This window comes from Allofustis seminis DSM 15817 (assembly GCF_000374325.1).
GTDB lineage: Bacteria > Bacillota > Bacilli > Lactobacillales > Carnobacteriaceae_A > Allofustis > Allofustis seminis.
This window is the reverse complement of the sequence record NZ_KB894080.1, coordinates 1-57,671: the sequence shown is the minus strand read 5'-3', so window position 1 is coordinate 57,671 and position 57,671 is coordinate 1. Positions and strand designations below refer to the sequence as shown.

General features: G+C 38.2%; 53 protein-coding genes, 22 tRNA genes and 2 rRNA genes (1 of these 77 running past the window's edge). 74 read left to right on the top strand and 3 right to left on the bottom strand.

Annotated features, from left to right (window positions below; all coding sequences use genetic code 11):
* The 26 genes from C231_RS0102255 to C231_RS0102130 form a co-directional block, all read left to right on the top strand.
* Positions 1–519, top strand: partial view of a sigma-70 family RNA polymerase sigma factor gene (locus C231_RS0102255; protein WP_018659021.1) — the 3' portion only. Its footprint begins 138 nt before the window's first position; 519 of the gene's 657 nt are visible here — the last part of the coding sequence; its start codon lies beyond the left edge, outside the window; its stop codon occupies positions 517–519.
* 44 nt (positions 520–563) lie between these two features.
* A complete protein-coding gene (locus C231_RS08175) occupies positions 564–1,400 on the top strand; it encodes an N-acetylmuramoyl-L-alanine amidase family protein (protein WP_018659020.1) in 837 nt (278 codons plus the stop codon).
* A gap of 184 nt (positions 1,401–1,584) precedes the next feature.
* On the top strand, positions 1,585–2,430 hold the full coding sequence (locus C231_RS0102245) for a hypothetical protein (RefSeq protein ID WP_018659019.1): 846 nt from the start codon (positions 1,585–1,587) through the stop codon (positions 2,428–2,430).
* A 303-nt stretch (positions 2,431–2,733) separates the two neighbouring features.
* Entirely contained in the window at positions 2,734–4,089 is a 1,356-nt protein-coding gene (locus C231_RS0102240; protein WP_018659018.1) for an alpha-L-fucosidase, read from the top strand.
* Between the two features lie 91 nt (positions 4,090–4,180).
* Complete coding sequence (locus tag C231_RS0102235; RefSeq protein ID WP_018659017.1) at positions 4,181–5,542, top strand: PTS sugar transporter subunit IIC; 1,362 nt, start codon at positions 4,181–4,183, stop codon at positions 5,540–5,542.
* 26 nt (positions 5,543–5,568) lie between these two features.
* Positions 5,569–6,906, top strand: a complete 1,338-nt coding sequence (locus C231_RS0102230) for a glycoside hydrolase family 1 protein (RefSeq protein ID WP_018659016.1) — start codon at positions 5,569–5,571, stop codon at positions 6,904–6,906.
* A 292-nt stretch (positions 6,907–7,198) separates the two neighbouring features.
* Entirely contained in the window at positions 7,199–8,782 is a 1,584-nt protein-coding gene (locus C231_RS0102225) for an ABC transporter substrate-binding protein (RefSeq protein ID WP_018659015.1), read from the top strand.
* A gap of 99 nt (positions 8,783–8,881) precedes the next feature.
* Positions 8,882–9,814: an ABC transporter permease gene (locus tag C231_RS0102220; protein WP_026314304.1), complete on the top strand. Its 933-nt coding sequence runs from the start codon at positions 8,882–8,884 to the stop codon at positions 9,812–9,814.
* 12 nt (positions 9,815–9,826) lie between these two features.
* Positions 9,827–10,717 (top strand): ABC transporter permease, encoded by an 891-nt coding sequence (locus C231_RS0102215; protein ID WP_018659013.1) that lies wholly within the window; start codon positions 9,827–9,829, stop codon positions 10,715–10,717.
* 20 nt (positions 10,718–10,737) lie between these two features.
* Positions 10,738–11,763, top strand: coding sequence for an ABC transporter ATP-binding protein (locus C231_RS0102210; RefSeq protein WP_018659012.1), 1,026 nt, complete (start codon positions 10,738–10,740; stop codon positions 11,761–11,763).
* Positions 11,756–12,685 carry an ABC transporter ATP-binding protein gene (locus C231_RS07605; protein WP_018659011.1) on the top strand — a complete coding sequence of 310 codons (930 nt, stop codon included), beginning with the start codon at positions 11,756–11,758 and terminating at the stop codon, positions 12,683–12,685. Before C231_RS0102210 ends, C231_RS07605 begins: the two co-directional genes overlap by 8 nt.
* 36 nt (positions 12,686–12,721) lie before the next feature.
* Positions 12,722–14,098: a transglutaminase-like domain-containing protein gene (locus tag C231_RS0102200; protein ID WP_018659010.1), complete on the top strand. Its 1,377-nt coding sequence runs from the start codon at positions 12,722–12,724 to the stop codon at positions 14,096–14,098.
* 14 nt (positions 14,099–14,112) lie between these two features.
* Positions 14,113–15,186, top strand: coding sequence for a mandelate racemase/muconate lactonizing enzyme family protein (locus tag C231_RS0102195; protein WP_018659009.1), 1,074 nt, complete (start codon positions 14,113–14,115; stop codon positions 15,184–15,186).
* A 264-nt stretch (positions 15,187–15,450) separates the two neighbouring features.
* Complete coding sequence (locus C231_RS0102190) at positions 15,451–17,544, top strand: BglG family transcription antiterminator (RefSeq protein ID WP_018659008.1); 2,094 nt, start codon at positions 15,451–15,453, stop codon at positions 17,542–17,544.
* Positions 17,545–17,559: 15 nt separating this feature from the next.
* The gene (locus C231_RS0102185; RefSeq protein WP_018659007.1) at positions 17,560–17,862 is read left to right on the top strand and encodes a PTS sugar transporter subunit IIB; all 303 of its coding nucleotides are present in this window, start codon (positions 17,560–17,562) and stop codon (positions 17,860–17,862) included.
* A 23-nt stretch (positions 17,863–17,885) separates the two neighbouring features.
* Positions 17,886–19,175, top strand: a complete 1,290-nt coding sequence (locus C231_RS0102180; protein WP_018659006.1) for a PTS sugar transporter subunit IIC — start codon at positions 17,886–17,888, stop codon at positions 19,173–19,175.
* A gap of 17 nt (positions 19,176–19,192) precedes the next feature.
* The gene (locus C231_RS0102175; protein WP_018659005.1) at positions 19,193–19,582 is read left to right on the top strand and encodes a hypothetical protein; all 390 of its coding nucleotides are present in this window, start codon (positions 19,193–19,195) and stop codon (positions 19,580–19,582) included.
* A 15-nt stretch (positions 19,583–19,597) separates the two neighbouring features.
* On the top strand, positions 19,598–20,461 hold the full coding sequence (locus C231_RS0102170; RefSeq protein WP_026314303.1) for a class II fructose-bisphosphate aldolase: 864 nt from the start codon (positions 19,598–19,600) through the stop codon (positions 20,459–20,461).
* Between the two features lie 79 nt (positions 20,462–20,540).
* A complete protein-coding gene (locus C231_RS0102165; RefSeq protein WP_018659003.1) occupies positions 20,541–21,167 on the top strand; it encodes an AAA family ATPase in 627 nt (208 codons plus the stop codon).
* A 201-nt stretch (positions 21,168–21,368) separates the two neighbouring features.
* Positions 21,369–22,688, top strand: a complete 1,320-nt coding sequence (locus C231_RS0102160) for an ABC transporter substrate-binding protein (protein WP_018659002.1) — start codon at positions 21,369–21,371, stop codon at positions 22,686–22,688.
* Positions 22,689–23,576, top strand: a complete 888-nt coding sequence (locus C231_RS0102155; protein WP_018659001.1) for a carbohydrate ABC transporter permease — start codon at positions 22,689–22,691, stop codon at positions 23,574–23,576.
* Between the two features lie 11 nt (positions 23,577–23,587).
* Positions 23,588–24,403, top strand: a complete 816-nt coding sequence (locus tag C231_RS0102150; protein WP_018659000.1) for a carbohydrate ABC transporter permease — start codon at positions 23,588–23,590, stop codon at positions 24,401–24,403.
* Positions 24,404–24,413: 10 nt separating this feature from the next.
* Positions 24,414–25,112 carry an MBL fold metallo-hydrolase gene (locus tag C231_RS0102145; RefSeq protein ID WP_018658999.1) on the top strand — a complete coding sequence of 233 codons (699 nt, stop codon included), beginning with the start codon at positions 24,414–24,416 and terminating at the stop codon, positions 25,110–25,112.
* Between the two features lie 18 nt (positions 25,113–25,130).
* Positions 25,131–26,222, top strand: coding sequence for an ABC transporter ATP-binding protein (locus tag C231_RS0102140; protein WP_018658998.1), 1,092 nt, complete (start codon positions 25,131–25,133; stop codon positions 26,220–26,222).
* A gap of 243 nt (positions 26,223–26,465) precedes the next feature.
* Complete coding sequence (locus tag C231_RS0102135) at positions 26,466–26,903, top strand: LytTR family DNA-binding domain-containing protein (protein ID WP_018658997.1); 438 nt, start codon at positions 26,466–26,468, stop codon at positions 26,901–26,903.
* 51 nt (positions 26,904–26,954) lie between these two features.
* Positions 26,955–27,407 (top strand): DUF3021 domain-containing protein, encoded by a 453-nt coding sequence (locus C231_RS0102130; protein WP_018658996.1) that lies wholly within the window; start codon positions 26,955–26,957, stop codon positions 27,405–27,407.
* Between the two features lie 177 nt (positions 27,408–27,584).
* Here the strand turns inward: C231_RS0102130 and C231_RS07600 are convergent, their stop codons facing one another.
* Positions 27,585–28,292 carry a GntR family transcriptional regulator gene (locus C231_RS07600; RefSeq protein ID WP_018658995.1) on the bottom strand — a complete coding sequence of 236 codons (708 nt, stop codon included), beginning with the start codon at positions 28,290–28,292 and terminating at the stop codon, positions 27,585–27,587.
* Positions 28,289–28,774 (bottom strand): hypothetical protein, encoded by a 486-nt coding sequence (locus C231_RS0102120; RefSeq protein ID WP_018658994.1) that lies wholly within the window; start codon positions 28,772–28,774, stop codon positions 28,289–28,291. The genes C231_RS07600 and C231_RS0102120 overlap by 4 nt, the downstream gene beginning before the upstream one ends.
* 170 nt (positions 28,775–28,944) lie before the next feature.
* On the opposite strand from C231_RS0102120, the gene C231_RS0102115 reads away from it, so the two are divergent.
* The 19 genes from C231_RS0102115 (at position 28,945) to C231_RS0102025 (ending at position 47,246) form a co-directional block, all read left to right on the top strand.
* Positions 28,945–29,418: a PTS sugar transporter subunit IIB gene (locus C231_RS0102115; RefSeq protein WP_018658993.1), complete on the top strand. Its 474-nt coding sequence runs from the start codon at positions 28,945–28,947 to the stop codon at positions 29,416–29,418.
* A gap of 43 nt (positions 29,419–29,461) precedes the next feature.
* On the top strand, positions 29,462–30,283 hold the full coding sequence (locus tag C231_RS0102110; protein WP_018658992.1) for a PTS mannose/fructose/sorbose/N-acetylgalactosamine transporter subunit IIC: 822 nt from the start codon (positions 29,462–29,464) through the stop codon (positions 30,281–30,283).
* On the top strand, positions 30,264–31,082 hold the full coding sequence (locus C231_RS0102105) for a PTS system mannose/fructose/sorbose family transporter subunit IID (RefSeq protein WP_018658991.1): 819 nt from the start codon (positions 30,264–30,266) through the stop codon (positions 31,080–31,082). Before C231_RS0102110 ends, C231_RS0102105 begins: the two co-directional genes overlap by 20 nt.
* A gap of 9 nt (positions 31,083–31,091) precedes the next feature.
* Positions 31,092–32,153, top strand: a complete 1,062-nt coding sequence (locus C231_RS0102100; RefSeq protein WP_026314302.1) for an SIS domain-containing protein — start codon at positions 31,092–31,094, stop codon at positions 32,151–32,153.
* Positions 32,154–32,166: 13 nt separating this feature from the next.
* Positions 32,167–33,162, top strand: a complete 996-nt coding sequence (locus C231_RS0102095) for an SIS domain-containing protein (protein WP_018658989.1) — start codon at positions 32,167–32,169, stop codon at positions 33,160–33,162.
* Between the two features lie 369 nt (positions 33,163–33,531).
* Positions 33,532–35,628 (top strand): BglG family transcription antiterminator, encoded by a 2,097-nt coding sequence (locus C231_RS0102090; RefSeq protein ID WP_342662557.1) that lies wholly within the window; start codon positions 33,532–33,534, stop codon positions 35,626–35,628.
* Positions 35,625–35,900 (top strand): PTS sugar transporter subunit IIB, encoded by a 276-nt coding sequence (locus tag C231_RS0102085; RefSeq protein ID WP_018658987.1) that lies wholly within the window; start codon positions 35,625–35,627, stop codon positions 35,898–35,900. Before C231_RS0102090 ends, C231_RS0102085 begins: the two co-directional genes overlap by 4 nt.
* Positions 35,901–35,925: 25 nt before the next feature.
* A complete protein-coding gene (locus C231_RS0102080) occupies positions 35,926–37,287 on the top strand; it encodes a PTS ascorbate transporter subunit IIC (RefSeq protein ID WP_018658986.1) in 1,362 nt (453 codons plus the stop codon).
* 99 nt (positions 37,288–37,386) lie between these two features.
* A complete protein-coding gene (alsE, locus tag C231_RS0102075; protein ID WP_018658985.1) occupies positions 37,387–38,064 on the top strand; it encodes a D-allulose 6-phosphate 3-epimerase in 678 nt (225 codons plus the stop codon).
* A gap of 188 nt (positions 38,065–38,252) precedes the next feature.
* Positions 38,253–39,077: a transketolase gene (locus C231_RS0102070; protein WP_018658984.1), complete on the top strand. Its 825-nt coding sequence runs from the start codon at positions 38,253–38,255 to the stop codon at positions 39,075–39,077.
* 20 nt (positions 39,078–39,097) lie between these two features.
* On the top strand, positions 39,098–40,027 hold the full coding sequence (locus tag C231_RS0102065) for a transketolase family protein (protein WP_018658983.1): 930 nt from the start codon (positions 39,098–39,100) through the stop codon (positions 40,025–40,027).
* A 276-nt stretch (positions 40,028–40,303) separates the two neighbouring features.
* Complete coding sequence (rbsK, locus tag C231_RS0102060; RefSeq protein WP_018658982.1) at positions 40,304–41,281, top strand: ribokinase; 978 nt, start codon at positions 40,304–40,306, stop codon at positions 41,279–41,281.
* On the top strand, positions 41,259–42,233 hold the full coding sequence (locus C231_RS0102055; RefSeq protein ID WP_018658981.1) for a nucleoside hydrolase: 975 nt from the start codon (positions 41,259–41,261) through the stop codon (positions 42,231–42,233). The genes rbsK and C231_RS0102055 overlap by 23 nt, the downstream gene beginning before the upstream one ends.
* 15 nt (positions 42,234–42,248) lie before the next feature.
* Entirely contained in the window at positions 42,249–42,866 is a 618-nt protein-coding gene (locus C231_RS0102050; RefSeq protein WP_018658980.1) for an ECF transporter S component, read from the top strand.
* Positions 42,867–42,881: 15 nt separating this feature from the next.
* Positions 42,882–43,652 carry an energy-coupling factor transporter transmembrane component T gene (locus C231_RS0102045; RefSeq protein ID WP_018658979.1) on the top strand — a complete coding sequence of 257 codons (771 nt, stop codon included), beginning with the start codon at positions 42,882–42,884 and terminating at the stop codon, positions 43,650–43,652.
* Positions 43,643–44,500 (top strand): energy-coupling factor ABC transporter ATP-binding protein, encoded by an 858-nt coding sequence (locus C231_RS0102040; RefSeq protein ID WP_018658977.1) that lies wholly within the window; start codon positions 43,643–43,645, stop codon positions 44,498–44,500. Before C231_RS0102045 ends, C231_RS0102040 begins: the two co-directional genes overlap by 10 nt.
* A complete protein-coding gene (locus C231_RS0102035) occupies positions 44,497–45,303 on the top strand; it encodes an energy-coupling factor ABC transporter ATP-binding protein (RefSeq protein WP_018658975.1) in 807 nt (268 codons plus the stop codon). The genes C231_RS0102040 and C231_RS0102035 overlap by 4 nt, the downstream gene beginning before the upstream one ends.
* 112 nt (positions 45,304–45,415) lie before the next feature.
* A complete protein-coding gene (locus C231_RS0102030; RefSeq protein WP_018658973.1) occupies positions 45,416–46,777 on the top strand; it encodes an RsmB/NOP family class I SAM-dependent RNA methyltransferase in 1,362 nt (453 codons plus the stop codon).
* A gap of 127 nt (positions 46,778–46,904) precedes the next feature.
* Positions 46,905–47,246, top strand: a complete 342-nt coding sequence (locus C231_RS0102025; RefSeq protein ID WP_018658971.1) for a hypothetical protein — start codon at positions 46,905–46,907, stop codon at positions 47,244–47,246.
* Between the two features lie 26 nt (positions 47,247–47,272).
* Here C231_RS0102025 and C231_RS08170 read toward each other — a convergent pair whose 3' ends face one another.
* On the bottom strand, positions 47,273–49,186 hold the full coding sequence (locus tag C231_RS08170) for a S8 family serine peptidase (RefSeq protein WP_018658970.1): 1,914 nt from the start codon (positions 49,184–49,186) through the stop codon (positions 47,273–47,275).
* Positions 49,187–49,399: 213 nt separating this feature from the next.
* On the opposite strand from C231_RS08170, the gene C231_RS07590 reads away from it, so the two are divergent.
* The 29 genes from C231_RS07590 to C231_RS0101875 form a co-directional block, all read left to right on the top strand.
* Positions 49,400–49,705 (top strand): CsbD family protein, encoded by a 306-nt coding sequence (locus C231_RS07590; protein WP_018658969.1) that lies wholly within the window; start codon positions 49,400–49,402, stop codon positions 49,703–49,705.
* A gap of 128 nt (positions 49,706–49,833) precedes the next feature.
* A complete protein-coding gene (locus C231_RS0102010) occupies positions 49,834–50,526 on the top strand; it encodes a response regulator transcription factor (protein ID WP_425386743.1) in 693 nt (230 codons plus the stop codon).
* A gap of 144 nt (positions 50,527–50,670) precedes the next feature.
* The gene (locus C231_RS0102005) at positions 50,671–51,810 is read left to right on the top strand and encodes a sensor histidine kinase (RefSeq protein WP_018658967.1); all 1,140 of its coding nucleotides are present in this window, start codon (positions 50,671–50,673) and stop codon (positions 51,808–51,810) included.
* Positions 51,811–51,918: 108 nt separating this feature from the next.
* The gene (locus C231_RS07585) at positions 51,919–53,253 is read left to right on the top strand and encodes a serine hydrolase (RefSeq protein ID WP_018658966.1); all 1,335 of its coding nucleotides are present in this window, start codon (positions 51,919–51,921) and stop codon (positions 53,251–53,253) included.
* A 132-nt stretch (positions 53,254–53,385) separates the two neighbouring features.
* Positions 53,386–54,669, top strand: coding sequence for a serine--tRNA ligase (gene serS / locus C231_RS0101995; protein ID WP_018658965.1), 1,284 nt, complete (start codon positions 53,386–53,388; stop codon positions 54,667–54,669).
* A 391-nt stretch (positions 54,670–55,060) separates the two neighbouring features.
* Positions 55,061–55,176, top strand: a 5S ribosomal RNA gene (rrf, locus tag C231_RS0101990).
* Between the two features lie 2 nt (positions 55,177–55,178).
* Positions 55,179–55,251: transfer RNA gene (locus C231_RS0101985), tRNA-Val, on the top strand.
* 12 nt (positions 55,252–55,263) lie between these two features.
* Positions 55,264–55,336 (top strand) — tRNA-Lys (locus C231_RS0101980).
* A gap of 124 nt (positions 55,337–55,460) precedes the next feature.
* Positions 55,461–55,532: transfer RNA gene (locus C231_RS0101975), tRNA-Gly, on the top strand.
* Between the two features lie 21 nt (positions 55,533–55,553).
* Positions 55,554–55,640 (top strand) — tRNA-Leu (locus C231_RS0101970).
* A gap of 16 nt (positions 55,641–55,656) precedes the next feature.
* Positions 55,657–55,730 (top strand) — tRNA-Arg (locus tag C231_RS0101965).
* A 17-nt stretch (positions 55,731–55,747) separates the two neighbouring features.
* A tRNA-Pro gene (locus tag C231_RS0101960) sits at positions 55,748–55,821 on the top strand.
* Positions 55,822–55,826: 5 nt separating this feature from the next.
* Positions 55,827–55,900 (top strand) — tRNA-Met (locus C231_RS0101955).
* 18 nt (positions 55,901–55,918) lie between these two features.
* Positions 55,919–55,992: transfer RNA gene (locus C231_RS0101950), tRNA-Ile, on the top strand.
* 55 nt (positions 55,993–56,047) lie between these two features.
* A tRNA-Asp gene (locus C231_RS0101945) sits at positions 56,048–56,121 on the top strand.
* A 20-nt stretch (positions 56,122–56,141) separates the two neighbouring features.
* Positions 56,142–56,212: transfer RNA gene (locus tag C231_RS0101940), tRNA-Gly, on the top strand.
* A gap of 13 nt (positions 56,213–56,225) precedes the next feature.
* A tRNA-Ile gene (locus C231_RS0101935) sits at positions 56,226–56,299 on the top strand.
* 22 nt (positions 56,300–56,321) lie between these two features.
* Positions 56,322–56,393 (top strand) — tRNA-Glu (locus C231_RS0101930).
* 9 nt (positions 56,394–56,402) lie between these two features.
* Positions 56,403–56,492, top strand: a tRNA-Ser gene (locus C231_RS0101925).
* Between the two features lie 17 nt (positions 56,493–56,509).
* A tRNA-Met gene (locus C231_RS0101920) sits at positions 56,510–56,582 on the top strand.
* A 3-nt stretch (positions 56,583–56,585) separates the two neighbouring features.
* Positions 56,586–56,659, top strand: a tRNA-Asp gene (locus C231_RS0101915).
* Between the two features lie 2 nt (positions 56,660–56,661).
* Positions 56,662–56,734: transfer RNA gene (locus C231_RS0101910), tRNA-Phe, on the top strand.
* A gap of 22 nt (positions 56,735–56,756) precedes the next feature.
* Positions 56,757–56,838: transfer RNA gene (locus C231_RS0101905), tRNA-Tyr, on the top strand.
* Between the two features lie 18 nt (positions 56,839–56,856).
* Positions 56,857–56,927 (top strand) — tRNA-Trp (locus tag C231_RS0101900).
* A 22-nt stretch (positions 56,928–56,949) separates the two neighbouring features.
* Positions 56,950–57,022, top strand: a tRNA-His gene (locus C231_RS0101895).
* Positions 57,023–57,029: 7 nt separating this feature from the next.
* Positions 57,030–57,101: transfer RNA gene (locus tag C231_RS0101890), tRNA-Gln, on the top strand.
* 15 nt (positions 57,102–57,116) lie between these two features.
* Positions 57,117–57,187, top strand: a tRNA-Cys gene (locus C231_RS0101885).
* A 48-nt stretch (positions 57,188–57,235) separates the two neighbouring features.
* Positions 57,236–57,319 (top strand) — tRNA-Leu (locus C231_RS0101880).
* A gap of 227 nt (positions 57,320–57,546) precedes the next feature.
* Positions 57,547–57,671 (top strand): 16S ribosomal RNA (locus C231_RS0101875); the annotation flags it as partial.

Below are 57,671 nucleotides of genomic sequence, written 5' to 3'. Positions count from 1 at the left end.
GAGGAAATCATCTATGGCTGTCTAAAACAGTTAAAGCTCTACCCTAACCATCCGCATTATGACGACTGTGTTCAAGTAGGTCGCATTGCACTGCTTGCTGCTTATGAACGCTTCCCCCAAGAATTAGAGCGTGAATGCGAAATATATCAATTTACAGGATATGCCTATACACGTGTCCGCTGGAAAATCATTGACGAAATCCGCAAATTTGCGCGCCACCATAAGAAAAAAGCGGAGCTGACAGAACAAGTAATTGCACATCATGTGCCAAAGCAGGGCAACCAACCGCTGGAAAAAGCGGAGTGGACCTTGCTAATGGAGCAATTCATGAAGGAATTGACCCCGCAAAAGCGGCGGATTGTGGTGGATCTCTATAAGAAAAAGACCAATTATACAAATCTTGCGCGCCATTATGGGATGTCGCGCCGTCAATTTTATCGCATTCGCCAAAAAATTACTCAAAAATGGCAAGCATTGCAAGAATTACCTGAAGAGGGTGCTTCAGATACCCACTCTTAAAATGAATGCACTAATGTCATATACTTAAAAGAAAGGAAATAAAAATGAAGAAAACAATCATTATTGATCCTGGTCATGGTGGGGCGCAAAAAGGAGCAACTGCACGCGATGGCACAGCTGAAAAAGATCTCAATTTGAAGATTAGCCTATATCAATATGAACAACTCAAGCAATTAGGTGTTCCCGTAGCTTTAACGCGCAAAAAGGATGAAACACTTGCTTATCAGTCACGAGCAGCACGCGTAAAAGGGCAATATGACCTATGTTTGAGCAATCATTTTAATGCTGCAGATGGTCAATCACGCGGGGTTGAAGCGCTCCATTCCATTGCGGACAATTCAAAAATAGCAAGGCCCCTTGTGAAAGCCATTGCAAAAATTGCAGATATTCCATATCGGCGTTGTTATTCGCACACTTATCCTAATGGCAAAGATTATTGCTTTATGCACCGACTGACACATCCTACACCAACGATTATTTTGAATTATGGTTTTATTGACAATCTTAATGATTGGAAAGTGTATGCCGATGAAAAGAAATTCTATCAGATAGCGGATGCAGTAGTTTCTATCTTGGCGGAATATTCACTGGGGACTTTTTCTGAGTCAATTTATAGTTGCCAATCCAATGAACAATATCCAACCGTTGGACGGGTCGCAAAAGGAACGCATCTTCTGTCTATTCATCATGGCCCTTTGAAGATCTATACGCGACCCAGTTGGAATGTTCAAGATATATTAGATGAGATGTCCTATGGTGATACTTTTGAAGTAGTTCACCGAAAAATCGCTGTCGATGGCGCCTATCAATATGAAGTACAATATTCAAAAGAACGTCTTGCTTATGTGACGGCCCATCCGCAAGCTGTTCATTTAATTTAAAAAAATAAGCTGAAATGACCCAGACATTTCACATGGCATAGTCCATAATATACGGCGAAGTCCCCGGCGTGCAATCGGCTCGGGGACTTTTTATTTTTATAAAAAATTGAGAAAGGCTTGAAATTTTATTTAATGTCTATGATATAGTGTATATAGAATCAAATAAAAAAGGAGATGATATATTTTGTTTCGCTTAAAGAATATAATGAAATATCGCATGTGGGGTATTTCTCAATTTCTGTTGCATTCGCATTTTGTAGATAAAGATCATAAGATATTGCCCATTTCTTCCACGCCTCAACAACTGGACCTTACCGATCGCAATCGTGCTGCTGCCGAGGTTGAAAAATATTCCATATATTATGATAACCCCATCATCGATCAAACGGTATGTGCACTCATCGACTTTTCGCAAAATAAGATTGCTCCTTTTAATAGTCTAGTCATTTATCATGATGGAAAATGGCTGAAAACTTCTAAAACGACGAAGAAGCTCGCAGAAGAATTTAAAGAGAAATATCATATCAACTTCTTTAAATTGAAATGTCTTGCCAAATTGATGGAAATTTATTACAAGCTTCCTCTTATTTATGGTCAATTCGCTCTAGCACCTATAAAAGGCACATCCAAAGCAATGACGGACTGGATCGGTTTGCATCAGATGTGTGATTATAAAGCGAATAAAAAAGGGCAGACACAATTGACTTTTACCCCAAGTCAGGAACTTATCCTTCCCGAGACGCCCCGTACCATTAGTGCACTTATTGAACGCAGTGTGGCCATCATGTATGCAAATGACAACTTATTACAAGATTATGAAGAAGAAATGTTAAACAAGTATGCCGATTTTCCTAGGGTGAATGTTCTTGAAAAATATAGCCGAAATTATCAACCTAAAATTAAATTTTGCAATCACTATCATCTTTATAAAAAGTGTGGTAAGACCTTGATTGCTGAATGGTTCAAAAAGACTTATGATGAAATGCCTGATATTTGTTCCATTGAGGAATTTTTGGATCAGAAATTTTAGACAACATTTGGTTTGAATTGAGAAATATATTTGAAAATACTTTAATAAAGGTAATAGACCAAAAAAATATTTACCAGTGCTATTGATAGATAACATAGGCCCGCTAATGCTTGAAGAATATTCAGTATTAGCGGGCTTATTTATTAGTGGAGCAGTAGTGTATAACATGTGGATAATTTTATTTTGAAATAGGGCGAGGCTGTAAGCGTTTTAAAATTTGTGGCCTATGACAATGTAAATCGTTTGACTAACGAAAAAAATTGGCGTAATTTAGTGGACAAAAGAAATTGGGTGAGATAGTACGTGGAAAAAGAAAAAATATTAGCAAAAATTTATGAGCGGCCCATTCCAGAATGGTTTCAAGAGGCAAAATTTGGTATTTTCATTCATTGGGGGCCTTATAGTGTTCCTGCTTATAAGTCGGTGAATGATGAGTTATTCGGTTCATATGCAGAATGGTATTATGCGACAGTTTATGGCACACATAAAAATAATGGCGATGACTTTCATCGGCGTGTCTATGGTGAGGAATTCGAGTATCGTGATTTTGGAAAGCATTTCAATGCGGAACTATTTTATCCAGAGTCCTTGGCACATATCATGAAGGCGTCAGGTGCAAAATATGTTGTCCTCACTGCTAAGCATCATGACGGTTACTGCTTATGGCCAACAGAAAATCACCATAAAAAAGATTGGAATGCGATGACTGTAGGACCTGAACGTGATCTAGTAGGTGAATTGAAAGAAGCTGTTGAAGCAGAGGGCATGCGCTTTGGTCTTTATTATTCAATGATTGATTGGGAAAGCGTACCATCGCACCGTTGTGATGGGGGATATTTTATTCCAGAAAAGGATGTCGAAAAATATGGACTGTCAAAAGAGGACTATCTCAAAGATGTCTTACATCCTGATTTGTATGAATTAGTGAATAAATATACACCGAGCCTTCTTTTTGCAGATGGCGGCGAGTGGGATTTGACAATTGAAGAAAGTGGCGTCTTGGAATTTTTGCCATGGCTTTACAATGAGTCACCAGTCAAGGATGAAGTAGTCGTCAATGATCGCTTTTTTAAAGGGATGCCCGAGCATTTTGGAGATTATTATTCAACAGAATATAATGACAAACAAGTTCAAGATCATCCATGGGAAGAAAGTCGCGGCATTGGTAAGTCTTATGGTTATAATCGCATGCAGCATCTTAATGATTATCTAACGCCACAAGAAGTTATTGCGAAGCTCGTTCAAGTTGTGGCAAAAGGCGGTAATTTACTATTAAATATTAGTCCGAAAGCTGATGGCACACTTTCAATTTATGAGGAGAATGTCTTGGACATTGTGGGGCAGTGGCTGGATATTTATGGCGAAGCAATTTTTGAAACACATCCTAATCCCAATTGCCCAGAGCATTTGGTAAGTACCCAAAAAGGGGAGAGGGACTATTTATTTATTCAAAAAGAAGAGATGAAGCATTTACCATTATATTTAGAGCAATTTGCTCCAGATAATGCACATGTAAAGCTATTAGGGACAACGCTTTCTTGTAAGGCGCAAGAAGTTATAGCCAATTTGCAGCAGTCGCTAGACTTGAGCGTGACAGTCGGTGAATTGCTAGGAAAATATGGCACCATTGTCATAAAAAAGAGTCATCAATTATCATAAATTAGCACAATAACAACACCATTATCAACCTATCATAAGAAAAAATGCTAACAATGATGGATGATATTGGACCAGACAAGGAGGAAAATAAATGGAAAAGAAAATGGAACGTAACTTTGTAGATTATTTGAATGAGCATCTCATTCCAATTGGGCAGAAAATTTCAAATCAACGTCATCTAGCGGCGATTAAGGATGGAATGGTTGCTGCGACACCTTTAGCACTTGTTGGAGGAATGACATTAATTGTCACATCGCCTCCTGTAAATTTGGAAACGATGCAGCCGACAAATATTTTCTTTAAATTTCTAATCATGTGGAAAGAATGGGCCGTAGCAAATGGTCTAGCAATTGAATTGCTCTTTCGTGCATCAATTGGGATGATTGCTTTTTTTGTAGGTTTAGTCATTGCAACATCGCTTGCTAAAAGTTATAAAATAGATCCGATCGGCCCGATGATTACATCAGGTGTCGCTTTCTTAATTGCTGCAGCACCTTCGAATTTGGGAGTGATGTCTACAACGATTCAAGAAGGACAGGTTGCTGCCGATATCTTAGTGAATCAAACGATGGTTATTCCGATGTCCTATTTAGGATCGGAAGGATTATTTACAGCAATTTTGATTGGACTAGGTGCAACAGAAATTGTGCGTTTCTTCAAAGAAAAACGCCTTATCATTAAAATGCCGGATGCAGTACCTGCTCCAGTTAAGGCATCATTTGAGAACATTGTGCCATTAGCTGTCGTTGTGATTGGAACATTCTTGTTAAGTTTGACAGTACAAAATGTAACAGGCGGGTTATTAATTCCGCAGCTTGTAGGCGTATTATTCCAGCCATTATCGCATGTTGTGAATTCATGGGTTGGTATTATTATTATCTCGATTGTCACGCAATTATTATGGTTTGTTGGTTTGCATGGATCATCAATTGTCAGTGGAATTGTTGGAATATATGAATTAGGGAATTTGGCTGCTAATAGTACGAGCATGACACAAGGTATGGCACCAGAATTCATCTACACTGAAACTTTTCGTGCATTCTTTATGATTTTAGGTGGGGCAGGTGCGACAATTGGCTTGAACTTGTTAATGTTGCGTAGCCAATCCGAACAGCTCAAAAAACTAGGAAGACTTGCCATTGTCCCATCACTTTTTAATATTAATGAACCGATTATTTTCGGGACACCGCTTGTTTTGAATATTAATTTACTTATTCCTTTCGTCCTTGTTCAGACAGTTAATGGGATGTTGACCTATATTGTAATGGCAACAGATCTCATCAAAAAAACGGTTGCCTATGTGCCATGGACGACACCAGCGCCACTTGGTGCAATGATTACCACATATGACTGGAAAGCATTCATTTGGGTTAGTTTGCTAATTATTGTTGATATGGTCATCTGGTATCCATTCTTTAAATCATATGAAAAACAACTACTTTCGACTGAATAAGCAATGGTTTAAAAGGAGATGCTACAGTGAAGAATATTTTATGGGGTGCAGCAACGGCGGCCTATCAAGTTGAAGGAGCGACATATGACGATGGAAAAGGAAAGAATTCGTGGGACCAATTTTATGAATTGAATAACCTTGGCTATGACGGACGATTTGCGGTTGATCATTACCATCATATGAAAGAAGATGTCAAATTGTTTTCCGAAATTGGTCTGGAATCCTACCGCTTTTCTATTTCGTGGTCCCGTATTTTCCCAGAGGGTCGAGGGAAGATTAATGAAAAAGGACTACAATTTTATCGCGATCTAGTGGATGAACTCTTAAAATATGATATTGAGCCATATGTAACACTTTATCATTGGGATCTGCCGCTACCACTGTTAGAAGAAGGAGGATGGTTCAATCCTGAAACGATTGAAGCTTTTCTAGCATATTGTCAAGTGTTATTTGAAACATTTAAGGGACGTGTGAAGTTGTGGGCGACGATTAATGAGCCAGCATCTGAAGTAATCGAAGGTTATGTGCAAGGGACACATCCGCCACAACATAAGAATGAATATGGTGAAGCGCTCCAAGTGTCGCATCACTATAATGTGGCGAGTGCTAAAGCCATTCGCCTCTTTAGAGAAATGAAAATGGATGGGAAGATTGGTATCGTATTAAATCCGATGCCTGTCGATGTGCTAGAAGAAACAGAAGATGCACTCAAAGCACGACAGATCGCTTATGATTATTTGTCAGACTGGTATATTAGTCCAGCACTTACAGGCACTTATCCGAGCGCGATGCTCGCCTATTGTCAAAAAAATTACCAGTCGCCAAAAATAACATCGGAAGATATTGAAGTGATGAAAGACAATTGCGGCGATTTTTTAGGGATAAATTATTATATGCGCCGCGTTGTTGCTGCGGGCGATCTCGATCACCCCTACTTGGAGAAGCAATTTAAATTTGTGAAAGTTCCAGGAGGCCACTATACAAAATGGGACTGGGAAATTTATCCGCAAGGTTTGAGCGATTTGATTCAAGGTATATATGCACAATATGGTCCTTGTGAGATTATCATTTCTGAAAATGGCATGGGCTTTGATGATCCAATAACGGCAACGGGTGAGTTTATTGATGAACAGCGTCAATCTTATTTGAAAGAACATACAAATGTTGTCCGTGATTTAATCGGTCAAGGCTGTCAGATTACAGGATATTATGTATGGTCAGCACTTGATTTGCTCTCATGGACGAATGGCTATCAGAAACGCTATGGTCTGATCGGAGTTGATTTCAATACGATGAAACGTACCATTAAGCAGAGTGGTTACTGGTATAAGGATTTCATTGAAACGATGCGCAAATATGAATAAAAAGAAAAATAACTCTTGTTGCAAGGTACAAAGTTACCTTGTGGCAAGAGTTTTTCTCATTATTTTCTAATCTGATTAAATATTTTTCGACTGCTTTGAAAAATAACTGACACATAATGCAATGGACTACGGGCCCTTTAATTGCGCGTTATATAGCGGTTTTAGAAAGCTTTTTGTAAAAAGTTAGGGAATTGTACTTGACAAAAAAGGAGTATCGCTCTAATATAAATATAATTTAAATTCGATGATTAGAATTTGATTAGAAGTTTTCAGAAAGGTGAGGGAGATGAAAATGAAAAATAAAATGCAAAAGCAATGGCTAAAGCTGCTGACATTTTTTGCAGCAGTCACTGTTTTCTTAGTAGGTTGTGGCGGTAAAGGTGGATCAAATGGTGGTGATGGTGAACCTAAAGTCTTGAAATATGGGCGATCAGCGACACAGATGACCACTTTGGATGGACAACTTTCAACGACTGCTGATGTTATTCAGCCTGCTCGTCTTGTAGCAGAGCCACTTTATACTTATGACAAAGATATGAATTTGACACCGCTTTTAGCAGAAGACCTTCCAAAAACGGAAGATAATACGACTTATACTGTAAAATTAAAAGAAGGCGTGAAATTCCATGACGGTTCAGAGCTTAAAGCGGACGATGTGGTCTTTACATTTACCCGACTTTATACGCCAGAGACTATGAGTACGAATACATTTATTGCTGATATGATTAAAGGTGCTCATGCACTGCTTGAAGGTGAGGCCGATGCATTGGTTGGTGTTCGTGCCCTTGATGATTATACTGTTGAATTTGAACTTGAAGATGCTTATGCTCCATTCCCATATGTGCTTGGCTCCGAGATGACAATGATCTATCCAAAAGAAGCAACTGAAAAAGCTGGAGCTGACTGGGGTGTGACGACTTTTGTTGGAACAGGTCCTTACAAATTTGATGAATTTGTTGCAGCGGATCATTTCAAAGCTGTTAAAAATGAAGATTATCATGGTGGAGAAGTTCACTTAGATGAAATGTGGATCTACAACATGGATGAGAATACACTTGCAATGGAATATGAAGCAGGCAATATTAACTCCGCACTTATTTCGAACAAAATGGCAGGCAACTACGCTGACAGTGCCGACTTACACAAGATCGAAGCGATGGGAATTTTTGAAGTCGTCTTCAATACAGCAATGGAACCATTAAATGATAAAAATGTTCGTAAAGCATTCGCTATGGCTGTCGATAAAGAAGCGCTTGTCAATAGTTTCTTGCAAGGCAATGCAACACCTGCAACATCTGCAATTCCACCGAAAGTACTTGGGCATACAGATCGCCCATTGACACCTGCCGATCCTGAAGGTGCGAAGAAACTTCTTGCAGACAACGGTTATCCTGATGGCGTGAAAATTTCAACATGGGTCATTGAAGGTAATGAATTGGCAGATGCAGCGGTCGTATTGCAAGAGCAGCTGTCTAAAGCAGGAATTGATATGGAAGTGAACCTTGTGGACCGCGCAACTTATCTCGATAAACGTAATGCGGGCGAAATCCAAACAGTGTTCAGAAACTGGTATAAAGACTATCCAGATCCAGACAACTTCTTATATACATTCTTCCATTCTAATGCTACACCAAACCGTACACCGGATTGGGGCAAACCTGAAACAGATGAACTGCTTTCAGAAGGACGCCGCTTACCAATGGAAAAACGTGAAGCACATTATGAGAAAATTGATAAGATTTTAGTTGAAGATGAAGTAGCGACAGTACCACTTTATTATCCGGTATTCCACTACTTAATGAATGAGAATATTGAAGGAATTGTCTACGTTGACGGTTTACTTGACTTTACCCATGCAAATGTCGTTTCTAAATAAACGATTTTAAGTGAATGAATTGAAAGCGGAAATGTGGAGTTCGATGTAACAGAGAATTCCACATTTCTCTTTATTCTTGCGCAAGAAAGGATGATGAAAGTGAAAAAATATATACGAAGTCGTCTTATTCAAACGCTAGTTGTTCTTATTGGAGTCACACTTTTGACATTCATCATGGTGAATGTGGCCCCTGGGGATGCTGCGACAGTGATGACCGAAAAAATTACCGACCAGGCAGCGATTGATCGCATCAACGCACAATTAGGACTGGATAAGCCCTATTTTGTACAATATTTTCTCTTTTTAAGAAACTTAGTGTTCTTTGATTTTGGTACTTCTTATTTTAAATATAAACCGGTGATGCAGTTAATCATAGAAGGATTTCGTGTAACTGGAACGCTGGCCGTTACCATTATTCTTTTTGCGCTTGTTGTTGGACTGGCGATGGGAATAATGGCAGCTCTTAATCGCGGTAAGTTCTGGGATCAATTGATTATGGGACTGTCAACCCTTGGAATGGCATTGCCATCATTTTTGCTGGCGATTTTGTTGCAATATATTTTTGGACTGAAAATGCAACTACTGCCCTTGTCAGGTCTTACATCATGGCAAGGTTATGTTCTGCCATCTGTGACGATGGGAATGATATGTGCGGCAGAAGTTGCACGACTGACACGAACGAGTATGCTTGATGTTTTGGGTCAAGACTATATGCGTACAGCAACAGCCAAGGGTATCTCACGTCAACGTATCATTTTAGTGCATGGACTAAAAAATGCACTGATTCCAATTTTAACTTTTTTAGGAAATAGTTTTAAAGCCATTTTAGGTGGGGCAGTTCTCGTTGAGACTGTTTTTGGATTGAATGGTATTGGTCGTTTGTTGGTTGATGCGATTATGCAACGCGACACGCCAATTATTCAAGGAGTGACGGTATATATTGCGATGATTTTTGTGCTAGTGAATCTAGGCATTGATTTATTCTATGGATTAATTGATCCGCGTATCCGTCTGGCAAAAGATAATGATTAAGGAGGAAAAATAATGGAGGCACAAAATGCATTAAGTCAAGAACAAGTCATTACTTCGACAAATTTCTACCACCATGTGTGGGAGAAGTTGAGAGAAAATAAAGTCGCCATCGTTTCTCTTCTTTTAATCTTATTGCTTATTGTGGTGGCGCTTTTTGCACCACAAATTGCACCTTATGATGAAGGATTTCAAGATACGGCGCATGTTTTATCGAAGCCAACTAACATTCACTGGTTAGGAACAGATGAATTCGGGCGGGATATCTTTTCACGAATTATCTATGGTACACGTGTTTCTTTGAGTGTCGGAATTATCGCAGAACTTATTGCGATGACCATTGGTGTTTTGATGGGGGCACTTGCTGGTTATTTTGGTGGATGGGTGGATTCACTCATTTCACGTATTATTGAAATTTTTGGTTCATTTCCTAAGATTTTATTTGCGATTGTGATTATGAATATTATTGGAACAGGTGTCATTAATGTATTTATTGCGATTGGAATGGTGGGCTGGACAGGAATGGCACGCATGATTCGGTCGCAGATTTTGCAATTGAAAGAAAATGAATATGTGGAAGCTGCGCATTCATTTGGTGCAGGGAATACACATATTATCTTTAAGCATTTAATTCCCAATACGCTCTCGACAATTATTGTCAATATGACGATGGCCATTCCGCAAGATATTATGTATGAAGCGAGCTTGAGTTTCTTAGGACTAGGTGTACAGCCCCCGACTTCAAGCTGGGGCCAGATTATTAGTGTAGGTCGCGTATATATTTCGACACTTCCAGGTTATGTGCTATTTCCGTCAATTGCTTTGGTGCTGACGGTTCTTGCCTTTAACTTGTTAGGTGATGCACTGCGCGATGCACTTGATCCAAGATTGCGCCGCATGGATTAAGAGTAGGAGGATGAAAGGTGATGGGAGATTCAAAAAAACTGTTGGAAGTGAAAGATTTATCCATATACTTCCAAGGAAAGCAAGCACTAGATAGAGCCGTCGACCATGTCAGCTTCTCATTGGATGCCGGGCAGACGTTGGGGATTGTAGGAGAGTCTGGAAGTGGAAAAAGTGTGACGGCTTTGTCTATTATGCAACTTTTACCAATTCCACCTGCAAAGATTGACAGTGGCGAGATTTTGTTTGAAGGAGAGAATTTACTGAAGAAGAATGCGCGTCAAATGCAAGATGTTCGAGGCCATAAGATTGCTATGATTTTCCAAGAACCGATGACTGCGCTGAATCCACTGCTGACGATTGGTGAGCAGATTATGGAGAGCTTGATGACGCACCTTAAAATGTCAAAGGACCAAGCGCGTGAGCGAGCTATCGAAATGTTACGCAAAGTAGAAATCAAAAATCCAGAAGAGCGTGTTGACAGCTATCCACATCAACTTTCAGGTGGGATGCGGCAGCGTGTGATGATTGCGATTGCACTCAGTTGTGATCCATCGCTACTTATCTGTGATGAGCCAACTACTGCATTAGATGTAACGACCCAAGCTCAAATTCTAGATCTGATTAATAAATTAAAAGAAGATTTTAATACATCAGTCATTATGATTACACACGATTTAGGTGTTGTATCGAAAGTGAGTGAGAATGTGCTTGTTATGTATAAAGGACGCGTTGTCGAGTATGGTAGTGTGGAAGCTATTTTTGAGAATCCGCTGCATCCATATACACGCTCATTACTTGCAGCTATTCCAGATGTATCAAACCGTCAAGCACGTATCGAGTTGGTTCATCAAGCGGTGAAAAATGATGATCTTTCATTGACAACGGGGGATAATATTTTTGACCGAGCGACCTATCAAGCAAGAATCAATGCAGAAGAAAGTGCACTTGTAGAACAAGAACCGGGTCATTTTGTGCGTATCTTTAAAAATGAATGGTCGAGCCAAGCACAAGATCAAGCAATGAAAGCGGGTGAAAGCGATGAGTGAAAAGAAAGTGTTGTTCGAAGTCAATCATGTATGTAAATATTTTCCAACGGGTGGCAATACCTTAAGCGGCAGCAAAGAAGTGGTAAAAGCTGTTGATGATGTTTCTTTTGTCGTCTACGAAGGCGAAACGCTAGGTATCGTAGGAGAGTCTGGAAGTGGAAAGACAACGATCGGACGTACTATGATTCGCTTGAATGACCCAACAAGTGGCGAAATCTTGTTTGAAGGGCGCCCTATTCAAGACTTAACGCGTAAACAGATGCGGCCACTTCGAAAAGAGATGCAAATCATTTTCCAGGATCCTTATTCGTCGCTTGATCCGCGAATGACGGTCGGGCAATTAATCCAAGAACCACTTGATATTCAAGGGGATCTACCACTGGAAGAGCGTAAAGCGCGGGTCCATTATTTTATGGAGATTTGTGGATTAGAGCCGCATTATATTAACCGTTATCCGCATGAATTCTCTGGCGGTCAGCGCCAAAGAATTGGGATTGCACGCTCACTGGCCTTAAGACCGAAATTCGTTGTCTGTGATGAGGCAGTATCGGCACTGGACGTTTCAATTCAGTCTCAGATTATGAACTTATTAATATATTTGCAAGAAGTGGAGAATTTAACTTATGTCTTTATTTCGCACAACTTGAATGTCGTCTACCATATGTCAGACCGCATTATGGTGATGTACCATGGTAAAGTGGTGGAGTTGGCAGACCGTGAAGAACTTTATTTCCACCCATTGCATCCTTATACGAAACTTCTCTTGCGTTCTATTCCAAATGTCGAACATGAAGGCATTAAAGAACGCCACGTAGATTATCATGTGCCACTTCCAGATGGTTATGTACTAGATGATGATCAAAAAGCGTGCGCCTTGCATGAAGTGAAACCTGGACATTTTGTTTTTTGCAAAAAATTATAATCACTAATATATGTCATCAGAAAGGAAAGATACACCATGAACCGACAGTTGCCACATTTAGCAACGCCTCTTCCTGAAAATGTCTTAAAGCTGAAAGCAGCTGGTTTTTTCGATGAGGCATTACGTCAGATTGATTTATATTTAAAAAGAGAGATTCCTACATCATTACGTGAACGCCTCTTACAAGAACGTGAGATTATCCCGATTATTCAAGACGCTTATCCATATAGCGAAACACAAGCGCGCCAGATGCTAGCAGAAAGCGTCAAAGATTTTCAGCCAGAAGAATTTCAGACATTAGTGGATGAAGATGCCATTGATTGGGTATTCATTAATGGGGAAAAATATTATCGCGAGAATTTCTTGCTGAATATTATGAAAACACGTGCCGACTATGCTGCACGCTGCCAAAACCCCGACCTCATTGATCAGCGAACTGCTAATTTAAATGAAGTGATGCATAAAATGAAAGCAAATGGCGAACTTACTTATCGTATTCATTTGCGCTCGACATTTAAAGTAAAAGATCATGCCCAAAAGCCGGGAGAGTTGCTGCGACTTCATTTGCCACTCCCTGTAGAATATGCACAAGTAGAGAATTTCAAGCTTCTTCATACATCACATACACCAACTGCTATTGCACCACGCGATGCATTGGCACGTTCTATTTATTTTGAGAAGCCATATGAAGCGGGGGAAGAATTCCAAATAGAATATGTCTTTGACAATCATATGATATATGTTAAGCCAGACCCTGAAAAAGTTACCGCAGATCAGCCGACATTTTATACAGAAGAAAGCTATCCGCACATTAAATTCACTCCTTATATTCGGTCAGTTGCAGAAGAAATTGTCGGTCAAGAAAAAAATCCACTTCTCAAAGCGTGGAAAATTTATGAATATATTACGACCCATGTGAAATATTCATTTATGCGTCCATATTATGCCATTACAGATATTCCAGCATATACATTGACTGGTTTTAAAGGCGACTGTGGTATTCAGGCCCTTACTTTTATTGCGCTTTGCCGAGCGGTTGGTGTACCTGCACGTTGGCAAGCAGGACTCTACACGAATCCAGTCACCATTGGCAACCATGATTGGGCTCAATTTTATGTGGCGCCTTATGGCTGGCTCTTTGCGGACTGTTCATTCGGTGGCTCTGCATTTCGTGCAGGAGAAAAAGAACGCTGGGAATTTTATTTTGGCAACTTAGAACCATTCCGTATGCCAGCAAGTGCTGAGTTTCAAGCAGATTTCAATCCAGCACTGCAATTTACGCGAAATGATCCTTATGATAACCAAAATGGTGAAGCGGAATTTGAAAGTGGCAAGTTATTTTATGAAGATATCGAAATAGTAGAAGAAATTATCTCAATAAAAGAGCTGCCAAAAGAAAGCGACTCGAAATAGAAAGAGGAATGGCTATGAAAATTACCAAAATTAGTTTCAAACGACTGCATCTAGTGCCAGTCGTCAATTTCAAAATTGCATCTTCCGATGAGCAGCGCAGTGAAACGATTATCGTAAAAGTTGAAACAGATGAAGGGATTGTCGGTTATGGTGAATCGCAGCCTTCGCGAGTCGTAACAGGAAATAGTATAGAGGAAGTGGAATGCTTTTTAGCAGATATGGACGACTTCTTGCGCGGTGAGAATCCGCTCGCCATTGGACATATTCATGACCGCATGAATCGTTTCATTAAAGGCAAATCTTCAGGAAAAGCAGGAATTGATCTAGCACTTTATGATATTCTAGGGAAGAAAATGGGTGCACCAGTGTATCAGTTGATCGGTGGAGCTTCCAATCAGATTGCTTCAGATATTACCATTGGAATCGATGAGCCACAGAAGATGGCAGCTCTTGCTCAAAAATATGTAGCAGAAGGCTACCGTATTTTAAAAATAAAAATTGGCATTGATCCTGTAGATGATGTGGAAGCCATTCGCTTGATACGTGAAGCCGTTGGTCCAGAGATTAGTTTACGTGTTGATGCGAATCAAGGCTACCATGCTAAGCAAGCCGTTCAAATTGCACGAGCATTTGAAACTTATCATGTTGATGAGATTGAACAACCTGTTCCATGGCATGACTTAGAAGGACTGAAAAAAGTTACACAGCATGCCCAACAACTGATCATGGCCGATGAAAGTGTCCTATCACCACAAGATGCTAGTCGTGTCGTTAAAATGGAAGCATGCGATGTGATTAATATCAAATTGATGAAATCAGGGGGATTGTATCCTGCCTTACAAATTAATGCGATTGCACAAGCCGCTGGACTTGAATGTATGGTCGGTTGCATGACTGAATCGCGTATTGGCATTGCAGCAGGAGCGGCACTTGCTGTTTCACAGAAGAATATCTCCTATGCTGATTTAGATAGTTATTTGTTGATGGAAGAAGTTCCAGGCATTACTGGGGGCTTTACTCAAAGCGGCGGTATCGTGACTGTCCCAGATGCCCCAGGACTAGGACTACATGTCGATTTACAATTTTAATAGCTTCAAACCTCCCGTCTGTTTTCTTTTGAAAACAGACGGCTTTTTATTTGCCTTTTTTAAGAATTTTGGCTTATTTATTTTCTTAAGAGCTTTAGCAAATTATGGTGCATCATAAAGCAGGCAACCCCTAAAACAATAAATGGACTAATTATAATCATAAATTGTGAAGCGTTTACATTATTTCCTCATGCTTTGGAAATAACCTCTACTTTTAGAAGGTAAACGTTCACCGTATACTGAAGAAGGATGAGAGGGATCAATATGAAAAGCCGAAGCATAGAAATACTGAGAAGATTATTAGAAGACCTTCCAGTTGACTCAAAGAGTTTGGCTCAAGAATTTAGAGTGAGTCAACGAACCATTCGAAATGATATCCAAGAAATTAATGATTATTTAGAGCAACTGGGTGTTTTGGAGATTCAAAACTCAAAAGAGCAAGGTTATATTTTGCAATTGAGCCAAGAACAGCAGCATGCTGTCGTAAAAAATCTCTATGCATTCAATGAATATTATTTGAATCGGAAAGAACGTATTTTTGATTTATTGCTCACATTATCTTTTTCATCGAAAAAAATATTTGTCAATCAAATGGAAGAGAAATATCAAGTATCCAAAAGTACAATGGATCAAGACATGAGGCAGTTGCGCAAGTTGATTGAAGCTTATGATATTCAGGCAGTAAGTCTTCCGCGCGAAGGAATGAAGTTGATTGGTTCAGAGCAAAGTATTCGTATTATGCTTTTTGATTATATCAATGAAACAGTTGGCGTGATCGATTTCACAAATGAATTAAAAATGGAAATATCGCCGTTAAAACGGCTATTGACAAAATATATTACGCCTTTTGAAATGCAAAAAGTAAAAGATATTATTGCCCATTATATTTGTGAGATTGATGAAGACATTTATCAAAAACAAATTGCTTTATTTATGTTAGTTTGGCTTAAGCGGCTTCGCGTGGGTGAATATATTGATACAGTAACTTCAGAAAAAAATCATGGACAGCAAAATATAGCACACTGCATACAACAAGTGGCAGAAACTTTCCAACTGAGTGTTCCAGAATCTGAAAGGGCATATATTCAATTTATTATTTCATCCTTTAATATGCGCGAGTTGGATAATCCATTTGAATGGACGAAGATTCAATTTTTAACGATGCAACTTATTCAACATGTTGAAGCGCAGACCCATATTCCATTTACTGCAAGCGGACGGGACCTCTTTACTGGACTTTATCAACATATGGCAGCTTTCACCAATCGGGTCGCACATGATATTCAAATAAAAAATCCACTAACAGAAGAAATAAAAAAAGATTATGGGAAAATCTTCCGTTCGATTCAAAGCTTTATGGTGGAAGAGATTGATTCTTCTTTTAATAGAGTAACAGATGATGAAATTGCTTTTTTAACGATTCATTTTTCATCTGTAGCAATCAAAATAAATAAATTATTACAACCTTCTTATAAATGTGTAGTGGTGTGCAGTCATGGGTTGGCAACAGGGAATTTATTAGCTGTAAATTTGAAGTCTAGCTTTCCCCAATTAGACATTGTCGCAGTGCTAGGAGCAGGAGATTTAGAAATTGTCGATAAATTAGATGTGGATCTAATTTTTACGACCAGTCCACTTTCTTCCATTACACTTCCGACATTGGAATTAAGTCCGATCTTAAATAAACATACGAAAGAAGAAGTCAAACAATTCTTGCATGCTAACCAAGGACTTATGCGAATTGTTTCAACAGAACAGAAATATACGCAATTTTTCAATCAAATATTGAGCTTAATTGAAAAGAGTGCTGGAAATGTTAGTCCAGAAATCTATCATGAATTGAAAAACTTGTTTCAAAAAAATCATTTGAGAGTTGATATGAAGGAGATTTTACCTATGTTAAAAGATGTATTGACAGACCGTCATATTTTTATTCATGAACCATGTGAAGATTGGCGGCAAGCTATTGAATTAGTGGCGCAACCACTTTTAAAACAGCGAAATATTAATCCAGAATATATTACAGCAATGATTGAGACATTGGAAGAACATGGGCCATATATTGTCATTGGGAAAAATTTGGCACTCGCACATGCACGTCCTGAAGATGGGGTGAACCACCTTGGATTGAGTGTTGCAACATTTAAAGAGGGTGTAACATTTCATCATCCGACATTTGATCCTGTAAAAATTGTCTTTTGTTTAGCGGCGACCGATTCATATTCGCATTTGAATGTGATGCGCGAACTTGTGGAATTAATTAATGATGAGAAAAAAGTCGAAGCATTGATTGAAGCTGATGATTTACATACATTTAAAAACATTTTGTTTGATCAATCAGCGCCAATGATTCATTAAAAAGGGGGAAATATAATGAAAAAGATAAATATTTTATTTGTATGCGGTGCGGGTTTAGGAAGTAGTTTTGCAGCGCAGATGTCGACAGAAGACGTTTTGAACCATTTAGGAGTGGAGGCTCATTTAGACCATGTCGATATCTCGTCAGCGGTTTCGATGCCTTCTGACATTATCATTACAGCGGAAAATTTCAGAAGCCAATTTGAGAAATTTAATATTCCATCAGAAACAACCATAATTTATCTCAATAATATTGTATCCAAAGCAGAAATCGAAGAAAAAATTACACCAGTATTAAAAGAAAAAGGCGCTTTATAAATGATTAATTGGAGGGAAATAAAATGCAAATCGTGAACTTTATTATTAATAACATCTTAACTCAAGCCTCTATTACAATCGCGTTGATTGCGATGTTAGGTCTGATATTACAGAAGAAATCGTTCGGTCAAGTCATTTCAGGAACATTAAAAACATTACTCGGTTTCCAAGTTTTAAGTGCAGGAAGTAGTGTAATTGTTCAAAGCTTAATTTATTTCGGTGAAATTTTCACTGAAGGTTTTAATATGCAAGGAATTATTCCATCCATTGAAGCCATTAATGGTCAGGCCATGAATGATTTAGGTTTAGGTCGTGATATTGCTTTGACATTTTTAGCTATTTTTATCTTTAACATTTTAATTGCTCGCTTTACTCAATGGAAATATATTTTCTTAACGGGTCAAGCGATCTTATGGATGGCAACGATGACCACAGTCTTTGGATATGTTGCAGGTCTACGAGGAGCTGCACTTATTCTTGTGGGGGGCTTTATTGGTGCAGTATTTGCAGTTGCAATGCCTGCAATTGCTCAACCTATTATTCGCCGTGTCACAGGTTCAGATGATATTGCTTTAGGTCATTTTTGTACGATTGGTTATATGTTTGAAGCACTTGTCGCTTATCTAACAGGTGAACGCGGTGAGAATAAACATTCTATCGAAGATATCCAACTTCCAAAATCGTTTGAGTTCTTACAAGATACCTATCTATCTGTAATGGTTGTGATGGTTCCTTTATTTGTAGTGACAGCACTTTTTGCAGGTGAAGAATTTGGTACAGCACTATCAGGTTCTCAAAACTATATCATGTATGCTTTTATGCAATCGATTCAATTTGTTGTAGGAGTATATATTTTACTAGCTGGAGTGCGTTTACTGCTTAGTGAGATTGTTCCAGCATTCCGCGGTATTGCGATGAAACTCGTTCCTGATGCAAAACCTGCGCTTGATTGTCCAGTATTCTTCCCCTATAGTCCAAATGCTGTCATCTTAGGCTTTATTACAACAACTATCGGTACAATTCTTGCCATGTTCATTTTGCCTACTTTTGGTTTAGCGATGATTCTTCCAGGCATGTTAACAAACTTTTTTGCAGGTGGAACAGCAGGAATATTTGGCAATGAAGTTGGAGGACGTCGTGGGGCAATTATTGGAGGTATCGCGCATGGTTTCTTTATCACCTTGCTTCCAGCACTCTTAGTCGGAATTTTTACACAGATGGGATTTGTCAATGCGACAGCTACCGATGTGGATACAGTAACTGCAGCCTTACTTTATGCTTGGATTCTCTCACCAATTTTGAAACACTTCTAATATTTAGGAGGTAAAAAATGTTTAACTTTTTTAAAAAGAAAACAACTAAAGACACTAAAGAAGAAAAGCTTCATAATCTTTCATCGGCAGAAAGAAGTGCAGTTGAAGAAAAAATTAATAATTTAAATAATCACCCCGAAGCGGATAGCCCTAAAGAACAATATCATTATCATGAACAGCTTGGACTTTTATATTTGCAATTAGATGAGCTAGAGGAAGCGATTGATCATTTTGAAAGAAGTTTAGCAGCAGAGCTTAAGATGGGGGATTCATACAAAAAATTACTGCATTTATATCATAAAAAATGTCAAGAAAGTGCGGCTGTAGGTAATGATGACCAAATTGACTACTATATGAATAAGTTAGATGAATTACGTAACTTAGGAAAAAAACTAACATTTAAATAAAGCGAGATGAAAAAAATGTATGTAAATTTAAAAACAGTATTGGAACAAGCAGAACGTGACAATTTTACAGTCGGTGCTTTTAATACGCATAATTTGGAAATGTTACCTTCCATATTACGTGCAGCAAAACATACAGGAATGCCCGTAATTATTCAAACAAGTGTCGCAACAGCCCAATATATTGGCTATGACATTTTGGTAAATCTTATCAAAAATTTTGCAGAAAAAGAGATGGTGCAAGCGGCTCTTCACCTAGATCATGCTAAAAATTTTGATGATATAAAACAAGCAATAGATGCAGGATATTCTTCTGTGATGTTTGATGGTTCTAGTTTGCCTTTTAAAGAAAATATCTTAAAAACAAGAGCAGTAGTTGATTATGCACATGCTCGCAATGTGTCGGTAGAAGGAGAATTAGGAACGATAGGTGGAACAGAAGAAGGGATTAGCGTGTCGCAAGAAAATATCCAATTCACACGCCCTGAAGATGCATTGATTTTTGTCGAAGAAACAGGTGTGGACGCTTTAGCTGTAGCCATCGGAACAAATCATGGACAATATCGCTCTAAAACCAATGTAAATATTGAGCTTTTGAAACAAATTAATGCAACTGTTTCTACTCCATTAGTTGTGCATGGTGGAACAGGCGTTAAAGAAGAAGACTATCCTAACCTCATTAACAATGGCATCCGCAAATTCAATGTAGGAACTGAACTCATTGTTAATTGGAATGAACAAGTTCAAAATCTATATAAAGATAGTCCGCTACATCGTTCGGTACGGGACAATATGATTCCAGGGAATGACAAAGTAGAAGCAGTAGTCATTCATAAAATGGGAAAATTCATGAATCGCAAAGGACAAATGAATATTAAATAAATTGAAAAAAGCGGCTTTTGTAATGGCAATCATTGAAAATAAATAAAAAAGATGCATGTTATTGGGAGTGAAGAATATAATGAAAGAAAAATTTTTAATATTATTGGCGGGACCTCCCTGTACAGGAAAGACATATTTATTAGATCTTTTAAAGGAACATCTTGAAGAGATATTTGTCATTACACCCGATGAGGTAAAAATTGACTTTGCCGAAAAATATGGCTTTTGCAACAAGGAAGAGAAACGGCGGTTGGAAGTAGAAAAAGTCTGGCCTTTTTATTATCATATTTTGGAACAATATATGTATGCATGGAAAAAAGTGATTGTATCAGAGTATCCATTTAGCGATAAGCAAAAAGAAAGGATTGCTAATTTTTCTGAAAAATATGGCTACCATGTTATCACAATTCGTTTGCAAGCAGATTTTGACATATTATGGCAAAGACGATACCAACGTGATCGCCGACCAGATCGTCATTTGAGTCTTATTATGACACATTATCATTATGGCGATGAGTTAGAAGATCGCAATCTTGCCGATGATCATATTACTCGGCAGCAATTTCATCAGATTATTGAAGACCGCCAATATAATCATTTCCAACTAGGAGAGTTATTCAAGGTGGACGTAACTGACTTTTCCAAAGTAGATTATGCGCCACTCTTACGCCACCTCTGTACACATATCTTTACAAAAAATAAATAAAACTAATTGATATTATAGACATTGCACCTCAATAAATGCTTGATTTAAGCGGATTGAGGTGCATTTTTTATAAAAAGAGATCTCTCATGGAGGCGCTTTCTTCCTTTACAATATCTTTTCATTTGGCGGTGTGATATTGGTTGAATTTATGAAATTGATTGATTAAAATGAGTTTACCATAAATAGGGAGGTAGTTTACAAATGCATAAGAATTGGAAAAAAGTAATTTCATCTTTATTTACACTGATGCTAGCTATTTTGTTAGTAGCGTGCGGCAATAAAAATGACAAAAAAGAAGGGGACGGCCCAGTAGAACTTGAATTTTTCTATCCTGTTAACGTGGGAGGTCCTGCTACAAAAGTAATTGATCAAATCGTGGCTGATTTTGAAGCAGAAAACCCAGATATCAAAGTCAATCCGGTCTATACTGGAAACTACGATGATACTTTTACAAAAATTCAAACTGCTGTTCAAGGAGGGACTCCTCCAGATTTATTTATTAGCTTGGCAACCCATCGCTTTACAATGGAAGATTTAGGAATTGTAGAACCGCTAGATCATTTTATTGAAGCGGATAAAGATGGAAAAGAATATATTGAAGACTTTTTACCAAGCTTTATGGAAGACTCTTATGTTGATGGCAAAACCATTTCAATTCCTTTCCAACGTAGTACCATGGTACTTTATTACAACAAAGACTTGTTCAAAGAAGCTGGACTTGATCCAGAACAGCCCCCTACCAGCTGGGATGAATTGATTGAATATAGCAAAAAACTTACAAATGATGATCACTTCGGCGTTGGTCTTGCATTGAACTCTGGAAGTGCACAGTGGAGCTTTGGCGGATTCTCTTTACAAAATAGTAAAGATGGCGGCAACTTGATGAGCGATGACGGAAAAAAAGTATTCTTTGATACGCCTGAAAATATCGAAGCCTTACAACTTTGGATTGATTTACAAAATAAATATGAAGTGATGAATAAAGGGATTGTTCAATGGACTGACCTTCCAACACAATTCTTAGCACAAGAAGTGGCTATGATTTACCATACAACAGGTAACATGGGCAACATTAATGAAAATGCTGAATTTGAATTTGGTACAGCTTTCTTACCAGGAAACAAACGTATGGCAGCCCCTACAGGTGGTGGTAACTTCTATATTTCTAAAGATATTAGCGACCAACACAAAGAGGCAGCATGGAAATTTATTCGTTTTGCGACAAGCACAGAGCAATTAACGAACTGGTCACTTAATACAGGATATATTCCACCACGTCAATCATCCATTGATTCAGACGAAATGCAAAAATATTATTCAGAAATTCCACAAGCACGTGTTGCTTATGAACAATTAGAAGTGGCAAAACCAGAATTAACAACTTATGATGCCGCTCAAGTATGGCGTATTCTAAACGACAGTATTCAAAGCGCGATTACTGGCGAAAAAACAGCTGCTGAAGCATTAAAAGAAGCACAAGCAAATGCTGATGCAGTGCTTGAACGCTACCAAGGGGAATAGGTGATTCGATTGAGTCGCAAAATGAAAAATAATTTGACAGCGTGGGGACTAATGCTCCCTGCGTTGTCATTTATCTTATTATTTACGGTATTTCCAATTATACGCAGTATATATTTAAGCGTGATGGACTTCCGTTTTGGAATGGCCGAACCACGATTTATCGGTTTGGGTAATTATGTTCGTTTATTTCATTCGGATTTGTTCTGGAAAGTAATGGGAAATACCTTATTTTTTGCTTTAATTACTTTAGTTCCAGCATTATTAATCGGTCTGGGACTTGCGCTTATTGTAAATAAAAAAAGCAAAATCACTGGAACATTACGAACGATTTATTTTTATCCTGTTATTTTGCCGATGGTTGCTGCAGCTAGCATTTGGATGTTTATTTATATGGCGAACAATGGTTTGTGGGATCAGATTGCGCGCTTTATCCATATGGGACCGACAGATGTATTGTCGCGTCAAGAGAGTGTGCTACCAGCACTAGCTGTAATGTATGTTTGGAAAGAAGCAGGTTATGTGATGATTTTCTTCTTATCGGGCTTACAGTCAATCTCGCCTGATATTTTAGAAAGTGCACGCCTAGATGGGGCAACGGGCTGGAAATTGTTCCGTCATATTTTATTTCCACTTTTAGGGCCTACTTTTTTATTTATATCGACAGTTGAGTTGACAAATGTCTTTAAATTAGTAGACCACATTATTATTATGACGGAAGGTGCCCCAAATAATGCAAGTACCATGCTCTTATACTACATTTATCAAACAGGATTTACGCATTTTGATTATGGTCTAAGTAGTGCATTGACAGTCATCTTGCTGGTGATGTTACTTGTGGTCGCCTTACCACGATTTATTGCTCAAGATAAGAAAACATATTACAATTAGGAGGCAAAACAATGGATAAATTGAAAAAAAGTTTATTTTGGATTTTGCCGAGCTTGTTGGCGCTTGTCTGGGCAATTCCATTATTTTGGATGATTGTAACAGCTTTTACGAATCCTACATATCGCATGACACTTTTCCCTTCGACAGGGTTTACACTCGATAACTTACGCTATGTCTGGGAAGCAGTGCCTTTTGATGCTTATTATAAGAACACGATTTTTATCGTAGTTGTAACATTTTGTGTGCAATTTGTGCTATCGACATTGGCGGCTTATGCACTGGCAGTGTTAGATTTCAAGGGGCAACTGTTGGTCTATGTGATTATCTTCTTGCAGATTATCATTCCAAATGATGTATTAATTATTCCTAATTATATGACAATTAGTGATTTAGGATTAGTAGATACGAAGCTTGGGATTATGATTCCTTTCTTTGGAAGTGCTTTAGCCATCTTCTTGCTTCGTCAGACCTTTAAGTCAATTCCGAAATCATTGACAGAAGCGGCAATCTTAGATGGTGCAAGTATTTGGACGATTATTTGGAAGATTTATATGCCAAATGCTAAGAGTGCCTATCTATCGTTTGCGGTGATTTCTATTAGTTATCATTGGAATAACTATTTATGGCCACTTATCGTAACGAACTCTGTTGAGAATCGTCCATTGACTGTGGGATTGGCGATTTTTGCGAAATCAAAAGAAGCCAATATGCAGTGGGCGAATGTTACAGCAGCGACCTTTTTAATTATTTTGCCGCTGTTGGTTGCATTTTTCATTTTCCAACGTCAATTTATTGAGAGCTTAACCCATTCCGGCGTGAAAGAGTAAGGTGAAGAAGATGCTATTAACATTTACAGGAATTGGTTCGGCTTATCATCCAGAGATGGGAAGCAATAGTGCTTATTTTGTAGCAGATCAGTCGCTATATATCTTAGATTGTGGGGAGTCGGTTTTTAAACGAATGAAAGCAATGAACTTTGATTTTGCTTCATTTGAGCGTGTGGTATTCTTTATCACCCATATGCATTCGGATCATATTGGGAGCTTGGCTGGATTTGTATCTTATTTGAGCCATGTTGTGGAGATTCGCCCTTATGTTGTGCATCCATTACAGACCTTAGCAGATTTTTTCACATTATGTGGCATCTATCCTGATGAATATGTACAGATTATGGCGAACCATTATGATGATGAACATGTGCAAGTAGCATTTGAACCGACTGAACATGTGGCGAATATGCAATGCTTTGGGCTATATATTAATATACCAGTAAGTGAGCAATCTTTTTATTATTCTGGAGATGCAGCCATTTTACCAAAAAAATATCTAGATGCTTTTAATGCGGGGGAAATTGATATATGGTATCAAGATGTAACGATTCACGCTGATAATGCATCGCATTATTATTACAAGAATTTATTTGCAGAAGTAAAAGCAGACCGCCTCGGCCATGTCATTTGCATGCATCTTGAAGAACAAGCAGATGAAGTGTTGAAAGAAGCAGGATTAAGATGCGCTTCATTGCCGAAAGTCTGAAAATAAAGGAGTCATTTTATGGGGATTCAATTAAAGAATATATATAAAAAATATGATGGAAATGATTTTTATTCGGTGACAGATTTCAATTTGGATATCGATGATCATGAGTTCATCGTTTTTGTTGGGCCATCAGGATGTGGAAAGTCAACGACTTTACGTATGGTCGCGGGACTGGAAGATATTACAGAGGGCGATTTATTGATTGATGGCAAACGAATGAATGATGTTGACCCAAAAGATCGCGATATTGCAATGGTATTCCAAAATTATGCACTTTATCCGCACATGACGGTCTATGAGAACTTAGCATTTGGTTTGAAATTGCGCAAATATGACAAAAAAGAAATCGATAGTCGCGTACGTAATGCTGCGGAAGTGTTGAATTTATCACAATATTTAGATACGAAACCAGGTGGACTTTCTGGCGGTCAGCGTCAACGTGTTGCTTTGGGACGTGCAATTGTTCGCGATGCACATGTCTTTTTAATGGATGAGCCACTATCCAACTTAGATGCCAAGTTGCGTGTTGCCATGCGTGCTGAGATTGCCCGTTTGCATAACAGTCTGAAAACGACCACCATCTATGTGACCCATGATCAGACAGAAGCTATGACGATGGCTGATCGTATTGTAATCATGGACGGAGGAGAGGTGCAACAAATTGGCACCCCACAGGAAGTATATAATCATCCTGTTAACCAATTTGTTGCAAGCTTCATCGGCAGTCCTGCCATGAACTTCTTTGAAATGAAGTGGACAGAAGACCACTTAGTGGATGAAAAAGGCTTAACAATACCGCTTGGTGCAGAACAAATAGCTTGCTTAAAAGCCCACCATTTGCATGAGAATGATATGGTGATTTTAGGTATTCGTCCAGAGAATATTGCGGTCGCATCAGAAATGAATGAAGGCACAGTTGCAGCGACAGTTACCGTCTCTGAACTTTTAGGTGCAGAAACGATGCTCTATGCTAATTATGGTGGTGAAGATTTTATCGTTCGAGTTGAAGGGCAAGTCGACTATCCACAAGGCAGTGTGGTTCATCTCGTCTTTAATGTCGAAAAAGCCTTGCTTTTCCATCCCGAAACGAAACAGATGCTCTACTAATTAATGAGCGATTATGATGTGGCTTCCTATGATACAATAGAAAATCCGCAACTGCTGAGAGTATCTTTCTTGGGAAGTCGCCTCATTTTATAAAAGCAATAAAAAGCATTCGACGTAGCGAATGCTTTTTTTGTGCAATAATGACCAATTATCCTCCGAAAATAACCATCTATCTTCTAATTGTAGCGCAATGTGGAGCACTCTTTTATAATAAGTTTAGCCATAAAGAAAGGAGCGAGTACTATGGACGTAGAGATCAAGATTAATGAACAGCTGCATACGCCGCTTCTAACGATAGAAACGCCAGCAATAACACAGGAAGTAACAAAAATTGCAGAATATGCACGAAGTATTCATGCCCAACTGATTGCAGGAGAAGCCGATGGGAAAATTGAGATTTTGCCAGAGCAAAAAATTATTCGTATTTTTGCAGAAGATAAAAAAGTGTATGCAAAAACTACCGAAAAAACCTATCGCCTTAAATTGCCACTGTATGAAGTGGAACGCCGATTAGGTTCGAGCTTCATGCGCATTTCTCAATCCGAAATTATCAATGTACTCCAAATTCGTTCACTTGACTTAGATTTTGCTGGAACTATCTGCTTGAATTTAACCAATCAAGAAACCGTCTATTGTTCCAGACGCTACGTCAAAATTATTAAAGCTAAATTGGGACTGTAAATGAAAAAATGTGCAGAGCAAATAGCTATCAATCAAAATGAGGTGATAAAAATGTTAAAAGAAATTATGAAAAGAGCAGCTGTTGGGATGTTGATGGGAGCAGGCATCGGTTTTTTGACGCCACTGACTATTTCTTATTTTTTAGGGACAGGTAATGTCCACCTTGTGACACCACCATTTCTAGCAAAATTCGATACAGAAATCCAAGCAGTTATCGTCCAAACTATTTTTACAATGATTATTGGCGCAGTATTCTCAGTGAGTGGACTGCTCTATGAATCTATTGACTCACTACCGAAAAAAACTGCACTTCATTTTATCCTGACACTCCCTGTTCTAGTGGGAAGTGGCTACTATCTTTATTGGATGGATCACACCGTTCGTAGCGTGATAAGCTTTGTAATGATCGCCATAGTGATCTATGCTGCAATTTGGGTAGGAACATACTATACTATCAAAAAAAATGTCGAACAAGTCAATCAAAAATTAAAACAACTGCATTAAGCCAAATAAAGCAAAAGCTGCACTCTTTCCTATATAAGAAAGAGTGCAGCTTTTTTATTTGTGGGGAATAAGGTGTGAAAAGGCTATCCATCTCTCATGTCAAAAATATATAAGTGGATGGCAACTGTGAGGGGCTTATGCCAAGTAATAACCGCTTTTCAACTTTTTATTTGGTGATTAAAATTCAAATTGATATTCAATATTTTGGGGATCTACATGGACTTGAGTATATTCGATCACTTGCTGATATTTGTCACGTGTAATATAAGTTTCTAAAAACAAAGGCAAATGTGGATTTAAACCTAACAGATGACTATATGTTGTATTATGGACCATTTCGATCTGCTTATCGAAAATCACAGGCTTTTTCCCCTTTCGTGCCATATATTCATAAAGAGAATCTTTTGAAAAATCATAACGATTAGCATCTGGAAAAGTGCGAAAAGGGAAATAACAGGCTTCGATACAAAAGGCACGCTCTCCCAATGAGCGGATGCGAATCAGTTCATAAAAATCAACGACATCTTTTGGAAATATATGGGTTAATTTTGAATATTTATAAATAACTTTAAATGATAATACTGTCGTAATCGGTTGAAAACCTCCACTGCGTGCATTCATACTAAATGCATCAGGTGCATCCTTTGCAATGCACATCCGCGATGGAGATAAAGGTGCCGAAATAAAGGTGCCTTTTCCATGAATTTTATAGAGGACACGTTCTTCTACTAATTTATCAATGGCATATTTTACAGTTGTACGTGAAACTTGTAATAATGTGCTTAATTGACGTTCAGAAGGAATTAATTTATTCGGTGTTGAACGATTTTTATAAATAAAGTCATACAAATAGTCCATCACTTGCTGAAATTTAAAAGTAGTCATTCACTCATCTCCACAAATTGATAGGCTTCAATGGCTGCTAATTCTTCTTCATAGTAAAGTAGCTGCGCTCCATTTTTTACTTCTTTTTGAATAACTAAGAGAGGGTCTCCAATTTTTTGTTTGAATTTTTGGCTCTCTTCCTCATTGCTAAAGCTCATAAATAAATGGTGTATACCACTTATTTCATCTTTTTTCTTATGGAGTGTACCATATAATTTTCTCAATGTTCTTAAGTTCAAAGGCTGTGTTGCACAAGGTTCAGGAAACAAGTCAGGATGTGCAATAAAATATACAACGCTCAGTAAATTATCTTCCACTAATAATTCAAATATTCCCATCAAAAAAGAAGATTGTGCTATATTTTCTGGAATTGAATAATGCAGATTTGGAGAAGTCCAATTAAGATTAGAAATCTTTAAATTGTGAATATCTGCCCATTGTGTCCAACATGGAATATAGTTCATTTGACGTCTTATTTTCATAATAGTCCCCTCACTGGTCTAAAAAAGGTTCATAAATAAACATTATCTTTAGGATAATATCTGCTTAAGTTGACAATGAAAACGCTGTCTTTATATTATTGTGATAGATTGACAGGTAAAAGTCAACAAAGTAGATGATAACTGGTCTAAAAAAGAGAGGGGCATTAAAGATGATTAAAGGGTTACGTGTAGATCACCGATTGTTGCATGGGCAGGTTGCAGTGGCATGGTTTAATACAGTGGGAGCGAATACAATTTTAATTGCAAATGATGCAGTAGCGGCAGATGAAACTCGTAAAAAGATTATGCGTATGGCAAAGCCAGCAAATGGGAAATTGGTAATAAAGGACATTGATTATTGTATACATGCAATTAATACAGGGTTAACTGATAAATATGACATGTTTGTCGTTGTAGAAAATGTGAAAGATGCATATCGTTTGATTACTGAAACAAAAGTATTTGATTCTTTAAATTTAGGGGGAACTCCTCCAACTGATGAAACACGTAATATTTCAAAAACAATCAATGTTACAAAAGAAGATGAGCGACTACTTGATGAATTAGCTGAACGTGGAATTGAGGTAGAGATTCGACAAGTTCCTGCAGAGTCGAAGCTGTTATACGTAGATGCAAGAAAATAAAGTAATCTAAAAATTAAATCAAATATATAAAGGAGGATTTTTTATGAGTACAGGGATGACGGCGCTACTTCTTGCATTAGTAGCAATGTTAGGTAATGCAGAGTATTTATTAGGAACAACGATGCTTTCTCGCCCGCTTGTGATGGGGATGCTCACTGGATTGGTAATGGGCGACCTTAAGACGGGTATTATTATGGGTGGAACATTGGAACTTGCTTTTTTAGGGACATTTTCGATTGGTGCATCTATTCCACCTGAAGCTATTTCAGGGACGGTTTTAGGGACAGCTTTTGCGATTTCAGCAGGAGAGTCACCAAGTGTTGCGTTAACTTTAGCACTTCCTATTGCAAGTTTAGTTTTGATTGTTAAAAACTTAGGATTCATTTTTGTATTCCCGACATTTGTCCACAAAGCAGATCAATATGCTGAAGAAGCCAATCATCGTGGGATCGATATGATGAACTTATTAAGTGGTTTTTTTGCGATTAATTTGCCTATTGGTTTAGTTGTTGGCATTTCTTATTATTTGGGTGGCGGAAAAATTGAAGGTCTACTAAATATGATCCCTGAATTTGTGACATCTGGTTTAGAAATTGCAACAGGGCTCTTACCAGCATATGGGTTTGCTCTTTTATTAAATATGATGATTAACAAACGTAATGTGGTATTTTTCCTATTAGGATTTGCATTGATTGCGTATTTTGGCATTGATGTGACAGGTGTGGCCATTTTAAGCACTATTTTAGCTTTTATTTTAACAGGATATTCAGCATTTAATGGAGCAGAAATGAGTCCAGCAGATGCAGCACCTGTGGTATCAGAGGAAACGGAGGGAGGAATTGACTATGACAGCGAAGAATTCTAACATATTGACAAAAAATGATCTTATGCGAGTGTTTTGGCGTTCGTTCACGATGGAATGGGCATGGAATTATGAGCGACAAATGAATATGGGATTTTGTTATTCGCTCATTCCAGCATTGAATAAAATTTATAAAACAGATGAAGAACGATCAGATGCCTATAAACGTCATCTGGAATTTTTCAATATTACACCTTGGATTTCAACATTTCCGATGGGAATTGCAATTGCATTGGAAGAACAAAATGCAGCAGAAAAAGATTTTGATACTTCAACCATTAACAATATTAAAATTGCATTGATGGGGCCATTGAGCGGTATTGGGGATTCTTTCTTCTGGGGAACTTTACGTGTGATTGCTACTGGTATCGGAACTTCTCTTGCTTTAAAAGGAAATATTTTAGGACCAATTTTATTCCTGCTCATATTCAATATTCCAGCATTGCTTGCGCGTTATTTTGGATTGAAGTGGGGCTATGAACTAGGCTCAAGCTTTATTGATACTATCTTGCATTCGGGCTTGATGGACCGCTTAACCTATGGCGCATCCGTTATAGGGCTTGCCGTAGTGGGCGCAATGACTGCTTCAATGGTGAATTTGAATATTCCGCTGACACTAGGTAGTGGGGAAGAAGCACAGACAGTTACGGATTTATTCAATGGTATTGTCCCAAGTGTTTTGCCTCTTTTATTTACCTTTATTATTTTATATCTAGTGAAAAAAGAAGTGAAAGCACATTGGATTTTACTATTAATGGTCTTTTTAGGAATTTTTGGAGCATATACAGGAATTTTAGGATAGGTGCATTTGATGAAGACAATGCTTGATTATATAAAAAAAGAACAAGAAGTACACCAGTCCATTTTAGAAAAAGATTTATTTGAAAATAAATTAATTGACTTGAATCCAAAGGCTCCAAGAAATGTGGTGATTTATGCAACGGGCTCTAGCGCAAATGCTGCATATGGTGCATATATCTTGATGCAAGAAGTATTAGATGTTCCTATTTATATAAAAGAACCATCACTTTCATTACATTATGACCCTCTTGTAGATGATCAAACATTAATTTTAGCGATTTCTCAAGGGGGACATAGTTATGCAACGATTGAAATGGTGAAACAACTTGTAAAAGAAAATCGTCAAGTATATGTACTAACAAGTGATCCTGATAGTCCGATTGCTCAAGTAGGCGCGCAAGTGATCAATTTGTCGATGGGAATTGAAACGATGCCTTATGTGACTTTAGGCTATACGGTAACTATTTTGGTTCTTTGGTTAATGGCACTCACGCTTGCGAAAAAATGGCAACGAATAGATGATATTCAATTTGCACACTATTTAGAACAAATAGATAGAGCAATTCGGCAAGCGGATATGGTTATCAAGTCATTTGATGATTGGTATAGTCAACACAAACAAACATTGCTGGCAGCTAAACATTTTGTATTTATTGGATATGGTGCTTGTTATGGCATTGCGCGTGAAGCAGAAACTAAATTAACTGAAACATGCCATATTCCCACACATGGTCATGAGCTAGAAGAATATATGCATGGTCCTTATTTAGGGCTTCAAAAAAATGATGCGCTCTTTCTGCTAGAAAGTTGTGGGACATTGAAGGGCAGAATGAATAAGTTACGAATATTTTTAGATCGACATATAGATCAAACTTATCAAATTACTATAGGAGCATCGGATAGAATTCAGGACTTGTCGCTGCAGTTGGGGAATTTGCCAGAAAATTTAGCCCCACTTGTGATGAGCATTCCTATTCATATGATGAGTTTTTATCTCTCACAAATGAAAGGATTTAATTTGCATCAATCATTTTATCCAGAATTTGATGAGATAACAGGATCTAAAGTGTAGAAGGGGGATTGAAATGATTAAATTTGACGAAGAAAAAATGCGTGCAAATATTAATGGTGCACTTGCGCTTCGAGAAGAAATAAATGAAATTGTAGATGAGCTTTGTGAGCGAGGCTTTGATAATTTATGCTGGTTTGGAATTGGTGGGACATATGCTTCTTCGATGCAAGTGTTTACCCATATGAAAGAAAAAACAGCAATGGATGTATTTTATGAAAGTGCTGCAGAATATTTAACAACAGGTAATAAACGCATTACTAATCGTACGGTAGTTATTATTTCATCTGTAACAGGCTCAACAGAAGAGATGGTAAAAGGTGTTGCTAAATTGAAAGAAGTTGGAGCAACGATCGTGGGCTTTATTGATGTTGGCACAACACCATTAGCTCAGCAGGTAGATTATTTAATTTCATATCCAGAACAAGAGCAGCTAAAATTCTTCATGACGGCTGATCGTTTTATGTATAATCGTGGCGAGTTTGATAATTATGAAGAAGTCTACTCAGAATTAAATAAATATTTAGCAGATGCATTGATTAAAGTAGCGTATGATAGCGATGAAGCAGCGTTAGCATTTGCTCAGAAGCATTATAATGATGAAAATCATTATTTTATTGGAGCAGGTAGTCAATGGGGAGCCACTTATTCTCATGCAATGTGCTACTGGGAAGAGCAGCATTGGCTACCCGCACGTGCTGTACATTCTTCTGATTTCTTCCATGGTATGTTTGAAATTGTTACGCGGGATACAGCAGTAACTTTATTTGTAAGTGAAGATAGTCAACGTAGCTTAAGCGAGCGTGTGGCTAACTTTTTACCAAAAATTTGTGGCAATTACACGATCATTGATACAAAAGACTATGAGTTAGCGGGCATTAGTGAACAAAATCGAGGCTATATTTCTCATCTTGTTATCCGTGTCATTAACGATCGTATTGATGCACATATCGAAAAAATTAACCGCCATCCAATGGATATCCGCCGCTATTATCGTCAATTAGACTATTAAATAGAAGGCAATAAGATTTTCTAGTAGCATTCTTGCACAGATGAAAATCTATCCATTTATTCCATTTTTAAAAAATGTTGCGATTGGAGGCATACTAGTGTTACCTTTAAGCACTAATAAAACCGAGGCATAATGCCTCGGTTTTTTTGTATGAAATATAGTGGGTGTGTCTCTTTTCCTTGTACTTTATGAATTAATGGAAAAATTTAGGAATGGAATAGATAGTTTGCGCAGAATAACAAATTTCAAGTGCTCCATGAAATAATATAGGCTATGAAAACGCTTAATTAGCTGATACGATTTTGTTGGTAAATATTGTTTGAATTTAGATCTTTTGAAATTAAAGAATGCTTTTAATCAGGGGGTGATATTATCAAACCTAGAACAATTGAGATCATTTATATCCTACTCAACGCCAATCAATATATAAAAGTAGAGCAATTGGCGAATAAGTTTAATGTAAGTGAAAGAACAATTTGGAATGATATATATGATATAAATCTGCTGTTAGAGGATAATTCCTTTAAAAATGTTAAAACAGTCCGAAATAAAGGAATAATATTGGATTTCACTGCGAAAGAAAAAGAAGAAATCAAGGATATTGTTCACAACAAAATTGATAATATCTATTTTGATTCAAATAATCGAGTATTCAACTTATTGTTAGAATTAACCTTAACAAACAAGCCCGTACTATTAATAGATAAACAAAGTGAATTTGATGTTTCAAAAACTACCATCGAAAATGATATGAAAGTCATTCGAACTCTTTTAAATAATTATAAATTAAAAATTAAAAGTAAACATAAGGCGGGCATGTATATCGAAGGCTCAGAACATTTAATTCGATTAATGATTCATGACATTATAAATAAATATATAAATAACTTGAATTTTTTCCAAAAAATATCGAGCAATTCATTGCAACATTCAATATTGTATAAGTTTATACCGCAGAACCACTTTATAGAAGCAAAAAATATTTTCAAGCAATATTTTACACAAGATTATGATGCATTGTATTTGGAGCAGATCATTCTATTCTCATTAATTTGGATAAATAGGGTTAGAAACCAAAAACATATAGACAATAATCCAGCAGAAAAAGTAGAGTACTCTAATGAAAAATTACGTGAATATGTTAATAATTTAGAGCAACATTTTAATCTAGCCTCTAATGAACGAGAAAATAAATATATATGTAATTTTTTGAATATTCTTTCAAAAGAAGAAAATAAGTGGAATTCTGACTGGGGAACGGCTCAAATTGTTACCATTCATCTGATTGATGAAGTAGATAACAAGTTAAATTTGTCTCTTCGCGAGAATCCCGAGAATATTTTTGAGGGGTTATATAAACATATTCTAAGCTTAATTCCTCGCATAAGATATGAGATACAAATGTATAATCCTTTAACCAATAATATTAAAAAGAATTTCCCTGAATTGTTTGTCGTAATTAAAAATTTCACTAAAAACACTAATTATATGGATGTATCTTTGTTGACAGATGATGAAATCGCCTTCATATGTATTCATTTTTTAGCGGCATTTAGTAAAAATGAGCAAGAACATACATTGAAATTTAAGGCACTTGTTTTTTGCAATTATGGAGTGGCAACGGGGGAATTATTAAAAGAGAAGATACAACAATATTTTGATGTTGAGGTTATAGCTGTCTTAAATACAAATGAAAAGTATCTCATTGATAAGCTGGATGTGGATATCATTTTCTCAACTGTACCTATAGGGCAGACAACTATTCCTTTTTTAGTAGTAGATCCTATTTTTACAGAAATAACAATTCAGCAAATAAAGACATTCTTAAAAGAAAATCAGAATTTAGCTAAGCGTATCCCTAAAAATATAGACGGAAGAACGCAAAAGTTGTTTAAGTCTATTTTAGATTTTATACGACACAATTATAACGATAATTCTGAAGATTTATTTAATGAATTAATGTTGATCTTTAATGAAAATGATTTAGAAATTGATATGAAAGGGTTACTGCCAATGATTGAAGATGTTTTACAAGAAGATGCTATTTTGTTAAACAAAACAGTGTCAGATTGGCGGGAAGCTATCCGAATGGTAGCTGAGCCGTTGCTTAAAAAAGGCGCAATTCAGGATAAATACATAGAAGCCATGATTTCTTCTGTTCTAGATAATGGACCATATATTGTTGTGGGGAATCATATAGCACTAGCACATGCTAGACCAGAAGATGGTGTAAATGAGCTAGGGCTGAGTGTTATCACACTCAATCCACCGATTGAATTTGGGCATGACCAAAATGACCCAGTTAAGATAATGTTTTGTTTAGCCGCTGTTGACTCTCATTCGCATCTAAACATTATGAAAACATTAGCAAAAATAATATTAGATGACAAAGTAGTCGAAAAATTAATTGCAAGCAATTCAGCGAAAGAATTTCAAAAAATATTATATGAAGAGGTGCCTTTATGAAAATAGCAGCAGTATGTGGTATGGGAATGGGATCTAGTTTTATATTAGAAATGAACATTAAAGATTCTTTAAAAGAGTTAAATATCAGCGATGTAGAAGTTGATCACTTTGATTTAACAAGCGCAACGCCAGGATCTGCTGATTTATTTGTAGTTGCAGCAGACTTAGCGCCAAACTTAGCTCAAACTATACCTTCTGAAGATGTGATTGTTCTTTCATCAATTGTTGAAAAAGAAGAACTCAAGCAAAAACTTGCAGAAAAATTAATTTGATTTTAATAAAAAGGAGTAGGTGAAAATGAACCCAATTTTAGAGTTTATTATTGAATTAGCAAGTAAACCAGCTATATTAGTTGCGCTTATAGTAGTAATTGGTGTTGTAGCTCAAAGAAAATCATATACTGAAGTTATTACAGCAGGAGTGAAAACTTTCGTAGGATTTCTTATCTTAACTTCTGGGGCGGGGATCATTGTCCAAGCATTGGAGCCTTTTGGTGAGATGTTTACAACGGCCTTCAGTATGCAGGGTGTTGTACCTAGTCAAGAAGCGGCGGTATCTCTTGCATTACAAGAATATGGAACACCCACAGCACTCATTATGCTATTGGGGATGGTTATGAACGTTTTGGCTGCTCGATTTACTAAATATAAATATATTTATTTAACAGGACATGCAACATTGAATATGTCCGCGATGGTTGCGGTGATCTTAGCGGTTGCTGGATTTAGTGGCATATCATTGATTTTAGTAGGTGGGGTAGTTGTAGGGTTAATTAATACGATTTCTCCAGCACTACTTCAAAAATATATTCCAATCATTACTCGTGGTAATGATGGTATCGCACTTGGGCATACAGGAGGTCTTGGCTATTGGATCAGTGCCTTAGTAGGACATCTTGTAGGTAACAAAGAAAAATCAACAGAAGATATTGATTTTCCAAAATGGCTTTCATTTTTCAGAGATTCAACGGTATCTATTGCAGTTACTATGGCACTCATTTATATTATTTTGGCCATTGCTTCGGGTTCCGAGTATGTCACGACTAACTTAAGTGATGGTGGCAATGCCATTATCTATTCTTTAATGATGTCTGGTACATTTGCTGCTGGGGTCTACATTATTTTACAAGGTGTCCGTATGATTATCGCTGAAATTGTTCCTGCCTTTAAAGGAATTTCAGAACGTATTGTTCCAGATGCTAAGCCAGCGATTGACGTTCCCGTTGTATTCCCATATGCACCGAATGCGGTATTAATTGGATTTTTAACGAGTTTGCTTGGCGGATTAGTAAGTATGATGATCATGATCTTCACAGGTTCAACCGTTATTATTCCAGGTGTAACCCCTCATTTCTTTACAGGGGCAGCAGCGGGTGTCTTCGGTAATGCAACTGGTGGCGTGCGTGGGGCAGTGGCAGGATCATTTATTAATGGCGTTGTCATGAGCTTCTTGTCATTGAGTTTAATGTCTTTAATGGGAGATATGGGATTTGCCAATACAACATTTGGCGATATTGATAATGGAGTAGTAGGAATTATATTTGGAAATTTAGGAAAAGCTGGAGGACAAATGGCAATAGTCATTGGATTAGCAGCTATTATTGTCATCTTCTTATTATTACAAAATGTAATCACTAAGTCAGATGCTAAAGCAGAGTAAAGGATAAATGGAATGTCAATATATGATACCATTTGTATTTCATATTAATTTTATTAAAGTGTGGAATGATTTTACTTTTATGCAAAAAGGAGTAGACAAATGAAAATATCTCCATCATTAATGTGTATGGACTTAACTCAATTTCATTCACAATTAAAATTTTTAGATGCTCATGCACATTCATATCATGTTGATATTATGGATGGGCATTATGTAGATAATATAACACTGTCTCCATGGTTTGTTGAACAAGTAAAAAAAATAAGTCATCTACCCGTTGAAGTTCATTTGATGGTTGAACATCCAACAAAAATCTTAAATCAACTGCTTGAGCTACACGTGGAGATGATACAGTTTCATGCAGACACAATTACTAGAGATGCCTTTAGAATCGCAGAAATTTTGGAAAATAAAAATTGCAAATTTTCAGTAGTTTTAAATCCATCTGAAAGTGTCGAAATGATTAAGCCATATATATTTAAATTAGATAAAGTGGTGGTAATGTCTGTAGATCCAGGGTTTGCGGGACAGTCTTTTATTCCCCATAGTCTAGATAAAGTAGATGATCTTATTAATTTAAGACAGGAGAAAAAGTTGCATTTTGAGATTGAAATTGATGGATCAGTAAATGAAAGAAATATTTCAACGATCAGCAAATATCCTTTTGATAGTCTCATTGTTGGAAGTAGTGGTTTGTTCAACTTAGATGATGATATTGAAAAATCGTGGCAAAAGATGGTTGCTTATATGGCTAAAGAAAATATTGTCATCGAATAATAAACCGAAAATTTTTAGGATCACAGATGTATTATTTATCTTATTTATGCCATAACAATCGTTAAATCTTATCGTGTATTTGAGGATAAGGAAATAGAATTTAATTAGTAATATATGACTGATATGAATTTGAATAGTCTAGTGTGGGATTAAGATTAAATCATAATAAGAGTGGGGGAGTATTGATCTTGAAAGAGCTAAAAATGTTTTCTAATCAGATTAGATATACAATCATGGATGAATTAGAATGTGCTGGCTTTGGACATTATGGTGGAAGTTTATCAATAGTAGAATTATTAGCCGTTTTATATGGTGAAGTTATAGATGCGACCCCAGAAAATGTAAATAATATAGATAGAGACTATGTTGTTTTATCTAAAGGGCATTCAGGGCCAGGATTATATGCAACATTAGCATTAAAAGGATTCTTTCCAATGGATTGGTTAAAAACATTGAATAAAAATGGTACGAATTTACCCTCCCATCCTGACAAAAATCTGACGCCCGGTGTTGATGTAACAACTGGTTCGTTGGGGCAAGGAGTTTCCGTTGCAACTGGAATTGCATATGGGAAAAAAGCTATTCATTCAAAAGGTAATGTCTTTGCTATCGTTGGGGATGGCGAGCTTAATGAGGGACAGGCATGGGAAGCCATTCAATTTGCTAGTGCTAAAAAACTCGATAACTTTATTCTATATATTGATTGGAATAAAAAGCAAAATGATGGATGGTCGGATGAAGTAAGTAAGTCAGGTACCTTTGAAGAAAAATTAAATTCATTTGGTTTCTTTACACAAATGGTTGATGGTGCAAGTGTTGAAGAAATATTGAGTGCGACCCATAAGGCGCTACGTGTGCATGACCGCCCAGCATGTATTGTTTTAAATACAACAAAAGGTCAAGGCATTAAATTTTTAGAGAACATGGAAAATAACCATCATATTAGACCGGATGAATCAATGATGAAAGAGTTGAAAAAAGCAAAAGAAGAATTAAAAGCATTACTGGACTAATTTTTGAAGGAGAGTACATAATGTCTGCTGAGGAACTAAAAAAAGTATATACAGATACAGTGGTAGATTTGGCATTAGAAAATGATGATGTTTTTGTTGTAGAATCTGACTTATCTGCTTCAATTGGTACATGGAGTAGACGTGATGAACTTAAAGAAAAGTTTGTAAATGTAGGAATAATGGAGGCACAAGGCGTTGGAGTCAGTGCTGGTTTATCAACTATAAATTTATATCCTTTTTATCACACGTTTGCTGCATTTGCTACGAGACGGGTCTTTGATCAACTCATGGTATCGTTAGCATACTCCAAAAACTATGGCACAATCTTAGGTTCAGATCCAGGAATTTGTGCAGTGACTAATGGTGGGACACATATGTGTTTTGAAGATTTAGCATTAGTAACAGCTATACCGAACATTGTAGTTTACGATGTTAGCGAACCTATTCAGATGAGAGAAATTTTGAAAGATAATTATAATAAAAAACAACTTTCATATATTCGATCCTCTAGAAAAGCATTCAGTAATAAATTGGATGATGCGGATTTTAATTTAGAGCAAGGTTATTCTCTTCTGAAAAAGGGTAATGATTTAACTATTTTTGTTTCGGGAATATTATGTGAAGATGCATTAGAAGCGGCCAACGCTTTAGATGCAGAAGGATATTCAGTGGAAGTGATAGAATTATTTCGGATCAAGCCAGTTAATGAAGATATCATTATTAATGCAGCTAAAAAGGGACCTATTGTGACTTTAGATAACCATAATATTAATGGTGGTTTAGGAAGTGCTGTAGCAAATGTGGTTTCTGAAAAATATCCGCAGATTGTTAAAAAGATAGGTGTTCAAGATAAATTTGGTCAGGTAGGCACTATCCCATATTTAAAAGAACAATATGGTCTAACAGCTAAACATATTATTATGAGATGTAAAGAACTTTTAGTTGATTAATAATGAAAATATGATTTTACAAATCGAAATTCGTCAATAAGCACTAATAAAACCGAGGCGTTATGCCTCGGTTTTTTGTGTGAAATATAATGGTTGTGTCTCTTTTTTTGACAACAAATTGCGATTAAATAAGAGATTTTAAAAGGATTTTTAAAGGGATAAAGGTTAGAAAAATGTCATATGATAACGGTTGCATTTCTAATATTTAAAATATATAATTTTCGTGTTATAACATAATAGATGGTGTTATATAATAATTTAAGCGGAGATGAGGCGATGAGTAAGATTGTTGTTGTGGGCAGTCTGAATATGGATACAGTAGTTTATGCGGAGTCACTTCCTCAAGTGGGTGAGACGATTATTGGAACTGATGTGCAGCACATTCCCGGTGGTAAGGGTGCCAATCAAGCATATGCGGTAGGCAAACTTGGGGGATCGGTGGCCATGATTGGTGCGATAGGAGCAGATGATCATGGACGTGCATTGAAGAAAAATCTTGAAAGTGTGGGTGTGAACACTGAAGGCATTATTGAAAAATGTGATGTGCCAACAGGGAATGCTTTTATTGAAGTGAATCAGCAAGGGGAAAACCACATTATTGTCATACCAGGGGCGAATTATTGTCTAACAAAAGAAGATATTGATCAGCATCTTGCACTTATTAAAAATTGTGAAGTGGTTATGATGCAGCTGGAAATTCCGCTAGATGTGGTGCATTATGTCAAAGAAGTGGCGAAGTCCTTCGGTAAGAAAGTGATTATTGATCCTGCGCCTGCACAGAGTGGTCTGGATCTTGAGTTCTTTTCTGATGTCGATGTGATGAAGCCGAATGAGACAGAACTTGCGACATTAACGGGCACAAGCGATCCCGTAATCTGCGATGGTCCATTGGCGAAATGTCAGCAGTTGCTTGAAGCGGCACAACAAATTATACAAAAAGGCGTAAAACAGTTGCTCGTAACAGTGGGCCCAAGAGGTGGGCTTCTTATTGCAAAAGATGCGGTAATGTCATTTGCAGGGGTATCGGTCGATTCAGTCGATACTACGGCTGCAGGAGATAGTTTTTTGGCAGCATATGTGGTGGCTTTGACAGAAGGCAAAGAAGAAACAGAAGCGCTAGAATTTGCACGTTTTGCTTCGGCACTTGTTGTGACGAAAGCGGGAGCGCAGTCTTCTATCCCGACAGCTGAAGAAGTTTTGAAATTTAAGGAAGAATGGGTGAAAAAAACGGATGAAAAGAAAAATAATCATTGACTGTGATCCAGGAGTGGATGATGCATTAGCGATTTTGTTGGCGCTGAATCATCCAGAAATTGAAGTAGAAGCGCTCTGTTCAGTGACGGGGAATGGCTTAATTGAACATACAACGGCGAATGCTTTAAAAATATTAAAGCTTTGCGGTAGAGAAGATATTCCAGTATATCGCGGATGTAATGAGTCGCTTTCGCAAGAAGTTCCTGAAACGGTTGATGCTTTTGGGGATGATGGACTTGGTGGTTACGCTCATCTTGTTGAGACAACGCAGCAACCTGAACAAGAGCATGCAGTTGATTTTCTTGTACGTTATGCACGCGAGCATTCTGGGGAATTTACCTTATTTATTATCGGACCATGTACGAATATTGCACAAGCTTTGCGTAAAGATCCAGAATTTGTTCATCATGTTAAAGAAGTTTTGATTATGGGAGGTACCAAAGGGTTCGGCAATGCTAGTCCAGTAGCTGAATATAATTTCTGGGCAGATGCTCAAGCAGCCCAAGAGGTACTTGCGGCAGGCTTCAAAAAAGTAACGATGATTGGTTTGAATGTTACGCACCCTATTGCACTTGAAGCAGATATTCGCGAGATGCTACGCATTTTTGCTACTGATCTATCGACATTCATCTACAAAATAACACAAGTAGGTGTCGATGAAGCGTGGCAGTCTGCTGGGCGTCTGGTGGCACCAATGCATGATGTTTTGACCGTTGCTTATTTTATCGATCCGACATTATTGGAAGTTATCCCGGCGCATATTGATGTTGTCACTGAAGGCATTGCTGAGGGAGAGTCAGTGGTGGACTTATATGGTAAGTATCATCAGGGGCAATGCAATGCACATTATGCTGCAACTGTGGATGTTGCACGTTTTAATGAATTATTCTTGACCACTGTTTTTCCTGAATTCAAAGATGAAATCATTCAATATATAAAAGAAAATAAATAATAAGGAGCAAATCAAATGACACAGACAAATTCTCAAATGAAAAAAACAAAAAATACTGAAACTTTTTCAATGATGGTTATTTTGCTTATTCCAATTGCGATTGCCATTAATGTGGTAGGTGCTCAATTAACATCTTTATTAAAACTTCCAGTTGATTTAGATATGATTGGTGTTATTCTTGTTGGTGCACTTGCGGGTCCTATTCCTGCAGCGCTTGCGGGATTGTTGACGAACTTGGTGAATGGAGTATTAGATCCTACATGGCTTCCATATATTCCAGTAGCAATGTGTATCGGAATTGCAGCAGGACTTCTTGCAAAATATAATATGATGAATACTTTTTGGAAAATTTGTGTATCAGGTTTAGTGATTGCTATCGTGGCAACTGTTACTGCGACACCTGTTACTGTCTTTGCTTTTGGTGGAATTACTGGGGGCGCAAGTAGCGTATTCATTACGGGATTAATGGCTTCTGGTAAGAAAATTGTAGAGTCTGTTTTGTCTGTATATATCTTTACTGAAACAATCGGAAAATTAATTTCTGTACTCGTTGCATATTTAATCATTCGCGTCATTCCTACACGTACTGTCACAAAATACAAATATGGCATGAATTATATTTCAAAAAATTAAACAAAGGAGAAAGATATGGGAGAAATTACTCTACCCAAAAATCGAATCACAACATTATATCCGCTCACTAAATGTGCTTTTTCCTTATTGATTGTTCTTGTTGCAATTACGACGTTCAATATCTATGGGAAATTGGCAATTCTTGCAGCAATCAATCTTTTAGCCGCACTAAGTGGTGTATGGCAACTGTTTAACCAACGATTATTTAAGTCAGTGGGAATCTTAATCGTACTCATTACCTTGCTCCAGACTTTTTTCTATCCAGGTCATGATGTGTTATTTGCGCTTGGGCGATTTACGGCAACGCGCGAAGGACTGACTTTTGCATTGAAATTGGGGCTTAACTTAGCGAATATCGGGGGCGCCATTATTTGGTTATTTACGGTAACAACTGAAAAAGATTTCGTGTTAGCCCTTGAAAAACAAGGCATGAGCGCCAAAGCATCTTATGTCGTGCTTTCGACATTGCAAATGGTCCCCGTCCTAAAAAAACAATCGCAATTAATTATGAAAGCGCAAAGTGCACGCGGGGTCGAAACGGAAGGGAATGTGTTCGTGCGCGCAAAAGCCTTTGTTCCGACATTAATTCCACTTGTTTTAAGTTCCATTCAAGGAACAGAAGAGCGTGCGCTCACTTTGGAAGCACGCGGTTTCTCGCTGGATCGCCCAAAAACATATTATTATGATATTCATCCAGAACCGCGCGATAAGATGCTAGTTACGGCGACAGGCATTTTAGCGGTGGCTTATGTGATTGGAAAGGTTGTGTATTGGTTATGGGTTTAATTGATTTAAAAAATGTAACATACACCTATCCATTAGCGGATGAACCAAGCATTAAAGATTTCACCTATTCATTTGAGCAAGGGAAATTCTACGCTATCCTCGGTGCAAATGAAAGTGGTAAGACGACCTTGTGCAATATTATTCGTGGTTTTATTCCTGATTTTTTTCAAGGGGAATTAACAGGAGAGGTGCTTTTCAATCAAGAGCCACTCAGCCATTATACATTAAGTGAATTGGCTCCTTATATGGGCTATGTATTCCAGAACCCTTTCAACCAGATTACGGGTGCACGTGATAATGTTTTTGAAGAGATTGCTTATGGACTTGAAAATCTAGGAGTGGCTAAGGGCGATATCGAAAAACAAGTCAAAGACATTATGGAAATGACAAATATCATGTCACTGGCGGATAAGAATCCATTTGAACTTTCAGGTGGGCAGCAGCAGCGTGTGGCATTTGCTTCAATTTTAGCGTTATCACCAGATATTTTTATTATTGATGAGCCAACTTCTCAGCTAGATCCTCAGGAAAGTGAGCGCATTTTTGACATTATTCATCAGTTGAAAAATGCAGGCAAGACAATTATTTTGGTTGAGCATAAGATCGAGTTAATTTCGGAATATGCAGATGAGGTCCTTGTTCTTGAAGAGGGTCGCCTCATATGTTCAGGTAAAAAACATGATGTGTTGTCTGATATCTCACTCAAAGAGCGCCAAATTGACTTACCTGAGACAACGCTCTTGGCGGATGCTTTACGAAAAGCAGGCTACAATATCCCAGAGAAATTGATAACGAAGGAAGAAATGAAAGCAGCATTGATGGCACATATTAAGGGGGTCAGTCAATGAGTTTAATTGAATTTAACGATGTGAGTTTTTCTTACCCTAACGGTTTTTTGGCCGTTGATCAGGTGAGTTTTACCATTGAATCTGGCGAAAATGTTGCCATTGTTGGGCAAAATGGTGCTGGCAAAACGACTACTGTCAAGATGATTAATGGTTTGATTAAGCCGACATCTGGAAAAGTATATGTCAATGGAAAAGATACTGCTGATTATACAACAGCAACACTTAGTCGCGAAGCTGGTTATGTCTTTCAAAACCCTGATGACCAAATCTTCCATAATACAGTTCGAAAAGAAATTGAATATGGTCCGCGAATGCTAGGGTTTGATGAAGAGAAAGTTCAAGATTTGACACAACAAGCTGCACATTTGGCGCGAGTGGAAGATTATTTAGAGGAGAATCCTTATAACTTGCCACTTTCGGTGCGCAAATTCGTAACCATTGCTTCTGTTTTAGCGATGGATACTGAAATATTAATTTTTGATGAGCCTACTGCAGGTCAAGATGTTGCAGGGCTAGAGACATTACAACATTTGCTTCAGCAGCTGCAAGCTATGGGAAAAACTGCCATTACTATTACACATGATATGGATTTTGTGAAAACTAATTTCAAAAAAATATTTGTTATGGCAAACAAAAAACTACTGCGTCAAGTGTCGCCTAAAGCGCTATTCCAAGATCGTCAATTGCTAGAACAGGCGATGTTAACGCAGCCATTTATTATGCAACTGGCTGAAGAAATTGGATTAGAAGATGACATTTTAACAATTGAAGACTTTGTCCATGCATTTTCAAAAAACTATTAATTCTAAGTTCAAAAAAACCGATCCGCAATGGATCGGTTTTTTGTTGAATAGGAGTTGCAATAAATGACTTATAAATTTATAGTAAAGTTAAGAAGAAATCGGAGGACAAAAAATGAAATTGCCACGAATGTTTGAAGAAAAATATAAAAAATTATTAGGTGATGAAGCACCTGCCTTTTTTGCTGCATTGACGGAAGAATCTGTTCAAAAAGGATTTCGGATTAATCCACTTCGCAAAGGGGCGGAGATTTTTGGACAAGAAGCGGATCCAATTCCTTGGACACATGTTGGTTATTATGGAGAAGTTGATGGAAAATCTCCTGCTTATCAATCAGGTGCTCTCTACAGTCAAGAACCAAGCGCCATGTATCCAGCAGAAGCTGCGCAAGTGAAGCCAGGAGATTGGGTGCTTGATTTGTGTGCTGCTCCTGGTGGAAAAGCAACCCAACTTGCGGGAGCATTGGGTTCTAGCGGCATTTTGGTAGCGAATGAGATTCATCCAAAACGTGCGAAGATTTTAAGTGAGAATATTGAGCGTGCTGGCATCCAAAATGCACTCGTTACACAACATGCTCCAGAAGAATTGAGTGAGAGATTTCTTCAAGCGTTTGATGTGGTAGTCGTTGATGCCCCTTGTTCAGGAGAAGGAATGTTTCGCAAAGATGCGGTTGCTATTGCACAGTGGAATGTAGATCTAGTAGAGGAATGCGAGGCACGTCAACGTCATATTTTGAGCGAGAGCTTACGAATGTTAAAACCAGGTGGACGCTTAGTTTACTCGACTTGTACCTTTTCCCCAGAAGAAAATGAAAAAATACTTGCTTGGTTGCTTGCTAGTCATGATGAGATGCACATGGTGCCGCAAACGTTGGTCGGTGGGATGCAACCTGCACGTCCAGAGTGGGCCGATGGTAATGAAGCCATTAGTCAAGCAGTTCGCTTCTGGCCACATCATGTTAAGGGTGAAGGGCATTTCGTGGCAGTACTAGAAAAAAGTCGCGACATTCCAGCGATTCATGCTCCAATAAAAAAAGTTATACCAACAAAACTCTCACCTGAACAGGCTGCATTGTGGGAACAATTTCAAGCAGATACATTTTGTGAGACCGTACCAGGTATACCCTATCTGATTGGAGATCATCTACATTTAGTGCCTGCACAGATGCCTGATTTTTCGCATTTGAATATTTTGCGTAGTGGGGTGCATGCGGGAGAATTTAAGAAAAATCGTTTTGAACCGAATCATGCGTTGGCACTTGCTTATTCACCGCAGATGTATCGCGATCCAATTGAGATGAATTTTCAGCAATATCGCCGCTATGTTCAAGGTTTGTCGCTAGAAATTGATGAAGAATATGCAGGATTTAAGCAGGTATGCATTCAGAATTTGCCCTTAGGGTGGGTGAAAGCTGTTCAAGGGACGGCAAAGAATTTCTTCCCGAAAGGCTTGCGTTTCCAATTCCCATTTTATTAAGTGATAAGGAGTAATTAATGTGTGCAAAGTGGGCCTTGAATATAAATGTTGCGCTCACTTTCAGCAATTTATTGCACTTTGTCCAACTTCGCTTTACAATAGATGAAAATTGAAAGGGGACGATATTATGCCACATTTAGGCATTGTTGCAGCGGAAACAATGACAGATTTTCGTATTTTATTTGCAGGGATTGTTATTTTATTAGTAATTTTATTAGTGGCTAGCTTTGTAACGCGTAATAATCGAACGGGTATAAGCTTTGCAACGAATATAACGAGTGCACTTATTCTTATGATAATTGCTATATTGACGATGGTGACGGAAAATCGCATGCTTGTTCTGACCGATTTAAAGGGTGATCGTCTGACATTTTATATGTTCCTTGCCAGTGTCATTTTAGGCATTGCCAATCCCATCCTATATAAAATTATGCACAAACGTTCGCGCTCTCGCCGTTACCGCTTCTAATAAAAAAATGCTTTGATCTTTTAGGATCAAAGCATTTTTTTATTTTTGCGCCGATAATTGATGAATCCAAAAAGTAGACAGCCACTTAAAATAATGGCTCCGATGACTACTTTTCGCAGAGGGATGGCAGAATTTTTTGTGACGGATGATAGATTATTATTTGAAGTGATAGGGATGGCATCACTTTCGTCAAATGGTGCAAATAGTCCAAAAGTGCTTGCTAGAGAAGTTGTCTGGAGTTGCCAATAATTTTCAGAAAGTTGTGCATCACTTTCTTCCCACTGCATATCATCACTTTTGGTATAAAGCCGGTAGTCGGATGTGTCATCATCAAAATAAAAATGAAAGGTAAAAGGTTGTTCAAATTGAGTAACTTCTGTCCCCATCTCCAAAATTTTGAATTGATAGGCATAGGCTGCTTTTGTTGGAATATTTTGGGTATCAGCTAGCTGGTAATCAATGAGATAATCTGATGCGTTCAAATTATCGGGCGGAATCCGCCATTCAAACGTATCATGCAATAAAAGAAGCGCAATGCCCCTGCTCCGTATCTTAGTAGTTTGTTCTTTTGACAGTTGCAGCCGCATGGTTTGTTCTTCTTGTCCACCCATATCAATGAATAAGACGCCGCCCTCTTTTACTTGCGCGATAGCATCATCTTCAAATTGTGCAGTGCCCTCTATTATTTGAGGGACAACTGTAATATAAGTATGTGTTGTATTTTCTTTTTTGCTTTCTTCATATGTTGAAATATCTTGTTCTTTTTCGCCTAATGCACGTGCCACTCGTTTTTGAACGTGGCGGTCATTGGAGAGGCTATGATCATTGGTTGATTGGTTTTGTTCTTCTTTCTTTTCTTTTTCAGATTCATTATTTTTCTGAGGGTCATTAGCCTCGTCATCTGATTCAACAGAAGCCACGACACCCTCAGATAAGAAGCCTGCTAAACCATAACCATAAAGTTCGCGTGAGCCGAGATCATATGCCCCTTCATGAAGCATATCGCGAATAGTATCGGCATTTGTCCCGAATTTTTGCATGAGCAATGCAGCAAGTCCCGCAACATGTGGAGCAGCTTGTGATGAGCCACTCATGACAACATAAGGATAGCCATAAGGACTATCTGGTGTTGAAAGACCTGTAATACCTACGCCAGGTGCAGCAAGTTCATTTTCTGCGCCATAAATGATGTCGCCAGCAGGGTTCATATTAGCATCGACACTGGAGACGGCGATTACTTCAGGATATGCTGCAGGATATTGAATGAGGGCACCCCCATTTCCAGCGGCTGCGACAATTAAGGCACCAGCCTGTTGTGCATATAAAACGGCATCGTGCAAATTACTATCATTGGCAACAACACCTGAGCTGATGAGGATAATATTCATTCCCATATCCGCTGCTAAACGAATACCGCTAGCTAAGTTACTGACATCTGTGAGTGGTTCACCATGTTCCCCTACTTCTTCTTTATGATACACTTTGATGCCATAAATGCTTGCTTCAGGGGCTACGCCAGGATATGGTGCAGAAGCATGTGCCCCAATAATTCCTGCAACATGGGTACCATGACCAGTGTGATCATTTGTCCATGCATCATCTTCAAATAAGGACTGACCACCAGCAAATGTCATATCAGGATGCTCTGTAAAAAATCCTGTATCCAATACACCAATCGAAATGCCTGCCCCTGTTAGACCTTCTTGGCGGGCAGCTCCGAGGTTCATTAAGTTGTGATTCCATTGTGGCAAGCTCAGCGTATCGTCAAAGACTTCCTGTCTTCCAGCAGTTGTTGCCGTTATTTGTGGTGTAGCAATAGAGGACTCATCAGAAGGAGCCGCCACTGCTGGTGTAACATTTGAAATATTTGGCATGATAGTTACTAAGATTAGAGCGAATGTTGTGATGCTCGACACTAGAATGCGGTTGAATTTCTTCATGAAAAGTCCTCCTCTCACTTATTTGATACAATTGTAACATATAAATGCAGATTTTGAAACAGTTTTGTAATATAAAGGCGACATTTTTGTAAAATAATCGTAAAAAAAGAGTAAAATCTAGCCATTTGACATAATCAAAATAATTGCAAGTATAAAATACCTCCCTTAAAATAGATAATGTAAGATAAATTAATAAGTAAAGGATGATAAGTGATGGTTAATAAAGATAATGTAAAAGGAAAAGTAAATGAAGTAGCTGGCAAAGTAACAGGCGATAAAGGCCAAGAAGCAAAAGGAAAAGCACAAGATCTTTTTGGTAAATTAAAAGACAAAGCTTCCGAACTTGGCAAAGATGTTGAACATGCTTTTGAACATGCAAAAGATGAAGCTGAAAAAGCAGGCAACGAAATGAAAAATAAAGCACATGAATTAAAAGATGATGCTGAAAGAAAAGCACATGAATTAAAAGACGATGCTGAAAAAGTTGTTGATGATGTAAAAAAATCAATGGATAAATAAGTAAAATAATAGCACGTGCCATCTTAGATGGTGCGTGCTTTTTTTTATAAGTGCTAAAAATTAACCTTTCCTTATAAACTTTTCATTCATGACGTGCTAAGATGAGAGCAAATATATAAAAGAAGGTGATGGTTTTGAAAATATTAATCGCTGATGACGACCGCGAAATTGTCGACTTATTAGAAATTTATGTACACAATGAAGGTTATGAAACGATCAAAGCATATGACGGGGCACAAGCATTAAAAGCTTTTGAAAATAATCAACCAGATGTGATGATTTTAGATGTGATGATGCCTGAGATGGATGGTTTTGAAGTGGCAGCAAAAGTTCGCGAAACTTCACAAGTGCCGATTCTTATGCTAAGCGCTAAAACAAGTGATATTGACAAAATAAAAGGATTAACGCGTGGTGCGGACGATTATGTGGTCAAGCCATTCAATCCTTTGGAAGTGATGGCACGTGTGAAATCGCTGCTACGTCGCAGTGCTTATCATGTGGAGCGCGAAAATGATGCAAATGAAATAGAAATTAATTCCTTAATCATCCGCAAAGATCGTCACGAAGTTGAGACAAAAGAAGGAGAGTTAATTCATCTGACGGCGATTGAATTTGGGATATTATATTTGTTAGCCTCTTCTCCAGGACGTGTCTATAGTGCAGAAGATATTTTTAAAAGTGTATGGGAACAAGAAATGCTCGTCCCTTCAAAAACTGTAATGGTTCATGTTAGTCATTTACGTGACAAGCTTGAAAAAGTAACAGGACAAAAAATTGTCGAAACGGTCTGGGGCGTAGGCTATAAGGTAAATCCTGATTAGAGTATAACTTTTATTGAATACAAGTGTTGGGAAGCGGTATGCTTTTCTTTACTTATTGTATAGGAAGTATTTTTGAATATATGCAAATAATACTATGAAAATAAATGATGAGTCATTATAATTTTTTTGAAATGAGGTGGTCTCTTGAAACTGACAACACGCGAAAAAATGCAGCTATTTGGGGAAGCATTAATTACGATGGGGCTGATTGTGCTCGTTTATTTTGCAACTTATCAAATTATTCGTTGGTATATTAGCAGTCAACCTTTCCCTGAAGTAGAAGTTTGGGTGCTGGGTGACTTAATGGTCATGGTGCGTGATAATAATATTTTCTCGATTCCGCCGATTCTTTATGTCTTTTCGTTAATTCCTGCATTGTTTTTTGTGTATTGGCGGCTGCACCGACGTTATCGCTTATATGAATTGAATCATATTATTGAAGAGTTGCATTATATTGCCGAGGGCCATTATACTCACCGCATTCGCGGAGAATTCGATAAAGAGTTGCAAGATGTGGTGGATAGTATCCATTTGTTAGTAGATTCAACGGTGGCAGCTATGGAAGAAGAGCGGCGCGTTGAACAGACAAAAGACGAACTTATCACGAATGTCAGTCATGATATTCGAACGCCACTCACTTCGGTTATTGGATATTTGGAACTGATCGAAAAAAGCCGCTATCATTCGGCAGATGAAGCGTTACAATATGTACATACAGCTTATAAAAAAGCGCAGCAAATGAAATTTTTAGTAGATGATTTATTTGAATATACAACGGTTAGCCGTGGCACGCATCAGCTCCAGATGCATGCATTTGATATGATCCAGCTACTGGAGCAGTTACAAATTGATTTTCAAATTGAACTCGATAAAAAAGCGATGGCTATTGAATTGAAATCTGCAACCGATCATTTGGTAATGGTCGGCGATGCGAATCGCTTAGTGCGTGTATTTAATAATTTGTTTTCAAATGCTCTCAAATATGGAAAGTCTCACACGACCATATTAGTTGAAATAGAAGTAACACAACAAGAAGAGGGTGAAATGGTCACCATCCGCGTTTCAAATGAAGGAAAAGGAATTTCTGAACGGGGTTTGCGCCATGTATTTGATCGCTTTTATCGAGAAGATAGTGCACGCAGTCAAACGGGAGAAAGTACGGGATTAGGACTGGCGATTGCCAAAAGCATCGTGCTAGCCCATCGTGGCAGTATCTCGGTAACCTCAAATAAAAAAATAACAACCTTTACAATCCAATTGCCACGCGCTCAAAAAGAAGAGTAAATTGATATACAGTTCCATCAAAAGTATGAATGCGAATTCATTTAAAGTGTGGTATGATAAACACAATTATAATGAAAAATATTATGGAATAAGAGGAAGAGAGATTACATGAAGAAAAATAAATTCTTGAAAAAGGCTATGATAACAACGGCAGCGGCAGCTATTTTAGCACCTATAGCCGCAACAGGTGTAAAGGCAGCACCATTAAGTGTAGATGGTGAGAATGCCTTGTTAGCAGATGCGAAAACGGGTCAGATTTTATTTACGCAAAATGCAGACAGCCCGCACGCCATTGCTTCTATGACGAAGATGTTGGTGGAATATATTATTCATGAAGAGATTGCGCATGGAAATATTACATGGGAAAAGCAAATTTCTCCAAGTGAATATGCAGTAGCTATCAGTCAAAATTATGAACTGTCCAATGTCCCATTAGCAACGAGCGAAAAATATACTATTCAAGAATTATATGAAGCTATGGCGATTTATTCGGCAAATGGGGCCACAATTGCTCTAGCTGAAGCGATCGAAAATACTGAGCCGCAATTCGTAGATCGCATGAATGAGCTTTTGAAATCTTGGGGCATAACAGATGCTAAAATCTATAACACTACTGGACTTAACAATGAAGATTTGCAAGGACATCATTATCCAGGATCAGCAGCGGATGCTGAAAATGAAATGTCAGCACGTAGCATGGCCACTGTTGCATATCATGTATTAAATGATTATCCAGAAGTGTTGCAAGTTTCAAGTGTGCCAGAAAAAACATTCCGCCCAGGTACTTCAGATGAGATTGAAATGCTCAACTGGAACTGGATGTTGCCAGATTTACCATTTGAATATCCAGGAGTTGATGGATTGAAGACGGGAACGACCAATAAAGCCGGTGCTAACTTTACCGGAACCGTCTTGCACAATGATCGCCGCTTATTATCTGTCATTATGGGTGCTGGAGATGGTGTGGAGAACAATGGACAGCGCTTTATCGAAACACGCCGCATGTTTGATTATGGCTTTGAACAATTTGTTGCGGTGAAAGCAGTTCAAGAAGGCCAACAATTTAGCGAATTCAAAACGATCCCTGTCACAGATGGGAAAGAACGTGAAGTCGATGTAGTGGCAGAAGATGGTTTTGATTATTTAGTAGCTGCTGCGACAGTTGGAAATGAATCTTTCACTTATGAAGTGCAGTGGAATGAAGAGGCACTCGAATCTGATGGCAGCGTAAAAGCACCATTTGAAGCAGGAACAGAAGTTGGGAAAGTGATTATTCACTTAGATGGCGAAGAAAATGGTGAGGGTTCAGAATTTATCGGCACTCAAAGTGGAAAAGGTGAAGTACGCCTTGTAACAAAAAATTCGATGGAAGAAGCAGGTTTCTTCCTAAAAGCTTGGAATAGCGTACGTAATTTCTTTAGCCGTTTATTCTCTCGTTTTTAAAATAAAAAAATAGAAGCTGCAGTCAAGTATTTTAAAAGACTGCAGCTTTTTATTTTGTGCCTTGGGATTTATATAGAAAAAAATGAAGAGATTTGCTATCCTATTATTGAAGACAAAAAAGGAAGTGTAACTATGATTGATATCAAAAAGATCCGAGAAAATGCAGAAGCTGTTCAAGAAAATCTAAGTCATCGCGGTGTAGAAGCTGAAACGATTGCTGAATTAAAAATGCTAGACGAAAAACGACGCGAACTTATCCAAAAATCAGAACAATTGAAAAAAGAACGCAATGAAATGTCGGCTTTAATTGCTGAAAAAAAACGAAATCGTGAGTCGGCAGATGATGTAATTGCTCGAATGCAAAATGTAGGTGCTGAGATTAAAGCCATTGATGCACAATTGGAAGAAGTGAGCGAAAAAACAGACTACATCGCCACGCGCCTGCCAAATATGACACATGAATCGGTGCCTGTCGGCGTTGATGAGAATGATAATCAAGAAGTTGCCCGCTGGGGAGATGAATTTTTAAAGCGTGTCATTGAAAATCCTAAGCCTCACTGGGAAGTGGGCGAGAATTTAGATATTTTAGATTTTGAACGTGGCGCAAAAGTTGCTCATCGACGTTTTGTTTATTATAAGGGACTCGGCGCACGACTGGAGCGTGCCGTTTATAATTTTATGCTCGACTTGCATACTGAAAAGCATGGCTATCGTGAAATGATTACGCCATATCTGGTCAATGATCAGGCGATGTTTGGGACAGGTCAATTCCCTAAATTTAAAGAAGATGTCTTTGAGATTGATCATGAGAATTTGACCATGATTCCAACGTCAGAAGTGCCGCTGACGAATTATCATAGCGGTGAGATCCTAGATGAAGCAGATTTGCCTCTTAAATTTACAGCACTTAGTCCATGTTTCCGTTCTGAAGCTGGAAGTGCTGGGCGTGATACGCGAGGATTAATTCGTTTGCATCAATTCAATAAAGTTGAATTAGTAAAAATTTCGTATCCTGATCACTCATATGAAGATTTAGAAGCGTTGACGTCAGATGCTGAGCAGGTGTTGCAGTTGCTTGAGCTACCTTATCGCAAATTAGTATTGTGTACAGGAGATACAGGCTTCTCAGCTGCTAAGACATATGATTTGGAAGTGTGGATTCCTGCACAGAATACATATCGCGAGATTAGTTCATGCTCAAATACAGAAAGTTTCCAAGCACGTCGCGCCATGATTCGTTATCGCGATAGTGAAGGGCATGTTGATTATGTTCATACATTGAATGGTTCTGGACTGGCAGTAGGAAGAACGGTTGCTGCTATTTTAGAGAATTATCAGCAAGAAGATGGTAGTGTTATTATTCCAGAAGCTCTCGTACCTTATATGAATGGCGTACGCAAAATTACAAAAGCCTAAAATATTTTTTTGAAAAAGCCAAACTCTTTTTCAAATGAGGAATTTTTCGCATTTTGAAAAAGAGTTTTTTGTTGTTGCAATGCAATGAAGAAGCGCAAGATATTATGAGTGAGATGGTATCGCTAGGTCTTATGCGTTCATTAAAATATCTCGGCATTAATAATAAGAAGAATTGGTGTCAGAATATCTGTAGCAGAGGCACAAAAAATCTAAAAGAAACCCGTAAAAGAGTCTTGAAAAATATTTTATAACGTCTTATAATGATAAAGTGCTTAAAAATATGAACGCTTGCATGGTAGGCATATTAATTTTGTCAATATTTTTCAAAAAAGTTCTTGACAAAAATTAATGCATTCGTTATGCTATAAAAGCTGTTTCTTATTTTTGTCAGTACGGTGACGATCGCAAGAAGGTACCACCTGTTCCCATCCCGAACACAGTCGTTAAGCTTCTGAGCGCCGAGGATAGTGAGGGGTTTCCCCTTGTGAAAGCCGGACGTTGCCGAACTAGGAGGTTTAGCTCAGTTGGGAGAGCACCTGCCTTACAAGCAGGGGGTCACTGGTTCGAGCCCAGTAACCTCCATTAAAAATTCTCGGGCCATTAGCTCAGTCGGTAGAGCATTTGACTTTTAATCAAAGGGTCGCAGGTTCGATTCCTGCATGGCTCATTGAGATTTTATTAAAAGAACACTTGAGTTTTTAATTTTGTTCTTATATAATTGAATATGCGGTTCAATTAAATGATTGCACCTTTATACATGTATCATATTATATCTTATGGTCCACATATATGCGGAAGTAGTTCAGTGGTAGAACACTACCTTGCCAAGGTAGGGGTCGCGGGTTCAAGTCCCGTCTTCCGCTCTCTCGACATTATCGAGTGTTGCCGGGGTGGCGGAATAGGTAGACGCACAGGACTTAAAATCCTGCGGGGAGTGGATCCCCGTACCGGTTCGATTCCGGTCCTCGGTATTTAAATATATAATATGCGCCCTTAGCTCAACTGGATAGAGTACCTGACTACGAATCAGGCGGTTAGAGGTTCGACTCCTCTAGGGCGCGTCTTTTTTTGCAAATGCCGGGAAGTAGCTCAGTTTGGCAGAGCACCTGGTTTGGGACCAGGGGGTCGCAGGTTCAATTCCTGTCTTCCCGATTAATGGCGGCGTAGCTCAGCTGGCTAGAGCGTACGGTTCATACCCGTGAGGTCGTGGGTTCGATCCCCTCCGCCGCTATTTTTAATCACATTAAGCGGACCTTTAGCTCAGTTGGTTAGAGCAGATGGCTCATAACCGTCCGGTCGCTGGTTCGAATCCAGCAAGGTCCATTGGATAAAACAAGTAAGCACCACATACTTGGCTATTATAATAAGAAAAACATATGGCCCCGTAGTGTAGCGGTTTACCACGCCTGCCTGTCACGCAGGAGATCGCCGGTTCAAATCCGGTCGGGGTCGTTTTATTCTTTTTATAATATGCGGGTGTAGTTTAGTGGTAAAACTACAGCCTTCCAAGCTGTTGTCGCGAGTTCGATTCTCGTCACCCGCTTTTTATATATTTCGGGCCTGTAGCTCAGTTGGTTAGAGCGCACCCCTGATAAGGGTGAGGTCGGTGGTTCGAATCCATTCAGGCCCATGGCAATAAAAAGCATTCATACGGCCCCTTGGTCAAGCGGTTAAGACATCGCCCTTTCACGGCGGTATCACGGGTTCGAATCCCGTAGGGGTCATTAAAAAATGGAGGAATACCCAAGTCTGGCTGAAGGGACCGGTCTTGAAAACCGGAAGGCGTGTAAAAGCGTGCGGGGGTTCAAATCCCTCTTCCTCCTTTATATAATATAATTATCGCGGAGTGGAGCAGTTGGCAGCTCGTCAGGCTCATAACCTGAAGGCCGTAGGTTCAAGTCCTACCTCCGCAATGAGGCCCCGTAGTGTAGCGGTTTACCACGCCTGCCTGTCACGCAGGAGATCGCCGGTTCAAATCCGGTCGGGGTCGTTGGCCCGGTAGCTCAGTTGGTAGAGCAACGGATTGAAGCTCCGTGTGTCGGCAGTTCAACTCTGTCCCGGGCCATTTCATTCATGAATAAATATCAGGTGGGATAGCGAAGTGGCCAAACGCAGCGGACTGTAAATCCGCCCTCATCGAGTTCGAAGGTTCAAATCCTTCTCCCACCATTAAAACGGCTATGCAATAGGGGTATAGTTTAATGGCAAAACAGCGGTCTCCAAAACCGTTGATGTGGGTTCGACTCCTGCTACCCCTGTGGGCAACATTTTAATAATATGGCGGTTGTGGCGAAGGGGTTAACGCACCGGATTGTGGCTCCGGCACTCGTGGGTTCGATTCCCATCAGCCGCCCTCTTATTGGGCTATAGCCAAGCGGTAAGGCAACGGGTTTTGGTCCCGTCATTCCTAGGTTCGAATCCTAGTAGCCCAGTCTTAATTTAATAAAGGCGCGGTAGCCAAGTGGTAAGGCCGAGGTCTGCAAAACCTCTATCGTCGGTTCAAATCCGATCCGTGCCTCTACTATGTAATGAAAACAGTTTGGATACCAGCTGCTTCAAAAATTATGCCGATGTGGCGGAATAGGCAGACGCGTTGGACTCAAAATCCAATGCCCGTTAGGGCGTATCGGTTCGACCCCGATCATCGGTATTTATTACTTAATTTATTCTTGACAATCAATTCAAGAAGATGTTATAGTAATAAACGTGCTTGAAAGTTAAGTACGCAGGCATAGATCTTTGAAAACTGAACAAAGTAATACAACCAAATTGTGCAAGGGTCTTTTGAATATTCCATTCATTAGACACCAACCAAAACCAAAACATTAATTTTGAGCAATCAAACCTTTGGGATGAACAGTGTTCATCCCCTCATTAAAAATTGAGAGTTTGATCCTGGCTCAGGACGAACGCTGGCGGCATGCCTAATACATGCAAGTCGAACGATGAACTCTCTGCTTGCAGAGAGGGATGAGTGGCGGACGGGTGAGTAACACGTGGGA

Coding starts and splice junctions, on each gene's coding strand:
- C231_RS08175 (WP_018659020.1), top strand. CDS start 564: ATGAAGAAAACAATCATTATTGATCCTGGTCATGGTGGGGCGCAAAAA.
- C231_RS0102235 (WP_018659017.1), top strand. CDS start 4,181: ATGGAAAAGAAAATGGAACGTAACTTTGTAGATTATTTGAATGAGCAT.
- C231_RS0102225 (WP_018659015.1), top strand. CDS start 7,199: ATGAAAAATAAAATGCAAAAGCAATGGCTAAAGCTGCTGACATTTTTT.
- C231_RS0102215 (WP_018659013.1), top strand. CDS start 9,827: ATGGAGGCACAAAATGCATTAAGTCAAGAACAAGTCATTACTTCGACA.
- C231_RS0102210 (WP_018659012.1), top strand. CDS start 10,738: ATGGGAGATTCAAAAAAACTGTTGGAAGTGAAAGATTTATCCATATAC.
- C231_RS07605 (WP_018659011.1), top strand. CDS start 11,756: ATGAGTGAAAAGAAAGTGTTGTTCGAAGTCAATCATGTATGTAAATAT.
- C231_RS0102200 (WP_018659010.1), top strand. CDS start 12,722: ATGAACCGACAGTTGCCACATTTAGCAACGCCTCTTCCTGAAAATGTC.
- C231_RS0102195 (WP_018659009.1), top strand. CDS start 14,113: ATGAAAATTACCAAAATTAGTTTCAAACGACTGCATCTAGTGCCAGTC.
- C231_RS0102190 (WP_018659008.1), top strand. CDS start 15,451: ATGAAAAGCCGAAGCATAGAAATACTGAGAAGATTATTAGAAGACCTT.
- C231_RS0102185 (WP_018659007.1), top strand. CDS start 17,560: ATGAAAAAGATAAATATTTTATTTGTATGCGGTGCGGGTTTAGGAAGT.
- C231_RS0102180 (WP_018659006.1), top strand. CDS start 17,886: ATGCAAATCGTGAACTTTATTATTAATAACATCTTAACTCAAGCCTCT.
- C231_RS0102175 (WP_018659005.1), top strand. CDS start 19,193: ATGTTTAACTTTTTTAAAAAGAAAACAACTAAAGACACTAAAGAAGAA.
- C231_RS0102170 (WP_026314303.1), top strand. CDS start 19,598: ATGTATGTAAATTTAAAAACAGTATTGGAACAAGCAGAACGTGACAAT.
- C231_RS0102165 (WP_018659003.1), top strand. CDS start 20,541: ATGAAAGAAAAATTTTTAATATTATTGGCGGGACCTCCCTGTACAGGA.
- C231_RS0102160 (WP_018659002.1), top strand. CDS start 21,369: ATGCATAAGAATTGGAAAAAAGTAATTTCATCTTTATTTACACTGATG.
- C231_RS0102150 (WP_018659000.1), top strand. CDS start 23,588: ATGGATAAATTGAAAAAAAGTTTATTTTGGATTTTGCCGAGCTTGTTG.
- C231_RS0102145 (WP_018658999.1), top strand. CDS start 24,414: ATGCTATTAACATTTACAGGAATTGGTTCGGCTTATCATCCAGAGATG.
- C231_RS0102140 (WP_018658998.1), top strand. CDS start 25,131: ATGGGGATTCAATTAAAGAATATATATAAAAAATATGATGGAAATGAT.
- C231_RS0102135 (WP_018658997.1), top strand. CDS start 26,466: ATGGACGTAGAGATCAAGATTAATGAACAGCTGCATACGCCGCTTCTA.
- C231_RS0102130 (WP_018658996.1), top strand. CDS start 26,955: ATGTTAAAAGAAATTATGAAAAGAGCAGCTGTTGGGATGTTGATGGGA.
- C231_RS07600 (WP_018658995.1), bottom strand. CDS start 28,292: ATGACTACTTTTAAATTTCAGCAAGTGATGGACTATTTGTATGACTTT.
- C231_RS0102120 (WP_018658994.1), bottom strand. CDS start 28,774: ATGAAAATAAGACGTCAAATGAACTATATTCCATGTTGGACACAATGG.
- C231_RS0102115 (WP_018658993.1), top strand. CDS start 28,945: ATGATTAAAGGGTTACGTGTAGATCACCGATTGTTGCATGGGCAGGTT.
- C231_RS0102110 (WP_018658992.1), top strand. CDS start 29,462: ATGAGTACAGGGATGACGGCGCTACTTCTTGCATTAGTAGCAATGTTA.
- C231_RS0102105 (WP_018658991.1), top strand. CDS start 30,264: ATGACAGCGAAGAATTCTAACATATTGACAAAAAATGATCTTATGCGA.
- C231_RS0102100 (WP_026314302.1), top strand. CDS start 31,092: ATGAAGACAATGCTTGATTATATAAAAAAAGAACAAGAAGTACACCAG.
- C231_RS0102095 (WP_018658989.1), top strand. CDS start 32,167: ATGATTAAATTTGACGAAGAAAAAATGCGTGCAAATATTAATGGTGCA.
- C231_RS0102085 (WP_018658987.1), top strand. CDS start 35,625: ATGAAAATAGCAGCAGTATGTGGTATGGGAATGGGATCTAGTTTTATA.
- C231_RS0102080 (WP_018658986.1), top strand. CDS start 35,926: ATGAACCCAATTTTAGAGTTTATTATTGAATTAGCAAGTAAACCAGCT.
- alsE (WP_018658985.1), top strand. CDS start 37,387: ATGAAAATATCTCCATCATTAATGTGTATGGACTTAACTCAATTTCAT.
- C231_RS0102065 (WP_018658983.1), top strand. CDS start 39,098: ATGTCTGCTGAGGAACTAAAAAAAGTATATACAGATACAGTGGTAGAT.
- rbsK (WP_018658982.1), top strand. CDS start 40,304: ATGAGTAAGATTGTTGTTGTGGGCAGTCTGAATATGGATACAGTAGTT.
- C231_RS0102055 (WP_018658981.1), top strand. CDS start 41,259: ATGAAAAGAAAAATAATCATTGACTGTGATCCAGGAGTGGATGATGCA.
- C231_RS0102050 (WP_018658980.1), top strand. CDS start 42,249: ATGACACAGACAAATTCTCAAATGAAAAAAACAAAAAATACTGAAACT.
- C231_RS0102045 (WP_018658979.1), top strand. CDS start 42,882: ATGGGAGAAATTACTCTACCCAAAAATCGAATCACAACATTATATCCG.
- C231_RS0102040 (WP_018658977.1), top strand. CDS start 43,643: ATGGGTTTAATTGATTTAAAAAATGTAACATACACCTATCCATTAGCG.
- C231_RS0102035 (WP_018658975.1), top strand. CDS start 44,497: ATGAGTTTAATTGAATTTAACGATGTGAGTTTTTCTTACCCTAACGGT.
- C231_RS0102030 (WP_018658973.1), top strand. CDS start 45,416: ATGAAATTGCCACGAATGTTTGAAGAAAAATATAAAAAATTATTAGGT.
- C231_RS0102025 (WP_018658971.1), top strand. CDS start 46,905: ATGCCACATTTAGGCATTGTTGCAGCGGAAACAATGACAGATTTTCGT.
- C231_RS08170 (WP_018658970.1), bottom strand. CDS start 49,186: ATGAAGAAATTCAACCGCATTCTAGTGTCGAGCATCACAACATTCGCT.
- C231_RS07590 (WP_018658969.1), top strand. CDS start 49,400: ATGGTTAATAAAGATAATGTAAAAGGAAAAGTAAATGAAGTAGCTGGC.
- C231_RS0102010 (WP_425386743.1), top strand. CDS start 49,834: ATGGTTTTGAAAATATTAATCGCTGATGACGACCGCGAAATTGTCGAC.
- C231_RS07585 (WP_018658966.1), top strand. CDS start 51,919: ATGAAGAAAAATAAATTCTTGAAAAAGGCTATGATAACAACGGCAGCG.
- serS (WP_018658965.1), top strand. CDS start 53,386: ATGATTGATATCAAAAAGATCCGAGAAAATGCAGAAGCTGTTCAAGAA.